The organism is Terrabacter sp. GCM10028922 (assembly GCF_042666095.1).
Lineage (GTDB): Bacteria > Actinomycetota > Actinomycetes > Actinomycetales > Dermatophilaceae > Terrabacter.
In genome coordinates, this window is the sequence record NZ_JBHTFG010000009.1 from 148765 (window position 1) to 204245 (window position 55481).

Annotated in this window: 56 protein-coding genes and 1 tRNA gene (1 of these 57 running past the window's edge); 43 read left to right on the forward strand and 14 right to left on the reverse strand. The window is 72.0% G+C overall.

Translation table 11 applies throughout. The annotated features are described in order from the left end of the window. Nucleotides 1-4: 4 nt before the first annotated feature. From tmk to ACFQU3_RS09530, 8 genes are all read left to right on the forward strand, one after another. The gene (gene tmk / locus ACFQU3_RS09495; protein WP_385909513.1) at nucleotides 5-664 is read left to right on the forward strand and encodes a dTMP kinase; all 660 of its coding nucleotides are present in this window, start codon (nucleotides 5-7) and stop codon (nucleotides 662-664) included. After that, nucleotides 661-1821 carry a DNA polymerase III subunit delta' gene (locus ACFQU3_RS09500; protein ID WP_385909033.1) on the forward strand — a complete coding sequence of 387 codons (1161 nt, stop codon included), beginning with the start codon at nucleotides 661-663 and terminating at the stop codon, nucleotides 1819-1821. Before tmk ends, ACFQU3_RS09500 begins: the two co-directional genes overlap by 4 nt. Nucleotides 1822-1951: 130 nt before the next feature. Continuing rightward, a complete protein-coding gene (locus ACFQU3_RS09505) occupies nucleotides 1952-3508 on the forward strand; it encodes an alpha/beta hydrolase (protein ID WP_385909035.1) in 1557 nt (518 codons plus the stop codon). Then, nucleotides 3502-5235 carry an alpha/beta hydrolase gene (locus ACFQU3_RS09510; RefSeq protein WP_385909037.1) on the forward strand — a complete coding sequence of 578 codons (1734 nt, stop codon included), beginning with the start codon at nucleotides 3502-3504 and terminating at the stop codon, nucleotides 5233-5235. Before ACFQU3_RS09505 ends, ACFQU3_RS09510 begins: the two co-directional genes overlap by 7 nt. After that, on the forward strand, nucleotides 5166-6899 hold the full coding sequence (locus ACFQU3_RS09515; RefSeq protein ID WP_385909039.1) for an alpha/beta hydrolase: 1734 nt from the start codon (nucleotides 5166-5168) through the stop codon (nucleotides 6897-6899). Before ACFQU3_RS09510 ends, ACFQU3_RS09515 begins: the two co-directional genes overlap by 70 nt. Nucleotides 6900-7025: 126 nt before the next feature. Beyond that, a tRNA-Thr gene (locus tag ACFQU3_RS09520) sits at nucleotides 7026-7099 on the forward strand. Between the two features lie 76 nt (nucleotides 7100-7175). Then, the gene (locus ACFQU3_RS09525) at nucleotides 7176-7559 is read left to right on the forward strand and encodes an ArsR/SmtB family transcription factor (RefSeq protein ID WP_385909041.1); all 384 of its coding nucleotides are present in this window, start codon (nucleotides 7176-7178) and stop codon (nucleotides 7557-7559) included. Next, nucleotides 7556-8629, forward strand: coding sequence for a cation diffusion facilitator family transporter (locus tag ACFQU3_RS09530; RefSeq protein ID WP_385909043.1), 1074 nt, complete (start codon nucleotides 7556-7558; stop codon nucleotides 8627-8629). Before ACFQU3_RS09525 ends, ACFQU3_RS09530 begins: the two co-directional genes overlap by 4 nt. Here ACFQU3_RS09530 and ACFQU3_RS09535 read toward each other — a convergent pair whose 3' ends face one another. Next, the gene (locus ACFQU3_RS09535; protein ID WP_385909045.1) at nucleotides 8630-9202 is read right to left on the reverse strand and encodes a class I SAM-dependent methyltransferase; all 573 of its coding nucleotides are present in this window, start codon (nucleotides 9200-9202) and stop codon (nucleotides 8630-8632) included. Between the two features lie 157 nt (nucleotides 9203-9359). Between ACFQU3_RS09535 and ACFQU3_RS09540 the strand changes: the two genes are divergently transcribed. From ACFQU3_RS09540 to ACFQU3_RS09565, 6 genes are all read left to right on the forward strand, one after another. Next, nucleotides 9360-9584: a hypothetical protein gene (locus ACFQU3_RS09540; RefSeq protein ID WP_385909047.1), complete on the forward strand. Its 225-nt coding sequence runs from the start codon at nucleotides 9360-9362 to the stop codon at nucleotides 9582-9584. Between the two features lie 15 nt (nucleotides 9585-9599). After that, nucleotides 9600-11339, forward strand: a complete 1740-nt coding sequence (gene frdA / locus ACFQU3_RS09545; RefSeq protein ID WP_385909049.1) for a fumarate reductase (quinol) flavoprotein subunit — start codon at nucleotides 9600-9602, stop codon at nucleotides 11337-11339. Between the two features lie 3 nt (nucleotides 11340-11342). After that, complete coding sequence (locus ACFQU3_RS09550) at nucleotides 11343-12086, forward strand: succinate dehydrogenase/fumarate reductase iron-sulfur subunit (protein WP_385909051.1); 744 nt, start codon at nucleotides 11343-11345, stop codon at nucleotides 12084-12086. Beyond that, entirely contained in the window at nucleotides 12083-12490 is a 408-nt protein-coding gene (locus ACFQU3_RS09555; protein WP_385909053.1) for a hypothetical protein, read from the forward strand. The genes ACFQU3_RS09550 and ACFQU3_RS09555 overlap by 4 nt, the downstream gene beginning before the upstream one ends. Nucleotides 12491-12505: 15 nt before the next feature. Continuing rightward, nucleotides 12506-12859: a fumarate reductase subunit D gene (locus ACFQU3_RS09560; RefSeq protein ID WP_385909055.1), complete on the forward strand. Its 354-nt coding sequence runs from the start codon at nucleotides 12506-12508 to the stop codon at nucleotides 12857-12859. 557 nt (nucleotides 12860-13416) lie between these two features. Beyond that, a complete protein-coding gene (locus ACFQU3_RS09565) occupies nucleotides 13417-13860 on the forward strand; it encodes a GNAT family N-acetyltransferase (RefSeq protein WP_385909057.1) in 444 nt (147 codons plus the stop codon). Nucleotides 13861-13928: 68 nt separating this feature from the next. Here the strand turns inward: ACFQU3_RS09565 and ACFQU3_RS09570 are convergent, their stop codons facing one another. Beyond that, a complete protein-coding gene (locus tag ACFQU3_RS09570) occupies nucleotides 13929-15167 on the reverse strand; it encodes an MFS transporter (RefSeq protein WP_385909059.1) in 1239 nt (412 codons plus the stop codon). Nucleotides 15168-15420: 253 nt separating this feature from the next. Here ACFQU3_RS09570 and ACFQU3_RS09575 point away from each other — a divergent pair, with 253 nt between their 5' ends. The 3 genes from ACFQU3_RS09575 to ACFQU3_RS09585 all read left to right on the forward strand — a co-directional run bounded on the left by ACFQU3_RS09575 (nucleotide 15421) and on the right by ACFQU3_RS09585 (nucleotide 18704). Beyond that, nucleotides 15421-16860, forward strand: a complete 1440-nt coding sequence (locus tag ACFQU3_RS09575; protein WP_385909061.1) for an NAD-dependent malic enzyme — start codon at nucleotides 15421-15423, stop codon at nucleotides 16858-16860. Between the two features lie 16 nt (nucleotides 16861-16876). Beyond that, nucleotides 16877-18208, forward strand: coding sequence for a nitrate/nitrite transporter (locus ACFQU3_RS09580; protein ID WP_385909063.1), 1332 nt, complete (start codon nucleotides 16877-16879; stop codon nucleotides 18206-18208). Nucleotides 18209-18341: 133 nt separating this feature from the next. Then, a complete protein-coding gene (locus ACFQU3_RS09585) occupies nucleotides 18342-18704 on the forward strand; it encodes a hypothetical protein (protein ID WP_385909065.1) in 363 nt (120 codons plus the stop codon). A gap of 141 nt (nucleotides 18705-18845) precedes the next feature. Here ACFQU3_RS09585 and ACFQU3_RS09590 read toward each other — a convergent pair whose 3' ends face one another. Continuing rightward, complete coding sequence (locus tag ACFQU3_RS09590) at nucleotides 18846-19511, reverse strand: TetR/AcrR family transcriptional regulator (protein WP_385909067.1); 666 nt, start codon at nucleotides 19509-19511, stop codon at nucleotides 18846-18848. 113 nt (nucleotides 19512-19624) lie between these two features. Here ACFQU3_RS09590 and ACFQU3_RS09595 point away from each other — a divergent pair, with 113 nt between their 5' ends. Then, complete coding sequence (locus tag ACFQU3_RS09595; RefSeq protein ID WP_385909069.1) at nucleotides 19625-19816, forward strand: hypothetical protein; 192 nt, start codon at nucleotides 19625-19627, stop codon at nucleotides 19814-19816. Between the two features lie 7 nt (nucleotides 19817-19823). Next, a complete protein-coding gene (locus tag ACFQU3_RS09600; protein WP_385909071.1) occupies nucleotides 19824-21347 on the forward strand; it encodes an MFS transporter in 1524 nt (507 codons plus the stop codon). 83 nt (nucleotides 21348-21430) lie between these two features. Here ACFQU3_RS09600 and ACFQU3_RS09605 read toward each other — a convergent pair whose 3' ends face one another. Further along, nucleotides 21431-22096, reverse strand: coding sequence for a LysE family translocator (locus tag ACFQU3_RS09605; RefSeq protein ID WP_385909073.1), 666 nt, complete (start codon nucleotides 22094-22096; stop codon nucleotides 21431-21433). Between the two features lie 71 nt (nucleotides 22097-22167). Between ACFQU3_RS09605 and ACFQU3_RS09610 the strand changes: the two genes are divergently transcribed. Continuing rightward, nucleotides 22168-23127, forward strand: a complete 960-nt coding sequence (locus ACFQU3_RS09610) for a LysR family transcriptional regulator (protein WP_385909075.1) — start codon at nucleotides 22168-22170, stop codon at nucleotides 23125-23127. A gap of 25 nt (nucleotides 23128-23152) precedes the next feature. Here the strand turns inward: ACFQU3_RS09610 and ACFQU3_RS09615 are convergent, their stop codons facing one another. Beyond that, nucleotides 23153-23671, reverse strand: coding sequence for an inorganic diphosphatase (locus ACFQU3_RS09615; RefSeq protein ID WP_385909077.1), 519 nt, complete (start codon nucleotides 23669-23671; stop codon nucleotides 23153-23155). Nucleotides 23672-23826: 155 nt separating this feature from the next. Here ACFQU3_RS09615 and ACFQU3_RS09620 point away from each other — a divergent pair, with 155 nt between their 5' ends. The 5 genes from ACFQU3_RS09620 to ACFQU3_RS09640 all read left to right on the forward strand — a co-directional run bounded on the left by ACFQU3_RS09620 (nucleotide 23827) and on the right by ACFQU3_RS09640 (nucleotide 29198). Beyond that, nucleotides 23827-25401, forward strand: a complete 1575-nt coding sequence (locus ACFQU3_RS09620; protein ID WP_385909079.1) for a D-alanyl-D-alanine carboxypeptidase/D-alanyl-D-alanine-endopeptidase — start codon at nucleotides 23827-23829, stop codon at nucleotides 25399-25401. A 116-nt stretch (nucleotides 25402-25517) separates the two neighbouring features. Next, a complete protein-coding gene (locus ACFQU3_RS09625) occupies nucleotides 25518-26621 on the forward strand; it encodes a zinc-dependent metalloprotease (RefSeq protein WP_385909081.1) in 1104 nt (367 codons plus the stop codon). Nucleotides 26622-26642: 21 nt separating this feature from the next. Continuing rightward, complete coding sequence (gene tilS, locus ACFQU3_RS09630; protein WP_385909083.1) at nucleotides 26643-27641, forward strand: tRNA lysidine(34) synthetase TilS; 999 nt, start codon at nucleotides 26643-26645, stop codon at nucleotides 27639-27641. Nucleotides 27642-27799: 158 nt separating this feature from the next. Continuing rightward, nucleotides 27800-28351: a hypoxanthine phosphoribosyltransferase gene (gene hpt, locus ACFQU3_RS09635; RefSeq protein ID WP_385909084.1), complete on the forward strand. Its 552-nt coding sequence runs from the start codon at nucleotides 27800-27802 to the stop codon at nucleotides 28349-28351. Nucleotides 28352-28367: 16 nt separating this feature from the next. Continuing rightward, a complete protein-coding gene (locus tag ACFQU3_RS09640) occupies nucleotides 28368-29198 on the forward strand; it encodes a DUF1028 domain-containing protein (protein WP_385909086.1) in 831 nt (276 codons plus the stop codon). Between the two features lie 49 nt (nucleotides 29199-29247). On the opposite strand, the gene ACFQU3_RS09645 is transcribed toward ACFQU3_RS09640, so the two are convergent. Next, nucleotides 29248-31392: a GTP-binding protein gene (locus tag ACFQU3_RS09645; RefSeq protein WP_385909088.1), complete on the reverse strand. Its 2145-nt coding sequence runs from the start codon at nucleotides 31390-31392 to the stop codon at nucleotides 29248-29250. A 347-nt stretch (nucleotides 31393-31739) separates the two neighbouring features. Between ACFQU3_RS09645 and ftsH the strand changes: the two genes are divergently transcribed. The 5 genes from ftsH to ACFQU3_RS09670 are packed head-to-tail and all read left to right on the forward strand — an operon-like array spanning nucleotide 31740 to nucleotide 36751. Beyond that, a complete protein-coding gene (gene ftsH, locus ACFQU3_RS09650; RefSeq protein ID WP_385909090.1) occupies nucleotides 31740-33848 on the forward strand; it encodes an ATP-dependent zinc metalloprotease FtsH in 2109 nt (702 codons plus the stop codon). A 3-nt stretch (nucleotides 33849-33851) separates the two neighbouring features. Beyond that, nucleotides 33852-34424 carry a GTP cyclohydrolase I FolE gene (gene folE, locus ACFQU3_RS09655; protein ID WP_385909092.1) on the forward strand — a complete coding sequence of 191 codons (573 nt, stop codon included), beginning with the start codon at nucleotides 33852-33854 and terminating at the stop codon, nucleotides 34422-34424. A gap of 49 nt (nucleotides 34425-34473) precedes the next feature. Next, entirely contained in the window at nucleotides 34474-35388 is a 915-nt protein-coding gene (gene folP, locus ACFQU3_RS09660; RefSeq protein ID WP_385909094.1) for a dihydropteroate synthase, read from the forward strand. Then, nucleotides 35385-36272, forward strand: coding sequence for a 2-amino-4-hydroxy-6-hydroxymethyldihydropteridine diphosphokinase (folK, locus tag ACFQU3_RS09665; protein ID WP_385909096.1), 888 nt, complete (start codon nucleotides 35385-35387; stop codon nucleotides 36270-36272). Before folP ends, folK begins: the two co-directional genes overlap by 4 nt. After that, complete coding sequence (locus ACFQU3_RS09670; protein WP_385909098.1) at nucleotides 36269-36751, forward strand: DUF3180 domain-containing protein; 483 nt, start codon at nucleotides 36269-36271, stop codon at nucleotides 36749-36751. Before folK ends, ACFQU3_RS09670 begins: the two co-directional genes overlap by 4 nt. Before the next feature lie 165 nt (nucleotides 36752-36916). Here ACFQU3_RS09670 and ACFQU3_RS09675 read toward each other — a convergent pair whose 3' ends face one another. After that, the gene (locus ACFQU3_RS09675; protein ID WP_385909100.1) at nucleotides 36917-37135 is read right to left on the reverse strand and encodes a hypothetical protein; all 219 of its coding nucleotides are present in this window, start codon (nucleotides 37133-37135) and stop codon (nucleotides 36917-36919) included. Between the two features lie 8 nt (nucleotides 37136-37143). Next, entirely contained in the window at nucleotides 37144-38346 is a 1203-nt protein-coding gene (locus ACFQU3_RS09680) for an NADH-quinone oxidoreductase subunit D (protein ID WP_385909102.1), read from the reverse strand. Nucleotides 38347-38427: 81 nt separating this feature from the next. Here ACFQU3_RS09680 and ACFQU3_RS09685 point away from each other — a divergent pair, with 81 nt between their 5' ends. After that, on the forward strand, nucleotides 38428-39648 hold the full coding sequence (locus ACFQU3_RS09685) for a cytochrome P450 (protein WP_385909104.1): 1221 nt from the start codon (nucleotides 38428-38430) through the stop codon (nucleotides 39646-39648). Nucleotides 39649-39707: 59 nt separating this feature from the next. Next, a complete protein-coding gene (locus tag ACFQU3_RS09690) occupies nucleotides 39708-40097 on the forward strand; it encodes a VOC family protein (RefSeq protein WP_385909106.1) in 390 nt (129 codons plus the stop codon). Nucleotides 40098-40099: 2 nt separating this feature from the next. Here the strand turns inward: ACFQU3_RS09690 and ACFQU3_RS09695 are convergent, their stop codons facing one another. After that, a complete protein-coding gene (locus tag ACFQU3_RS09695) occupies nucleotides 40100-40660 on the reverse strand; it encodes a copper resistance protein CopC (RefSeq protein WP_385909108.1) in 561 nt (186 codons plus the stop codon). 5 nt (nucleotides 40661-40665) lie between these two features. After that, nucleotides 40666-41748, reverse strand: a complete 1083-nt coding sequence (locus ACFQU3_RS09700; RefSeq protein WP_385909109.1) for an SAM-dependent methyltransferase — start codon at nucleotides 41746-41748, stop codon at nucleotides 40666-40668. Nucleotides 41749-41771: 23 nt separating this feature from the next. On the opposite strand from ACFQU3_RS09700, the gene ACFQU3_RS09705 reads away from it, so the two are divergent. From ACFQU3_RS09705 to ACFQU3_RS09730, 6 genes are all read left to right on the forward strand, one after another. Continuing rightward, a complete protein-coding gene (locus ACFQU3_RS09705) occupies nucleotides 41772-42680 on the forward strand; it encodes a Rossmann-like and DUF2520 domain-containing protein (RefSeq protein WP_385909111.1) in 909 nt (302 codons plus the stop codon). After that, complete coding sequence (panC, locus tag ACFQU3_RS09710) at nucleotides 42677-43588, forward strand: pantoate--beta-alanine ligase (RefSeq protein ID WP_385909113.1); 912 nt, start codon at nucleotides 42677-42679, stop codon at nucleotides 43586-43588. Before ACFQU3_RS09705 ends, panC begins: the two co-directional genes overlap by 4 nt. 71 nt (nucleotides 43589-43659) lie before the next feature. Further along, complete coding sequence (panD, locus tag ACFQU3_RS09715) at nucleotides 43660-44082, forward strand: aspartate 1-decarboxylase (protein WP_385909115.1); 423 nt, start codon at nucleotides 43660-43662, stop codon at nucleotides 44080-44082. A 12-nt stretch (nucleotides 44083-44094) separates the two neighbouring features. After that, entirely contained in the window at nucleotides 44095-45870 is a 1776-nt protein-coding gene (locus ACFQU3_RS09720; protein ID WP_385909117.1) for an L-aspartate oxidase, read from the forward strand. Continuing rightward, nucleotides 45867-46751, forward strand: a complete 885-nt coding sequence (gene nadC, locus ACFQU3_RS09725) for a carboxylating nicotinate-nucleotide diphosphorylase (RefSeq protein WP_385909119.1) — start codon at nucleotides 45867-45869, stop codon at nucleotides 46749-46751. Before ACFQU3_RS09720 ends, nadC begins: the two co-directional genes overlap by 4 nt. A 256-nt stretch (nucleotides 46752-47007) precedes the next feature. After that, nucleotides 47008-48636 carry a LuxR C-terminal-related transcriptional regulator gene (locus tag ACFQU3_RS09730; RefSeq protein WP_385909120.1) on the forward strand — a complete coding sequence of 543 codons (1629 nt, stop codon included), beginning with the start codon at nucleotides 47008-47010 and terminating at the stop codon, nucleotides 48634-48636. A 21-nt stretch (nucleotides 48637-48657) separates the two neighbouring features. Here the strand turns inward: ACFQU3_RS09730 and ACFQU3_RS09735 are convergent, their stop codons facing one another. The 4 genes from ACFQU3_RS09735 to ACFQU3_RS09750 form a co-directional block, all read right to left on the reverse strand. Beyond that, nucleotides 48658-49770, reverse strand: a complete 1113-nt coding sequence (locus ACFQU3_RS09735; protein WP_385909122.1) for a flavin-containing monooxygenase — start codon at nucleotides 49768-49770, stop codon at nucleotides 48658-48660. A 166-nt stretch (nucleotides 49771-49936) separates the two neighbouring features. After that, nucleotides 49937-50626 carry a class I SAM-dependent methyltransferase gene (locus ACFQU3_RS09740; RefSeq protein WP_385909124.1) on the reverse strand — a complete coding sequence of 230 codons (690 nt, stop codon included), beginning with the start codon at nucleotides 50624-50626 and terminating at the stop codon, nucleotides 49937-49939. Further along, entirely contained in the window at nucleotides 50626-51453 is an 828-nt protein-coding gene (locus ACFQU3_RS09745) for a hypothetical protein (protein ID WP_385909126.1), read from the reverse strand. The genes ACFQU3_RS09740 and ACFQU3_RS09745 overlap by 1 nt, the downstream gene beginning before the upstream one ends. Nucleotides 51454-51592: 139 nt before the next feature. Then, nucleotides 51593-51952: an SPW repeat protein gene (locus ACFQU3_RS09750; protein WP_385909128.1), complete on the reverse strand. Its 360-nt coding sequence runs from the start codon at nucleotides 51950-51952 to the stop codon at nucleotides 51593-51595. A gap of 139 nt (nucleotides 51953-52091) precedes the next feature. Here ACFQU3_RS09750 and ACFQU3_RS09755 point away from each other — a divergent pair, with 139 nt between their 5' ends. From ACFQU3_RS09755 to ACFQU3_RS09775, 5 genes are all read left to right on the forward strand, one after another. Continuing rightward, nucleotides 52092-52721 carry a TetR family transcriptional regulator gene (locus ACFQU3_RS09755; protein WP_385909130.1) on the forward strand — a complete coding sequence of 210 codons (630 nt, stop codon included), beginning with the start codon at nucleotides 52092-52094 and terminating at the stop codon, nucleotides 52719-52721. Beyond that, nucleotides 52721-53488 (forward strand): ABC transporter ATP-binding protein, encoded by a 768-nt coding sequence (locus ACFQU3_RS09760; RefSeq protein ID WP_385909515.1) that lies wholly within the window; start codon nucleotides 52721-52723, stop codon nucleotides 53486-53488. Before ACFQU3_RS09755 ends, ACFQU3_RS09760 begins: the two co-directional genes overlap by 1 nt. Continuing rightward, a complete protein-coding gene (locus ACFQU3_RS09765; RefSeq protein WP_385909132.1) occupies nucleotides 53485-54219 on the forward strand; it encodes an ABC transporter permease in 735 nt (244 codons plus the stop codon). Before ACFQU3_RS09760 ends, ACFQU3_RS09765 begins: the two co-directional genes overlap by 4 nt. A 33-nt stretch (nucleotides 54220-54252) precedes the next feature. After that, nucleotides 54253-55182: a Ppx/GppA phosphatase family protein gene (locus ACFQU3_RS09770; RefSeq protein WP_385909133.1), complete on the forward strand. Its 930-nt coding sequence runs from the start codon at nucleotides 54253-54255 to the stop codon at nucleotides 55180-55182. A gap of 73 nt (nucleotides 55183-55255) precedes the next feature. Continuing rightward, nucleotides 55256-55481, forward strand: partial view of a sugar phosphate isomerase/epimerase family protein gene (locus ACFQU3_RS09775; RefSeq protein WP_385909135.1) — the 5' portion only. Its footprint extends 572 nt past the window's final position; the window shows 226 of its 798 coding nt (coding positions 1-226); its start codon is at nucleotides 55256-55258; the stop codon falls past the right edge of the window.

The following is a 55481-nucleotide window of genomic DNA, read 5'->3' on the forward strand; positions in this document are numbered from 1 at the left end:
GGCCGTGACGGAGAACCTCGCGGCCGCGACCCCCCGAGTCGACACCGCCCCCGGGCTCTTCGTCTGTTTCGAGGGCGGTGACGGTGCGGGCAAGTCGACCCAGGTTCGCCTGCTCACCGACGCGCTCGAGCAGCGCGGGCGCGAGGTGCTCGTGACCCGCCAGCCCGGCGGCACCCCCCTCGGCGCACAGATCCGCGAGCTCGTGCTGCACGGTGACCACGTCTCGGCGCGGGCCGAGGCCCTGCTCTTCGCGGCCGACAAGGCCCACCACGTCGACCAGCTCATCCGTCCGGCCCTCGCCGAGGGCAAGGTGGTCATCACCGACCGCTACGTCGACAGCGCGATCACCTACCAGGGCGCCGGCCGGGAGCTCGGCCCGAGCGAGATCACGGACCTGCAGCACTGGGCCGTCGGGGGTCTGCTGCCCGACCTGACGATCCTTCTCGACGTCACGCCCGAGGTGGGTCGCCAGCGTCGCGGCGACGTCCACGACCGGCTCGAGTCCGAGGCCGACGCCTTCCACGCTGCCGTGCGACGCGGCTACCTCGAGCTCGCCGCGCAGGACCCCGAGCGTTACCTCGTGCTCGACGCGAGCAGGTCCGTCGAGCACCTCCATGCCGCCGTCGTCGACGGCGTCGACCGCGTGACGGCGGCTCGGGCATGACCGTCTGGGACGACCTCGTCGGTCAGGAGCCCACCATCGAGACGCTGTCGCGCGCGGTGCGTGACGAGTCCGCCATGACCCACGCCTGGCTCTTCACCGGACCGCCCGGCTCCGGCCGGTCGACAGCGGCCCGCGCGTTCGCCGCCGCCCTGCAGTGCCCCGACGGCGGGTGCGGCGAGTGCCGCGAGTGCCGCACGGCCCTCGACGGCAGCCACGCCGACGTCAAGGTCGTGGCCACGGAGGGGCTGTCGATCAAGGTCGCCGAGGCCCGGGCTCTGGTGCAGGAGGCGGCGCTGCGCCCGTCGGTGGGCCGCTGGCGCATCATCATCATCGAGGACGCCGACCGCCTCACCGCCTACACCGACGCCCCGGCCGACGCCCTGCTCAAGGCGCTCGAGGAGCCGACGCCGCGCACCGTCTGGATGCTGTGTGCGCCCAGCCTCGAGGACGTCATCGTCACCATCCGCTCGCGCTCGCGGCACGTGCGTCTGCGCACGCCGCCGGTCGAGGCCGTCGCCGAGCTGCTCCAGCGCCGCGACGGGGTCGACCCCGCCATGGCCTTGTATGCCGCCCGCGCCGCGCAGTCCCACGTCGGTCTGGCCCGCCGCCTGGCTCGCGACGAGCAGGCCCGGATCCGCCGCCGCGACGTCATCGCCATGGCGACGAAGATCCTCGGCGTCGGTGACGCGATCGGCGCGGCCGCCGACCTGGCCCAGATCGCCGACGAGGAGTCGAGCGCGTCCGGTGCCGAGCGCGACGCCGCCGAGCGCGGCCGGCTGATGGAGACGCTCGGTGCCGACCCCGCGGCCCGCACCCAGCCGCCTCACATCCGCTCGCAGCTGGCGGCGCTCGAGCGCGAGCAGAAGACGCGGGCCACCCGCTACGCCCGCGACGTCGTCGACCGGGCACTCGTGGACCTCACGTCGGTCTACCGCGACGCCCTCGTCCTGCGGTTGCGCTCCGACGTCGACCTCGTCAACCCCGACGCCGTCGACAAGGTGCGCGCTCTCGCCGGCGTCTTCGGTCCCGAGCAGCTGCTGGCCGCCATGGACGCCATCAACGAGGCGCGTGAGCGCATCAACGCCAACGTGCCACCGCTGCTGGCCCTCGAGGCGATGGCGCTGCAGCTGCGGGTGCCGCGCGACCTCGGCATCTGAGGCCTCGCGCCTCCGCCGGCTCCGGACGTCGACGCACGAGTCCGGATCAGCATCCGGGTCCGGCCTCGATGCGGTCACGACCCGGACTCGGGCGCGGTCCCATACAGGTCGACCAGTTACGGTTTCGGGCATGACGACACGCCCTGCCGCCATCGCCCGTGCCCTCACCGCCACCGTGGCGACGACGGCTCTGGTGCTGGCCACGGCGGCGTGCACGACGTCCGAGCCACCGGTCGCGCCGGCCACGAAGACGGGGCTTCCGGCCGTGACGGCTGCTCCGACCCAGGCTCTCACGCCCTACTACACGCAGAAGCTCGAGTGGAAGAAGTGCGGCAGCCTCGAGTGTGCCGGCCTGCGCGTCCCTCTCGACCACGCCGCTCCCGATCCGTCCAAAGACCTCACGATCAAGGTCGCGCGGGTCAAGGCGCGCGACCAGTCCAAGCGTCTCGGCTCGCTCCTCGTCAACCCCGGCGGGCCCGGTGCGTCCGGCATCGACTACGTCCGCGGAGGTGCCCAGACCATCGGCGGCCCCGAGGTGCGCCGCTACTACGACCTCGTCGGCTTCGACCCCCGCGGTGTCGCGAGCTCCGACCCGATCGACTGCCTCGACGACCGGGCTCTCGACCGGTTCCTGTCGACCGACCCGACACCTGACGACGCGACCGAGGAGCAGGCCCTGCTGACCCAGGCGAAGGCGATGGCCGCCGGTTGCCAGGCCGACGCGCCGGACCTCGTCAAGCACGTCTCGACCGCCGACGCCGCCCGCGACATGGACATCCTTCGGGCCGCGCTCGGCGACTCCCAGCTCAACTACCTCGGCAAGTCCTACGGCACGTTCCTCGGGTCCACCTACGCCGACCTGTTCCCGCAGCGCGTCGGGCGGGTCGTCCTTGACGGGGTCGTGCCGCCCGACCTCACGAGCGCCGAGCTCGGAGCAGGTCAGGCCCGCGGCTTCCAGATCGCGACGCAGGCCTACCTCGAGGACTGCGTCACCGAGTCGACGTGTCCGCTCGGCAGCACGCCGGAGGAGGCGCGCAAGGGGCTCGAGGAGTTCTTCGCGCAGGTCGACCGCAACCCCCTCCCAACGGGCGACCCGAGCGCGCCGCGGCTGACCGAGGGCTGGGCCCGCCTCGGCGTCGCCGTCGCACTCTACGACCAGGGGGCCTGGGGGTTCCTCACCGACGCCCTCAAGGAGGCGCAGTCGGGCAGCGGTCAGACGCTCATGGCCCTCGCCGACTCCTACGCCAACCGTCGTCCGGGAGGCGGCTACGACGGCAACCTCATGGAGTCGATCTTCGCCGTCAACTGCCTCGACCGACCCGACAGCCCCGACCTGCCGGCATACGAGACGTACGCCAAGGACTTCGCGGCCAAGGCGCCGACGTGGGGAGCCACCCTCGCGTGGGGCGCCCTGCCGTGCGGCGTGTGGCCGGTGAAGTCGGCGGTCGGCCCGCACACCGTCAAGGCGGCCGGCAGCGACCCCATCGTCGTCGTCGGCACGACCCGCGACCCCGCGACGATCTACGAGTGGTCGGTGCGCCTGCGCGACCAGCTCGACAACGCGGTCCTCGTGTCCTTCGACGGCGACGGTCACACGGCGTACGGTCGGAGCAACACGTGCGTCGACAGCGCCATCGACGCGTACTACGTGCAGGGCCGGGTGCCCAAGGACGGCCTCAAGTGCTGAACGACCCCCCACGACCCGAGGACCTGCCGGACGCCCCGACAGGGTATGCCGCCCTGCCGGCGGACTACCCCCGGCCGACCGTGGGCGCGCAGCCGCCCCAACCGGGCGCGTACGCCACCCCGCCACGCTCGCCGCTGCGCACGGTGCTCGCCTCGGTCGCCGTCGCCGCGGTCGTGTTCGCGGTCGTCCTCGCGGCGTGGCGCATCGGCAGCCCGCCCCCGGTCGCCCAGCCCCAGGTGCCCCTGACGGCACCGGGCGCGAGCGGGTCGCAGTCGCCGGGGTCGACGCCGAGCCGCACCGTGACGAAGGACTACCCGGCCGAGCTGGCCACCTTCTACACGCAGACGATCGACTGGTCACCGTGCCCCGACAACGCCAGGCACCAGTGCGGGGAGATGGAGGTGCCGGTCGACTACGCGAAGCCCTCAGGTGACCGTTTCACCCTGGCGCTGCGCAAGGCCCCGGCCACCAACCCCTCGAAGCGCCTCGGCTCCCTCGTCATCAACCCGGGCGGTCCCGGCGGCTCCGGGGTGCAGTACGCGCAGTACGCGTCGTTCGCCTTCTCGCCGGCCGTGCGGGCCTCCTACGACATCGTCGGCTTCGACCCTCGGGGCATCGGCGGGTCCAGCCCGGTCGCGTGTCTCACCAACTCGGACATGGACCTGCTCTTCAGCGCCGACCCGACGCCGGACTCCGCGGCCGAGCGCTCGAAGCTGCTCGCTGACGTCGACGGCGTGACGAAGCGCTGCGCCGAGCGCGGCGGAGACCGGGCCCGGCACATGGGCACGAGCGAGGTGGCCCGCGACATGGATGTCCTGCGCGTGCTCGTCGGCGACGAGAAGCTCAACTATTTCGGCGGCTCCTACGGCACGTTCCTCGGCGCGGTCTACGCCGACCTGTTCCCGGCGAAGGCCGGCCGGATGGTCCTGGACTCGGCCATGTCGCCGAACCAGACCGAGGGACAGGAGATGGCCTACGACATCCAGGGCTTCGAGTCCTCGATCGACGCCTTCATCGACTGGTGCGTCGCGCGCCGCGACTGCGCACTCGGCAGGGACAAGGCCGGAGCCCGGCAGAAGATCGTCGACCTGCTCGACGACGTCGAGCGCCACGGCCTCACGACGAACAAGCCCGGTCTGACCCGCATCGGGGAGGGCTGGGTCGGCTTCTCGATCTTCATGTGCCTCTACTCCGACAGGTCGTGGCCCACGCTCAACAAGGGACTGGCCCAGGCGCTCACGGGCAGGGGCGACATCCTGCTCGCCAAGGGCATGTCGGTGGTCGAGCGCAGCATCAGCGGCGCCTACTCGCCCGGCACCTACCTGCAGGCGATGATCCCGGTGCGGTGCGCCGACTGGCCGCGCGCGTCCTCGGACCCGTCGCTCGGCGCCGCCCAGGCGAAGGCCAGACGCGACCACCCCCTGTGGGCGCGGATGACGGGCGAGCTCTACGACAACTGCCGCACCTGGCCCACGGGCGGGCGCACCCCGAAGGGCACGACGCTCGGCGTCGGCGCCGACCCCATCCTCGTCATCGGCAACGAACGCGACCCCGCGACACCCATCGGTGGCACGAAGCAGCTCGCGAAGGACCTCGCATCGGGCGTTCTTCTCACTTCCGACCACGACGGACACGGCACCTACTACGCTGGCAACTCGTGCGTGGACTCCGCCGTGGACGGGTACCTGCTCAGGGGGACGGCGCCGGCCGACGGCACGACCTGCTGAGCCGACTGCTCGCGCCCTTCCTCTCCGCCGCGGTCCTCGCGGCCCTCTTCGTGCTCGCGGTCGCGCCGTCCCACCGACCCGCCGAGCCGCCGCCGACCGCGTCCGGTGGCACCGCCACACCGGGTGCCGGGTCCTCGGGGCCCGCGAACGCCGACGGCGAGGACGCGGAGCGCGACCGGCCGGCGACGACGAAGATCTCCTTCACCGGACAGGTCGCCGAAGAGCCGGCCGAGCTCGCGGCGTTCTACGGCAGGGCCGTCTCGTGGCACTCGTGCGACGACGACGACCTCTTCGACTGTGGCGCCGTCACCGTGCCGGTGGACTACGCCGACCCGGCCGGTGGCACGACGTCGATCGCGCTGCGCCGGCTCGAGGCCTCAGTGCCGGCCGAGCGGATCGGCTCGCTCTTCATCAACCCCGGCGGTCCCGGCGGGTCCGGCGTGGACTTCGCCGACGAGGCCCCGTACTTCTTCGGGGATGCTGTCCGCGAGCGCTACGACGTCATCGGCTTCGACCCGCGGGGGATGGGGGAGTCCGACCCGGTCGAGTGCCTCAGCGACGCCGACCTCGATGCCGCGTATGCGGCGGACCCGACCCCCGACACGGCCGCAGAACGCGCCGCTCTCCGCCGCGCTCCCGCCGAGCGCAACCGCCGCTGCCTCGCCCGCGGCGGGCCGCTCGCGGCCCACATGGGGTCCGAGTCGGTCGCCCGCGACCTCGACATCCTGCGTTCGGCGGTCGGAGACGAGCGGCTCAACTACTACGGCGTCAGCTACGGCACGATGATCGGCGCCATCTACGCCGACTTCTTTACCTCGCGCGTCGGCCTCGTGGTCCTCGACTCCGCCGTCCTGCCCGATGCCCTCGACCAGGAGCAGCCCACGCAGCAGGCGGTCGACGCGGCGGCGCGCGGCTGGGCGTACGACTTCGACGACGTCGTCGACGACTTCGCCACCGACTGCGGGTCGAGCATCGCGTGCCCACTCGGCAAGGACGCCGAAGCTGTCGCGCGAACCCTCGTCGACTTCCTCGACCGGCTGGACCACAAGCCGCTCGAGACCGGCTACAACAGCCTGCCGCTGCTCACCGAGGGCTGGGTGAGCACGGCGATCCGTCTGGGCCTGGGCGAGCCGGACTCGTGGCCCGATCTCGTCGACGCGCTGGACCTCGCGATCAACGAGGACGATGCCGAGGACCTCGCGTGGTTCGCCATGGTGGTCACCGACCGCGACGAGGACGGGACCTATCCCGCCACGACGTTCGGGCGCTCGCACCTGCTCGTGGCCTGTGCTGACTGGCCGCCGAGCCCGTGGGACACCGTCGTACCGAGCCGCGACGTGCTCGACAACCACCCGCTCTGGGCGCGCGTCGAGCCACCTCTGCCCGCCGCCTGCGACGGGTGGACGGGCTCCCTGCGCCAGACCGTGCTCGTCGGTGCGGATGTCCCGACACCCGTGCTCGTCATCGGCAACGAGGACGACCTGACCACCCCGATCGAGGACACCGCGGCGCTCTCCGCCGAGATCGTGCGCTCTCGGCTCGTCACCGTCTCGACCGACGGCCATGGGGCCTACGGCACCGGCAACGATTGCGCCGACGAGGTCGTCGAGGACTACCTTGCCCGGTTCCTCGCACCTGAGGACGAGTACACGTGCGGCTCCTGACCGACTGCCGACGCCAGCGCCGATGGCTCTTCTGACGCCACTCCAGCGGGCGATTTTCCTCCGGCAAGGGTCCTGCGTATACTCAACCTCCGTGCTCGGTCGCGCTCGTCGCGCCGGTCACGACCAGCCGCTTTAGCTCAGTCGGCCAGAGCGATTCACTCGTAATGAATAGGTCATCGGTTCGATTCCGATAAGCGGCTCCGCGCAACACGGTCAGGCCCCCTTCTCACCAGAGGCGGGGGCCTTTCTGTTGCCCGCCAGGGCTACTATCTGCGTATGAACGCAGGTGCGCAGGATCGCCAGGTGCCCGATGAGCAGGTCGAGCTCGCCGTGGAGATCTTCCGGATGCTCGCCGACGGGACGCGCATCCGACTGCTCTGGGCCCTGCGCGAGTCCGAGCTGTCGGTGAACGAGCTCGCCGAGGCAGTCGGCAAGCCGCCCCCCGCGGTCTCCCAGCACCTTGCCAAGCTGCGGATGGCCCGCATGGTGCGCACCCGCCGTGACCGCAACCAGGTGTTCTACCGGGTCGAGAACGACCACATCGCCAGCTTGGTGCGCGATGCCATCGAGAACGCAGAACACGCCTCCGACGGCATCCCCCCACACCACCGCTCGACAGTCTCGGCCGTCACCGCGATCAGCAAGGACCGGACCCGATGAGCACCCGCGACGACCACCAGCACGGCCACGGCAACCACGACCACGGGCACCGCGCACCCCACGGCCACGAGCACAGGGTGGGGCTGTGGGCGAGCCTGACCCACGCGTTCACGCCGCACTCGCACGACTCGGCCGACTCCATCGACGCCGCCCTGGAGTCCAGCACCCGCGGCATCCGAGCAGTGAAGATCAGCCTCGTACTGCTGGGCGTCACGGCGGTCGCCCAGCTGGTCATCGTGTACTTCTCAGGCTCCGTCGCTCTCTTGGCCGACACCATCCACAACTTCTCGGACGCCCTGACGGCCATACCGCTGTGGATCGCGTTCGTGCTGGGTCGCCGCGCCGCCACCAAGCGCTACACCTACGGGTACGGGCGGGCCGAAGACCTCGCCGGGCTGTTCGTCATCGCGATGATCGCGCTGTCGGCGCTGCTGGCCGGATGGCAAGCCGTCGACCGTCTGCTCAACCCGGCCCCCGTCGAGAACGTCGGCTGGGTCGCACTGGCCGGCCTTCTGGGCTTCCTGGGCAACGAGGCCGTCGCGGTGTTCCGCATCCGCGAGGGCCGCGCGATCGGATCGGCCGCCCTGGTCGCCGACGGGCACCACGCGCGCACCGACGGCTTCACCTCCCTGGCGGTGCTCGTCGGCGCCGCCGGCGTCGCAGTCGGCTGGGCGTGGGCTGATGCGGTCATCGGCCTGGTCATCACGGTGGCCATCGTCATGGTGCTGCGCACCGCGGCCCGTGACGTGTTCCGCCGTCTCATGGACGGCATCGACCCTGAGCTCGTCCGAGCCGGCGAGATGACCCTGGCCAGCGTCCCTGGTGTCACTGCCGTCCGCGGGCTGCGGATGCGCTGGATCGGTCACGAGATCCACGCCGAGGCCGAGCTCGACATCGACGCCGCCACCACACTGCGCGACGCGCACGCACTCGCGCACCTGGCCGAGACGGAGCTCGTCCGCACGACGGCGAAGCTCGCAGCCGCGGTGGTGCATGCCTACCCCGCCCACCCGCACGAAGCCCGGAGGAGCCTCACCGCACATCACGTCCACGGTCATGCACCTCACTGACTAGCAGCGGCCGACGACCAGGTACCGCTCGTCCGCAATCTGCCTGCCCCAGTACATCGAGTCGGAAAGGTGCACCACGTCGACCTCGGTGCAGGCCGTTCGGACGATCGACTCGGTGGCCTCGGCGGAAAGCCCCGCTCCGGTGGCCCACCGCCCTTCGACCAGAACCGCGATCCCACCGGGTCTGAGCAGCTCCGCCCACCGAGCGAAGGCCTCCGCCGGTTCCGGCATCGCCCACAGCACATGCCTGCTCAGCACCACGTCGTAGGACTGCGGCTCGATTGCGGGACGGGCCGCGTCGCCGACGACGAAGCGTGCCTCGGGCACCTTTGCCCGCGCGCGGGAGATCATCTCCGGCGAGATGTCCATGCCGTCGACCGCGTGACCCTCGTCGACAAGTAGGCGCGTGAGCGTGCCTGTGCCGCAACCAAGGTCGACGATCCGAGCCGGTGGATGCGGGAGCACGCCGACGAGCAGCTCGCGCCACGCCGCTCGAACCAGTGGGTCGGCCAGACCATGGTCCGGGTCGTGGTCGAACGTGGCTGCCTCGCGGTCCCAGTCTTCTCGACGCATGCCCTCAACGTATCCGGCGAGCGCGAGGCTCCCTTCGCTGCGCGGCCGGCCGAGGACGCCGCCAGGGCGTTCACCGAGGCCAGGGGAGCGTACGAGCCCTTCCCATCCTGCGATGTCGGGAGCATTCTGGAGACAGGTGCGCGAAGGGCGGTGCGCGGTGGCGGCGAGAACGAGCTTCTCCGGTGAGACGGCCCCGTGCGGCTCCGTCGTCGACGGCACGCGTTTCCACGACGACGACGACGAAGGGATGCGTGTCGAGCACATCCACTACGGGTGCGGCTGCCTCGACTACCGCGACGATTTCCACGACGGCAGCACCCGTCACCGAGTGACCCACCACAGCGGCAAGGTCCTGCTCGACGAAGAGCTTCGCGGCGAGTGAGGCGGCGGACCCGACATGCGCGCCGACCACGACATCCTCGTCATCGGAGGCGGTGCCGCGGGCCTGCGGGCCGCCATCGCCATCGCCGAGATCAATCCTGAGCTTCGGGTCGCCGTCGTCTCGAAGGTCTACCCGATGCGCAGCCACACGGTCTCCGCCGAAGGTGGCGCCGCGGGGGCGGTCGCGAGCGATGACAGCCTCGACGAGCACGCCTACGACACGGTCTCGGGCAGCGACTGGCTGTGCGACCAGGACGCGGTGGAGGCCTTCGTGCAGGAGGCGCCCCGTGAGCTGCTGCAGCTCGAGCACTGGGGCTGCCCGTGGAGCCGGCAGCCGGACGGCCACATCGCGGTGCGCGCGTTCGGCGGCATGAAGAAGAAGCGGACATGGTTCGCCGCCGACAAGACCGGCTTCCACATGCTGCACACGCTGTTCCAGACGTCGCTGAAGTACTCCGAGGTGGACCGGTACGACGAGTGGTTCGTCACGCAGCTGCTCGTCGACGACCACCGGGTGCAGGGTGTCGTCGCCCTCGAGCTGGCCACGGGCCGGATCGCCGCGATCACGGCCAAGGCGGTCATCCTCGCGGGCGGTGGCTGCGGGCGCGTCTTCCCGTTCACCACGAACGCGAACATCAACACGGGGGACGGCATGGCCCTCGCGTGGCGTGCCGGGGTGCCGCTCAAGGACATGGAGTTCGTGCAGTACCACCCGACGGGTCTGCCGTTCACCGGCATCCTCATCACCGAGGCCGCCCGCGCGGAGGGCGGCTGGCTGCTCAACAAGGACGGCTACCGCTACCTGCAGGACTACGACCTCGGCACGCCCACCGCCGAGCCGGTGCTGCGCAGCATGGAGCTCGGCCCACGCGACCGCCTCTCGCAGGCGTTCGTGCACGAGGAGGAGAAGGGCCGGACCCTCGACTCGCCCTACGGTCCGGTCGTGCACCTCGACCTGCGGCACCTGGGCGAGAAGCTGATCGACACGAAGCTGCCCTTCGTGCGCGAGCTCTGCCTCAAGTACGAGAACATCGACCCCGTCCGCGAGCTCGTGCCGGTGCGCCCTGTGGTGCATTACATGATGGGCGGGGTCCACACGGACATCGACGGTGCGACGCCGTTGGCCGGCCTGTACGCCGCGGGCGAGGTGGCCTGTGTGAGCATCAACGGGGCCAACCGCCTGGGCTCCAACTCCCTCCCCGAGTGCCTGGTCTTCGGGGCGCGCGCGGGCCGCGCAGCCGCCCTGTACGCCGCGGGAGCACCCGACCCCGGAGCGTCCGTGGCGGCTCAGGCCCGCGACGAGGAGCGTCGCCTCACGAGTGGGCTCAGGGACCGCGCGGACGGCCGCGAGTCGATCGCCGGTCTCCGGACGGCGATGCAGCAGGCGATGGAGGACAGCGCCGGGATCTTCCGCACCGAGGACTCGCTCATCGAGGGTGTGACCACGTTGCGCGAGCTGCAGGAGCGTTCCGAGTCGATGGCCGTCGACGACCACAGCCGCGCGTTCAACACCCAGGTCGTCGCGGCCCTGGAGCTGTCGAACATGCTCGACGTGGCCGAGGCGATCATCGCCGCCGCCCTGAGGCGCGAGGAGTCCCGGGGTGCGCACCAGCGCCTGGACTTCCCGGCCCGCGACGACGAGAGCTACCTCGCCCACTCACTGGTCCACCGTGGCGAGGCGGGCGCGCACAAGGTCGAGTACCTGCCGGTGACCCTCACCCGATGGCCACCCGGAGAACGGGTCTATGGGAGGTGAGCGATGGCTGACACGATCACGCTCGAGGTGGCGCGGTACCGGCCGGACCGCGAGAGCGAGCCGACCGTCGAGGAGTTCGAGGTCCCGTTGCGGCGGGACTGGGCGGTGCTCGACGGGCTGAACCACGTGAAGGACTACCTCGACGGGAGCCTGTCCTACCGTTGGTCGTGCCGGATGGGCATCTGCGGCAGCTGCGGCATGACCGTCAACGGCGAGCCTCGGCTCACGTGCGCGACGTTCCTCGTGGACTACGCCCCCGGACCGGTCCGCGTCGAGCCGCTCGCCAACTTCCCGGTCATCCGCGACCTCGTCGTCGACATCGGCGACTTCATGCGCAAGCTCCCGCAGGTCAGCCCGTGGATCGTGCGTGGGCAGGAGAAGCCGGTCGAGGAGGGCGAGTACCTGCAGACGCCCGAGCAGCTCGCGGACTACTCGCAGTTCAGCATGTGCATCAACTGCATGCTGTGCTACTCCGCCTGCCCCGTCTACGGGCTGGACCCGGAGTTCGTGGGTCCGGCCGCCATCGCCCTCGCGCAGCGCTACAACCTCGACTCGCGCGACGAGGGCGCCGACGTCCGGATGGACCTGCTCATCCACCCCGAGGGCATCTGGGGGTGCACGTTCGTCGGTGAGTGCACCCGCGCCTGCCCGAAGGGTGTCGACCCGGCGGGAGCCATCCAGCGGTACAAGCTCACCGCCGCCCTGCAGTCCCTGAGGTCGTTCGTCCTCCCGCGGGGGCCGCGATGAGCGAACCGACCCAGCAGACCCGGCCGGCCTACCGCCCCGAGATCAGCCGGCTGTGGTGGCTGCGCCGTCGCAGCTATGTGTTCTTCGTGCTGCGCGAGCTCAGCAGCATCTTCGTGGCGTGGTCGGTGGCCTTCCTGCTCCTGCTGGTCCGCGCGCTCGCGCAGGGAGGCGCCGAGTATGCAGCCTTCCTCGACTGGGCGGCGATCCCCTGGGTCGTGGTCATCAACGTCGTCACGCTGGCCTTCCTCCTGCTCCACTCCGTCACGTGGTTCAACCTCACCCCCGCCGCAACCGTCGTGAAGCTGCGTGGGCAGCGGGTGCCTCCGGTGGCGATCGCCGGAGGCGCCTATGCCGCGTGGGTCGTGGTCACCGCGCTGGTCGTCGTCCTGGTGGTGACCCGCTAGGTGGCCAGGCGGACGATGGAGCCGGTCCTGTGGCTGCTGTTCAGCGCGGGCGGCGTGATGTCGGCCCTGTTCCTCCCGGCGCTGGTCTTCCTCTTCGCCTTGGCGGTGCCGCTGGGCTGGATCGAGGAGCCCGGGCGTGACCGCCTGCTCGGCCTCCTCGGGCACCCGCTGACCGCCCTCGTCCTGCTCGGCGTCTGCGTGCTCTCGCTCCTGCACTGGGCGCAACGCTTCCGCTACACGCTCTTCGACGGGCTCAGGCTCAAGGCGCACGATCGTCTCATCAACGCGAGCGTGTACGCGCTGGCCCTTCTCGGGTCAGCGGCGGCGGCCGTGGTGCTGTGGCAGGCGGTCGCGGCCCGTAGCGGCTGACGACGGGCTGTCCGGGAATGACGAAGGAGCCCGCCTGCGCGCGCAGGCCGGGCTCCTTCGAGGCTGGTGCGGATGGGGGGGGTGCGTGCCAGCCGTGGGGGTGTTACAGATGTGACGTTAGTCAAGCTGTGCCCCGCTGTATGCGGTTTCGCGAAATTTGTGGCAATTGTTTTTCGGAGGCTCTGCGTGGCGCCCCCGAACGGCTCGCGCTCGCGCGGGTGAAGCCCTAGCCTCGGGAGATCAAACCGTCTCGCGCGACGGATGGCAAGCACCGACTCGAACCATCCCGCGCAGGCGCCGGTATGCAGGGCCCGAAGGGGACGCCAGCTGACCGATCGCGCGGTCGGTCCTCCTGCTGCCGCCGGACCCGTCACCGTCGCCGGGCCCGGCGGTCACGGCCCGTCCAGACGGCTCTGGCACAGTGTCCGCGTGACCTGTGCCGAGCAGCTCCTCGCGTATGCCGTCGCCGACCACCCGTATGTCATCGCGTCCTCGGACGGTGGGTCGCATTGAGCGAGTGGACAGTTCGTCGCGCGACCGCTGCCGACAGCCGGGCCGTGGTGGAACTGCGTGCCCTGATGTTCTCGGCGATGGGTGTGGCCGGCGTCGACGCCACCGATTGGCGCCGGGCGGCCGTCGAGTGGTTCGAGCGCGAGCTGGGCAGTCCGCGGGCGTGCGCCGTCGTCGCCGTGGACCCGGGCGGGCGGGTCGTCGCAGGCGCGATGGGTGGTCTGCGGTTCGAGACGCCGTCGCCCGTCAACCCGAACGGCGTCTGGGGAGTGCTCAACAACGTCGCCACGCAGCCGGAGGCTCGGCGCCGCGGCCTAGCCCGGGCGTGCGTCCTCGGGGTGCTCGACTGGTTCCGCGACGAGACGGACGCGAGCGTCGTCGAGCTCTTCGCGACGGGCGAGGGAGCCGGGCTCTACGAGGAGCTCGGTTTCAGGCCGACCGCCTGGCCCGCGATGCGCCTCCGCCTAGTCCCGTCGTCAGCCACCGACTGACCCCGCCCTTCGCCGACCACCCGACCGGCCTCGGCTCCGGTCGCGGGCCCTGACGCGGGTGGATGGTGTCACGGTGTCGGGACCTGCTCGGCCAACGGCTCGGTGCCGGCCCGGGTGAGGACGCGGCCGCACGCCCACGACATGAGCACCGCGGCGACGCCGGCGCCGACTGTGACGGCATACGCCGGGGTGTGGCCTCCCCAGTCGGCCAGCCGGCCGGCGAGGGCTGCGCCGACGGCGTAGCCGAGGCCTGTCGCGGCGGCGAGGACCGTCATGGCGGCGCCCGTGCGCGACGCCGGTGTGACCCGCTCCGCGAGCGTGAAGGTCGTGATCATGTAGGGCGCGATGGTGCAGCCGAGGACGAGCAGCACCGGCACGAGCGCGGCCAGCGACCCGACGAGCAGCAGGGGCGCCGACAGAGCGAGCAGGCCGGCGGCGAACCAGCGCAGCCGGGCCGGAAGCCGGAAGGACGCAGGCAGCGCAGCGACCGCGAGCCCGGCGATGACGCTGCCGACCCCCAGCAGCGCATGGAAGTAGCCGGTGAGGCCGGGGGAGCCGGCCGTGGTGGCGAGCACCGACGTGCCGGTCTGCACGGAGCCGAAGACGGTGCCGACCAGCAGCTGCGCGCCGCAGAGCACGACGAGCGCCGGCGTGAGCAGAGGGCCGACGGCGCCATGGGAACGGGCGGTGACCGCGTGCGTGACGGTGGCCGTCTCGTGGAGCGCGAACCACGTGCCGAAGACGCAGAGCGCGGTCGCGGCCAGGGCCAGGGCGACGGTGGGGCTCGCGACCGAGACCCCGAGTCCGACGAGCGCCGGACCGAGCACGAAGGAGGCCTCGTCGGCCGCCCCCTCGTAGGAGAAGGCGGCGTCGACGAGCCGGTGCTGACGCGAGCCCGAGCCGGCCGTGATCGGCCGCCAGCGCACCCGGGCGAGCGGACCGATCTGCGGCAGCAGCAGACCGGCGACCCCGCTCGCGACCGCGGCCACACCCCACGGGAGGTCGGCGCCGACGACCACGAGGATGCCGAGCAGGCCGGCCGCGCCAGCGAGGGACTGGAAGGCCACGACGCGTCGCTGCCCGAGGCGGTCCGCCCGCGCACCCCAGAAGGGTGCGCCGACGGCGTTCGCGACCGCTAGTGCGCCGGCGCAGAAGCCGCCGGCACCGTAGCTGCCGGTCGCGTCCGACACGAGCAGGAGGGCGCCGAGCTGGCTCATCGCGAGCGGCAGCCGGGCGAGGAAGGCGACCACGATGTAGGTGCGGCCGGTGAGGCCGAGGAGATGGCGGTACGAGTCGATCGGTGACACAGGGCGGCTCCGGTCCTGGTCGCGGGGTGCGCGACAGCGGGTGCGTGCCTACCCGCCCATCAGGTCACGCCGGATCCCTGTGCAGGTCCGAGTGTAGGGCGACCCCGGCTCGTCGAGCCGGTTGACCGCCCCGCGCGAGACGCGTTCTGTCAGGCGGGTTGCCGGGATGGCGGTCGGGTGGCTGTGCTGCTTGTTACTGATCGGTCCTCGGACCATGGCGGGGGTGCTTCTCGGATCGTGGGACGATGGCCCGGTGACTGAGTCGATCCAACGTGCCCGCGCAACCACAGCCTCCTACTCGATCACGGTGCGAATCCACGCCGGCACCGACCCAGCGGTCATCGGCGCGCTCGCGATGAAGGTGGCCGATGGTGGCGGCATCACCACGGCCCTCGACATCGTCGACTCGCACCCCGACCGCCTCGTCATCGACCTCACCTGCTCGGCCTCTGACGCCGACCACGCCGGCGAGATCGTCGACGCCATCGAGACGCTCGAGGGCGTGCGCGTGCACAAGGTCTCCGACCGAGTCTTCCTGCTCCACCTCGGCGGCAAGATCTCCGTCGAGAGCAAGGTCAACCTCCGCAACCGCCAGGACCTCGCGATGGCCTACACGCCGGGTGTCGGCCGCGTGAGCCAGGCGCTCTTCGAGCACCCTGAGGACGTGCCCCGGCTGACCATCAAGGGCAACTCGGTGGCCGTCGTCACCGACGGGTCCGCCGTTCTCGGCCTCGGCAACATCGGCCCGCAGGCGGCGCTGCCTGTCATGGAGGGCAAGGCCGCACTCTTCAAGCGGTTCGCCGACATCGACGCGTGGCCCATCTGCATCGACACGACCGACGTCGACGAGATCGTGCGCACCGTCGAGCTCATCGCCCCCGGCTTCGGCGGCATCAACCTCGAGGACATCGCGGCGCCGCGATGCTTCGAGATCGAGGCCAAGCTGCGCGAGCGCCTGTCGATCCCCGTCTTCCACGACGACCAGCACGGCACAGCCATCGTCGTGCTGGCGGCCCTCAAGAACGCGTTGCGGATCACCGACAAGAAGCTGCCCGACGCCAAGATCGTCGTCTCCGGCGGTGGTGCGGCCGGCTCGGCCATCGTCCAGCTGCTCATCGCGGCCGGCGCCACCGACGTCACCGTCTCCGACCGCATCGGCCTGCTCAACAAGGCCGACGACACCCTGACGCCCGCCTGGCGCTCGCTCGCCGAGAAGACCAACCCGCGCGGCCTCACCGGCACCCTGCGCGACGGCCTCCAGGGCGCCGACGTCTTCATCGGAGTCAGCGCACCGAACATCCTGCGCCCTGAGTGGATCGAGGAGATGGCCGACAAGCGCATCGTCTTCGCGCTCGCCAACCCCGACCCCGAGGTCGACATCTACGAGGCGACGCAGCGCGCCACGGTCGTCGCCTCCGGCCGCAGCGACTACCCGAACCAGATCAACAACGTCCTGGCGTTCCCCGGCGTCTTCCGTGGCCTGCTCGATGCGCGCGCGACCGACGTGACGACCGAGATGCTCATCAAGGCGGCCGACGCCATCGCGTCCGTCGTCACCGACGAGCAGCTCAACCCGAACTACATCATCCCGAGCGTCTTCCAGCCGGACATGAGCAAGACCGTCGCCAAGGCGATCGTGGACTGCGTGCCCAAGGCACCGGCGGCGAAGAACGTCGCGACCGGGGCGAGCTGAGGAGCCCGCTGACCGTATGACGAGCACGACCCCGCCCGGCCAACGCTTCGCCCTCGACGGACGTCGAGCCCGGGCGGTCTGGGTGGCGGCGATCGGCGTCTACGTCCTCGCCGTCTTCCACCGCACGTCGCTCGGCGTCGCCGGTCTGGAGGCGGCCGATCGGTTCGGCATCAGCAGCGCGCAGCTGTCGACCTTCACGATCGTCCAGCTCTTCGTCTACGCCGGCATGCAGCTGCCCGTCGGCGCGCTGCTCGACCGCTACGGCAGCAAGCGGCTGCTCGGCGTCGGCCTGACCCTCGTCACCGCGGCACAGTTCGGCTTCGCCTTCGTCGAGTCGTTCCCCGCCGCGCTCGTCTGCCGAGTGCTGCTCGGCATGGGCGACGCGATGGTGTTCATCTCGGTGCTGCGCCTCGTTGCCCTGTGGTTCTCGCCGCGGCGCACGCCGATGGTGACGCAGCTGACCGGGGTGGTCGGGCAGGTCGGCGCGCTGGCCGCCGCGGGCCCCCTCGCGGCCGCGCTCGACCGCTTCGGATGGACGCCGTCGTATGCCGTCGCCGCGTCCTTCGGCGTCGTCACCGGCGTCGCGCTCGTGCTCGTCGTGAGAGACAGCCCCTACGCCGACCACCACCGCGACGAGCTGCGGCTGCGAGCCATCGCCCGCACCCTGCGTGCCGCGTGGCTCGTGCCCGGCACGCGGCTCGGCCTGTGGACCCACTTCACGTCCCAGTTCGCGGCGAACATGTTCACGATGCTGTGGGGCTTCCCGTTCCTCGTCGCGGGGCAGGGGCTCTCGCCGGCCACGGCCAGCGTCATGCTCATGGTCATGGTCGTCACGACGGTCATCTCGAGCCCGGTCATCGGCACGCTGACGATGCGCTACCCGTTCTCGCGCAGCACGCTCGTGCTGTGGATCGTCGCCGCGGCCATCGTGGCCTGGACCGTCGTGCTGCTGTGGCCAGGTCGGGCGCCGTTGTGGCTGCTCGTCGCCCTCGTCGTGCTCATCGCGATCGGCGGTCCCGGCTCGATGATCGGCTTCGACCTCGCGCGCACCTTCAACCCGCCGACCCGCATCGGCAGCGCCTCGGGCATCGTCAACACCGGTGGCTTCATCGCGACGCTCACCGCGGTCGCGCTCGTCGGTGTCGTGCTCGACCGGGTCGCACCGGCCGGCCCGTCGACGTGGGACGTCGACGCCTTCCGGGCGGCGATGGCCGTGCAGTACCCGGTCTGGGCGCTCGGCCTCGTGCAGATGCTGCGCTACCGGCGCCGGGCACGCCGCGCGATGCTGGAGGCCGACCCAGAGGCGTATGCCGCGATGCAGGCCGGCAGGCCCGTCACCTTCCACTGACCGGCCCTCCCCGTCGAGAGGCCACCTTCCGCGGGGTGCCACCCGTCGAAAGGCCACCTTCCGCGGGGTCGTGACGGTCGAGAGGCCAGTGTCTGCTCCGGTTCCGGGTCTAGCCTTCTCCGGAGGAGGCGCTATGGCGACGTGGGCCGATGTGGACGAGCTGGCCGGACGGCTACCGGGCGCGGAGGCCGGGATCGCTCACGAGGGGTCGGCCGCCTGGTACGCCGGACGGCATACGTTCGCGCGGTTGAGGTTCGATGACGACGGTCGCGAGCTCGTGCAGGTGTGGACCGGCGAGATGGACACCGGTCAGGCGCTCGCCGACCGCAGCGAGACGTTCGTGCGGATCGACACCTTCCGCCACCGCGTCACGATGTGGGCACGCCTCGACCGTCTCGACCGGCGCGAGCTCGCGGAGCTGGTCCTCGACTCGTACGACATCCGCGGTGGCCGGCGACGTCGCGGCGACACCGGTCTCGCCGCACTGCTGAGCTGACCTGCCGAGCCCGGGGACCGTCGAGGGGCCAACGACTGTGCAGTCCCGGCGAGGCGTCGGCCCGGTGCAAAGTGCCCACTCGACCATCTGGGGGGTCGAGTGGGCACTTTGCACCCGTGGAGTCGCTGCGACGGCTTCGCGTCAGGCGCGGACGATCCCGTCGACGACGACCTCGAGCATCGGGCGCACGTCGAGGTCCGCGTGGCTCGTGTCGGCGACGCTCGCCACGCCGCTCACCAGGCGCATCACGTTGGCGGGGTCGACGCCGGGGCGCAGCTCGCCGCGGGCGTCGAGGTGCTCGATGACGCGCCGGTTGGCCTCGCCCATGACGCGGCACTTGCGGTACATCGGGGACGCGGGGTCGTCCATGGCGGCGCAGATCTTGCTCGCAGCGCCGCGGTGCAGGGTGATGTGGTCGATGAAGTGCTCGAACCAGCCGAGCAGCATCTCACGCGCAGGCTGCCCCGTCGCGATCGCGGCGTCGGCGTCGGCGGCCACCCGGTCGGTCCAGTCCTGCATGAGGGCGTCGACGAGCGCGGCGCGGGTGGGGAAGTGGCGGTAGAGCGTGCCCGGGCCGACGCCCGCGCGCTTGGCGATCTCGTCGAGGGAGCTGTCGGTGCCGCGCTCGGTGAAGACGATGCGGGCCGTCGCGAGGATCTTGTCGTAGTTGCGGCGGGCGTCGGCGCGCATCGGCCGCACCGGTTTCTCGCGAGTTTCCGACGGGTCTGCGGCTGCCGGATCCCCTTGGGCAGCAATGGATCCCGGCGACGGATCGAGCGTCACCTTGCCGATGTCGGCAGGCGTCACGAGAAACTCCCTTGCGAAAACGGAGGCTGTCTCCGTATTGTAGGTCAGGCAGAACCGGAGTGGTTCTCCGCTAATCCTAGCGCCGACCGTCGCCACAGAGGAGTCAGGCAGCCATGAACACCACGATCCAGCCCACGCGACAGGCCCTGCGCCTGCACCGTTCGCACCTCGCGACGACCCACCGCGCACCGCTCGTCAACCGCGCCTCGAGCGCCGGTCGCGGCCGCGCCACGGCCTTCACGCCGATGGCACGCGACCCGTTCACCCGCGAGACGTCCCACCCGTCCCAGACCTACGAATCCTGAGGCCCAGATGTCGACCAGCACCACCACGCCCACACCACCAGCCACCGCACCACCAGCCACCGCATCAGCCACCGGGCCCACCGCCGGGTCACCCGGCGCACCCACGCAGGACCGCGCTGCCCGACGCGCAGGCATCGGTGTCGGCATCGTCCTCGTGGCCCAGCTCATGCTCGTGCTGGACGCGACCGTCGTGAACGTCGCGCTCCCACACATCCAGACCGACCTCGGGTTCTCGCCCGCCGGGCTGTCGTGGGTCCTCAACGCATACACCCTCGCCTTCGGCGGCCTGCTGCTCCTCGGCGGCCGCCTCGGTGACGTCCTCGGACGGCTCCGGAGCTTCGAGATCGGTCTCGGCGTCTTCACCGTTGCGAGCCTGCTCGGTGGCCTCGCGACGTCACCGGGCTGGCTCGTCGCCGCCCGTACGCTCCAGGGCGTCGGCGCCGCGCTCGCCGCCCCCGGCGTGCTCGCCCTCGTCACGACCAGCGCACCCAACGAGGCAGCCCGCAACCGCGGTCTGGCTCTCTTCACCGCCGTGTCCTCGGCCGGCGCGTCCATCGGGCTGCTTCTCGGCGGCGTCCTCACCGACTTCGTCAGCTGGCACTGGACACTCTTCGTCAACGTGCCGATCGGTGCGGTCGTGCTCGTTCTGGCCCGCCGCTTCGTCGCCGAGACGCCCCGGGTGCGCGGTGGCTTCGACGTCGTCGGCGCCGTCACCGCGACGCTCGGGTCGGTCGCGATCGTCCACGGCTTCATCAGCGCCGCGGAGCGCGGCTGGTCCGCGCCCCTGACGCTCGCCTCGTTCGCGGCCGGGGCCCTGCTCCTCGCGGCGTTCGTACGCACCGAGAGCCGGGTCGCGTCGCCGCTCCTGCCGCTGGGTCTGGTCCGGGACCGGTCACGTGCCGGAGCGCTCGTCCTCATGGCGCTCGTCGTCGGCGCCCAGTTCTCGACGTTCTTCCTCGTCACGCAGTACCTGCAGCTCGTCCTCGGCTTCAGCCCCGTCGCAACGGGTGCCGCGTTCCTCCCGCTGAGCCTCGCGATCTTCGCGACCTCGCGGGTCAGCGCGCGCCTCGTCGCCAAGGTGGGCCCGCGGCCCCTCATGCTCGTCGGCACGCTCGGGCTCACTGCGAGCTTCGTGTGGCTGAGCGGCATCTCGACGACGAGCACGTATGCCGCGCATCTCCTCGGCGCGCTGGTGCTGAACGGCGTCTCGGCGGCGCTCGTCTTCATGCCGGTCACCGTCGTCGTGCTCGGCGGTGTCGAGCGGGCCCAGGCGGGCACGGTCTCGGGGCTGCTGCAGACAGCGCAGCAGCTCGGGGGCGCCGTTGGCCTCGCCGCCATCGTCAGCGTCTACGCCTCGCAGGCCGTGCCGGGCCAGTTCGTGCCGGGGGTCGAGCCGGCCTTCTTCACGTCGGCGACCTTCACGCTCGTCGCGCTCGGAGTGGCGGCGCTCGTGCTGCGACCGCGTCGCCGGCCCCGGCCTGAGGCCGAGGCGGTCGCCGTGGCCTCCGCAGACACGGCCGAGGTCGGCTGAGCCCGGGAGTCTTCTCCGTTCGATGTGTCAGCGCGGCCCAGAGCGCGCGCTGATACATCGAACCAGGGGTGGTGGGAGTGGGGTCAGGCCGCGGTCGCGACCGACACGCCCACCGCGACGAGGGCAACCGCGCTGACGCCCTCGGCGACCCGGCGGGCCCGCGGCCGCGTCAGCACACCACGTCCCCGATGTGCGAGCAGCACCCCGACGACGTTCCAGGCGCCGGCGACGAGGGTCCACAGGGTGCCCAGCGCGATGGTGGTCATCGCCGCGGCCGAGCCGGGTGCGACGAACTGTGGCAGCACGGACACGGCAGTCACGGGGCAGCGAGGGTTGGCCAGCGAGGTGACCGCCGCCGAGCGAAAGCTCGTGCGGCGCACGTCGGCCTCGTCCGGGCCAGCGGCTCCCCCGACCGTCGTGGCCACCGGGCATGCCTGTCGCGCAAGGGTTCTCGGCTGGCGAACGACGAGCAAGCCGGTCCGGAGCCCGCTCGCGACGAGGAGTCCCGCTCCCGCGACCTGGAGCCAGGCGAAGGCCTGAGGATGGTCCACCGCCACCGCGCCGAGGCCCAGCGCGACGGCGGCGGACCACGCGAGGATCCCGATGCTCGTGCCGCCGATGGCCGCGAACCCGCCCACGCGCCCATGGGCCACGGTCTCCCGGAGCACGACGAGGTTGTTGACGCCCGGCACGAGGACGAGGGTGACGGCGACGGGGAGGAAGGCGAGGAGGGCGGCTGCTGTGGTCACGCCGTCAAGTCTTCGCCTCCGGGGGACATCAGTGAAGTCACATCGGAATGCACCGGCATTAAGATCAGTGAATGCGGATCGAGCCCGAGCAGCTGCGCATGTTGGCCCTCGTCGCGGCCCATGGGTCGCTAGCCGGAGCCGCCGCAGAGCTGGGCCTGACGCCGGCGGCCGTGACGGGCCAGGTCGCCCGAGCCGAACGCCAGTGGGGCGTGCCGCTCGTCGTCCGCAGCTCCCGCGGCGCCCGGCTGACCGACGCGGGGGAGTCGCTCGCCGCCCACGGTCGCGAGATCGACGCGGTGTGCGAGCTGGCGGAGTCCGCGATGTCGGGCACGCTCACGCGCACGTCCCGCCGCCTGCGCATCGGCACGTTCATGTCAGCGGCGCTGCGTGTGCTCCCCGAGGCGGTCACCGCCCTGCGCCACCGCCACCCGGACAGCGACCTGTCGATCGTCGAGGGGACGAGCCCGGGTCTGCGCGAGCGGGTCGCCGCCGGTGAGGTCGACGTCGCGGTCGTCGGCACCTACGGCGAGGACCCGCCGCTGCCCTCCTGGCTCATCGCGACCCGCCTGTTCCGCGACCCGCTCGTGCTGTGCCTCCCGAGCGACCACCGGCTCGCCGCCACACCCCCGACCCGACGCATCCGGATGAGCCAGCTGCGCACCGACCGGTGGATCGCGATCCTCGCCGGCGAGGCCGCGAGGGCCCAGTTCGACGCAGCCGCGGCCTCGGCCGGCATCGAGCCGACGATCCAGTTCGAGACCCAGTCCTACGACGTCGCGCAGGCCCTCGTCGCGACGGGTCTCGGCGTCGCCGTCATCTCGCAGATGGCCGCGCGCGCCATGCCCGGCACGACCCACCGTGAGCTCGAGCGTCCGCGCCTGCACCGCCAGCTGTGGGCGGTGCATGCGCGCGACACCCGTCTGACGCCGCTCGTCGACGAGTTCGTCGAGCTCGTCGGGCAGGTCTGCGCCGAGCTCACCGACCGCTGGACCGAGGCCCCGCTGGGCGCTGTCATCGCCGCGCAGTCGTGACGGCGGGACAGCCCTTGCTCAGCCCTCAGTGACCCTGGGGCATCGCCCAACGAGCGGTCGAGACGCCCTGCTCCTTGGCACGCTCGAGGGCCTCGCCGATTATCTTCTCGGCGGCCTCGCGGTTGCCCCAGTCGGACGCCTCGACGAACTTGCCGGGCTCGAGGTCCTTGTAGCGCTCGAAGAAGTGCTGGATCTCCTTGAGCGTGAACTCGCTGACGTCGCCGATGTCATGGATGTGTGCCGTGCGCGGGTCGACCGGGACGCAGAGCACCTTGTCGTCACCGCCCGCGTCGTCGACCATGTGGAAGATGCCGATCGGACGGGCCTCGACGACGACACCGGGGAACAGCGGCTCGGGAAGCAGCACGAGCGCGTCCAGCGGGTCGCCGTCCTCGCCGAGGGAGTCCTCGATGTAGCCGTAGTCGGCCGGGTAGGCCATCGGCGTGAAGAGGTAGCGGTCGAGCCGGATGCGACCGGTCTCGTGGTCGATCTCGTACTTGTTGCGCTGTCCGCGCGGGATCTCGATGGTGACGTCGAACTCCACGTCTTTCCCTTCGCAAGGTCTTCGGGCGCCCACCGAGGTGGACCCTGGGGTGCGGCCGCGCCGGTCGGCGGCTGACAGAATCGTCCGCGACAGTGTGGCAGCAAGGGTGGTCCTTGCGCGAAACAGTGACTGGTGACGGACGGGGGTGACGCACGATGGTGCGTTCGGCGTGGAGGCCCCGGCCCCGGTTCACCTACGGCATGGCGGTCCTGTGGTCGGTCGTCGCGGTGCTGCTCGGGTATGCCGTCCTCGACGTCGCCGACGCCGCTCCCGGTGCGCTGACGGTGCGTCCGCTCCCGCCGCCCCCGCCGACGGAGACGGTGGCGACGCGGACCTTGCCCGAGGTGCCGCAGCCCAGTCGGTCGACCTCCGTCGGTATGCCGTTGCCCACCCTGGCCGGTGAGACCGCCGCTCCGTCGACTGCCGGTGTCGAGGAGGCTCTCGCCGGGGTCCGGGCGGCCGGGGCACTGAGCGACTCGGCGCTCGTCGTGCGTGACGGCCAGACCGGGCAGGTCCTCCTCGACCAGCGCGGCGACGAGCTGCGCGTCCCGGCCTCGACGACCAAGCTGCTCTCCGCCGCCGCCATCGGCCAGGTCTTCGCGCCGGACGAGACCTTGCACACCGTCGTGCGCCAGGGTGACCGGCCCGACGAGATCGTCCTCGTCGCGGGTGGCGACTCGCTGATCAACCCCGGCAAGGGCGACCCCGAGGCCGTCGCCGGCCGAGCCGGGCTGCGCGACCTGGCCGACCAGGTCGAGGCGGCCCTCGAGGACCAGGGTGTCGACTCCGTCCGTCTCTACGTCGACGAGACGTACGCCGACGGCCCGACGACGGCGCCCACCTGGAGCCCGACGTTCCGCAGCTCCGGAATCACCGGCGCGGTCGCCATGCTCGGACTCTCGAGCCAGCGGGCGAAGGGCGGCTCGCCCGGACCCGCCGACCCCGTGGCCGCGGTGCGCAGCCTCTTCGCGCGCCAGCTCGAGGCCCGCGGCATCGACGTGCGCGTGGCTCCTCGGGGCGACGCGCCGGGCGTCCCGGGCTCACCCCTCCCGGGACCCTCGACATCGGGGACACCGTCGACGACGGCGCAGAGCTCCGCGACTCCCTCGACCTCCACGTCGCCCGGCACGACGTCGCCGGCGTCGTCAGTCCCCGCGAGCGGACCGGGCTCGGTCCTCGGCAGCATCGAGTCCGCGCCCGTCCGCGAGCAGCTCGCCCTCGCGCTCACCGACAGCGACAACGCGCTGACCGAGATCCTCGCCCGCCAGGCGGCCTACCGCTCGGGAGCCGGCACGGAGTTCGCCCAGGTCGGCGCGTGGGTCGTCGACAGCGTCGGCACGCTGGGCCTCGACGTCGCCGGCGTCCGGCTCTCCGATGCCAGCGGCCTCTCCCGGCAGAACCGCGTGCGGGCCTCGCTGCTCGCCGACGTGCTCGTGCTCGGCTACGACGGCACGCACCCGGTGCTGAGGCGCGCCCTCGACGGGCTGCCGATCGGCGGACTCACGGGCACCCTGGAGAACCGGTTCACGGGCGAGGACCACGACGCCGCAGGCCGGGCCCGCGCCAAGACGGGGACCCTAACCGGCGCCAACGCCCTCGCGGGAAGCGTGGTCGACGACGACGGCCGGCTCCTCGTCTTCGCGGGTATGGTCGCCGGTGTGGGAACCAACGACGCTCGTGCGGCGTTGGACCGTTTCGTAGCGACGCTCGCCTCGTGCGGGTGCCGCTGACGGGCCGGTGGGCCGTTCGGGGCGTGGGTCGCGACCGTGGTCGTGGCTCCTCCGCGTGGCCGGCTGGTCCTCCCAGACACCTCGAGCGACGCCGACACGGCACCGAAAGGGCTGGCATGACCGACACCACCCTCCCGCCCCCTGTGGACGCAGGTCGTCCCGACCGTGAGGGAGGTGCGCCGGCAGCCCAGGTCGACTACGAGTTCGCGAAGCGGACGGGCCGCGCGATCGTCAACCCCGGCCCGCAGGTCTCGAGTGAGGAGGCGGCGGCCATCGTCGCCGACCTGCGCGAGGCCGCGGCCTCCGCCGTCGCGCCCGTCGCGGAGACGAGCGAGCTGTCCGCGCCCGACGACGCCCCCGCGCCGCTCGTCGTCGACCGCGGGGGCTGGATCGACGCCAACGTCGACTCGTTCCGGGCGCTGCTCGACCCCGTCGTCGACAAGCTGAACTCGACGAAGAAGTCGCCGCCCAACCCCACGGCCGCGGCGATCGGCGGCAAGGTCACCGGCGCCGAGATGGGCGGCCTGCTGGCGTTCCTGTCGAGCAAGGTCCTCGGCCAGTACGACCTGGCTCCCGGAGGCACGCCCCGGCTGCTGCTCGTCGCGCCCAACATCGTCGCCACGGAGCGTCGCCTCGAGGTCGACCCGACCGACTTCCGTCGCTGGGTCGCGATGCACGAGGAGACCCACCGCGTGCAGTTCACGGCGGTGCCGTGGCTGCGCGACCACATGGTCACGCGCACGCAGGCGCTGGCCGTCGACCTCGCACCGACGCCAGAGGACCTCGGGCGGCGCTTCGAGCAGCTGGCCCGCAACCTGCCCGATGTGCTCGGTTCCGGCGAGGGCCTCGGGCAGCTCTTCGCGACACCCGAGCAGCGGGCCCGCATCGCCGAGCTGACCGCGGTCATGTCGCTCCTCGAGGGCCACGCCGACGTCGTCATGGACGCGGTCGGTCCCCGGGTGATCCCGAGCGTCGACGAGATCCGCCGCAAGTTCGACGAGCGCCGCAACAGCGCCGTCGGCATCGACCGGCTGCTGCGCAAGCTGCTCGGCCTCGAGGCCAAGCTGCGCCAGTACCGCGACGGTGCCGTGTTCGTCCGGGCCGTGCAGGACCAGGTGGGCCGCGACGGCTTCAACGCCGTGTGGACCTCGCCCGACACGCTCCCTCGGGCCAACGAGATCCTCGAACCGGACGCCTGGGTGCGTCGGGTCCACGGCTGAGCCATGCGAGGTCCCTCAGAGATGCCAGGTCCCGATCCGGCCGTCGCGGCCACGCGCCTCGCCGTGCGCGAGCACCTGTCCGACGTGCCTGAGGGTGGCGTCGTGCTCGTCGCCTGCTCGGGCGGTCCAGACTCCGTCGCCCTCGCTGCTGCGCTGGCCTTCGAGGCCCCTCGTGCGGGCATCCGGGCCGGGGCGGTCGTCGTCGACCACGGCCTGCAGGAGCGGTCGGCGCAGGTCGCCGAGCAGGCCGCCGACCTGTGCCGCGACATGGGGCTGGTGCCCGTCGAGGTCGTCCGGGCCGACGTGCGCACGACGGGGGCAGGTCTCGAGGCGGACGCCCGCTCGGCCCGTTACGCGGCCATCGAGGGAGTGGCCGACCGTCTGGGGGCGACCATGGTGTTCATCGGCCACACTCGCGACGACCAGGCCGAGCAGGTGCTGCTCGGCCTCGCCCGCGGCTCGGGCGCCCGGTCCCTCAGCGGTATGCCGGTGCGCCGCGACCGCTTCGTGCGTCCCCTCCTCGCCCTGCCGCGCGCCACGACTCTCGCGGCCTGTGCGGCATACGGCATCGACCCGTGGGACGACCCCCACAACAGCGACGAGTCCTTCCGCAGGGTGCGGGCGCGCCGCCTGCTCGCGACGCTCGAGGCCGACCTCGGACCCGGCTTCGGGGCCGCGCTCGCGCGCAGCGCCGACCTGCTGCGTGAGGACGCCGACTACCTCGAGAGCCTCGCCATCAAGGCCCGGGCCGAGCTGCCGGCCGGCCCCGACGGCGACGGCGTCGACCTCGAGGCGCTCGGCGCGCTGCCCCGCGCGATCCGCACCCGCGTCTGGCGGCTGCTCGCGGCCGAGGCCGGGGCGCCGCTCGCCGACGTGAGCGCGGCGCACGTCGAGTCGCTCGACGCGCTGCTCACGTCGTGGCACGGGCAGGGACCGCTCCACGTACCGGGCGGCATCGCCGTCGCCCGGGTCGGCGGGGTGATCCGTTTCAGCCCGCTGCGCGAGGACGCCATCGCCTGACCCGGGACCAGACGTCCCGAGGGGTCGCGCTGCCGGGCAGCGACAGCCCTCCACGGTCCGCCACCCGGACGGGTGCGGTTGAATGGACCCCGCCTGCACGACCCCGCACGCACGACCCCGCCCGCACCACCCCGCACGCACCACATCGAGGAGCCTTCGTGGACCACGAGGACATGGGAGACGACCTGGCGCAGGTCCTGCTCACCGAGGACCAGATCCAGACGCGGCTCTCCGAGCTCGCGGCCGACATCTGGAAGGACTACGCGGACAAGGACTTCCTGCTCGTCGGGGTCCTCAAGGGAGCCGTCGTCGTCATGGCCGACCTGATGCGCGCCCTGCCCGGCACCGCGCCGATGGACTGGATGGCGGTCTCGTCCTACGGCTCGGGCACGAAGTCGTCGGGAGTCGTTCGCATCCTCAAGGACCTCGACACCGACATCAGCGGCCGCCACGTCCTGATCATCGAGGACATCATCGACTCGGGCCTGACGCTGTCGTGGATCAAGTCGAACCTCGAGTCGCGCAGGCCGGCCTCGGTCGAGATCTGCACGCTGCTCCGCAAGCCCGAGGTCGTCAAGGTCGACATCCCCGTCAAGTACGTCGGCTTCGACATCCCCAACGAGTTCGTCGTCGGCTACGGCCTCGACTACGCCGAGAAGTACCGCAACCTGCGCTGCGTCGGCACCCTCGCGCCGCACGTCTACGCGTGAGCCGTCGGCGCGCCCCATGACCTTCTCGATCGTCGCGCGCCAGGGCGAGGCGTACGGCGTCGCCGTGGCCAGCAAGTTCCTCGCCGTCGGCGCGGTCGTGCCGGCCGCGCGAACGGGTGTGGGCGCGGTCGCGACCCAGTCCTACGCCCGCGTGGCCTACCTCGAGGAGCTCCTCGGCCGGCTCGGGACGGGGGAGGCGGCAGGGGAGGCCCTGGCCGCGGCCATGGCGCTCGACGGGGGTCGCGAGACCCGGCAGGTCGGGGTCGTCGGTGTCGGCAGCGCTGCGACCTTCACCGGCTCGGAGTGCAACGGCTGGGCGGGTGGCGTCGCGCGCGACGACGGCGACACGGCATACGCGATCCAGGGCAACATCCTCATCGGGCCCGAGGTGGTCGAGGCCATGGAGCGCGCCTGGCACGACGCGTCCGGTGAGCCCCTGGCCCGGCGCCTGCTGGCGGCCCTCGTGGCCGGCGATGCCGCGGGCGGTGACTCGCGTGGGCGCCAGAGCGCCGCGGTGTATGCCGTCGAGCCGGGTTCCGGGTACGACGCGTGCGGCGTGCTCGCCGACCTGCGCGTCGACGACCATCCCGACCCGGTCTCCGAGCTCACGCGCCTGCTCGCGGAGTGGGAGATGTACTTCGGCAGGCCCGAGGACGTCCAGCCGCTGGTGGGCGCGCTGGCCGACGAGGTGCGCCGGCGCCTGGCCGCCGCCGGCTACGCGGACGACGACGTGGCCAAGGCCCTCGCCGACTGGGCCGGCAACGCCAACTACGAGGCCCGGCTCAGCCCCGACGGCATCGACCGGCGCGTCCTCGAGGTCCTGCGCGCAGCCACGACCACCACCTGAACGACGCCTCCAACCGGGCGCCCCCGCGGCAGCCAGGGCCGGGCAGCGGTCACAGCTTGCCCGCGAGGCGGAGGAGGTACTCGCGACGGTGGAGGGGGTCGAGGTCGGTGCGTGGACGCGCCGGGCGCGGGCCGGACACCGGCCGGTAGCCGTCGAACGTGCACACGAGGTCGCCGAGTCCGCTCGTCAGGCCCGGCACCCGCTGCTGGAGCTCGTGCAGGCTCTCGGCGGGCACCTCGCCCCGCACCCGGGTCACCGGCCCGAGCACCTCCGTCTCGCGGGGCGTCGCCCGGACGTGACCGAGCATCGCGAGCGCGGCGCCGAGCACGTCACTGGGCACCTCGAGGTCGAACCGGTGCACCGGCTCCTCGACCACCGTGCCCGCGAGGCGAAGCGCCTCCATGAGCACGAGCCGCGTGAGGTTGCGGAAGTCGCCCGCCGTGCTCGACATCGACTTGTCGAACTTCTGGTGCATGTGGCTCTGCCGCGGCCAGTAGCCCGAGTGCGTCATCGTCACGACGCAGTCCGTGACCGGCCACCCGTCCAGTCCCTGGCCGAGCGTTGCCCGGACGGTGTCCTCCACCGCCGTGAAGAAGGCCGGCGGCATCGAGCCAAGCTCCACCTCGAGCGCGAAGCGGACCCCGGTGCCCGCCGGCGCTGCGTCCACGCGCAGGCCCACGGTGGCGTTGAACGGGTTCGGGGCGACGCCGATGAGCTCGAACGCCACACCCGAGCCGGTGACGCGTTCGCGGCAGATGACCGTCGTCGTGCTGAACGTGGCCGCGACGCCGTGCTCCGCCTCGAGCGTCGCGCCGACGACCTCCTTCTGCACCTCTCCGTAGAGCGAGACGTGCGTCTCGCCGCGGACCTCGTCGTGGCGCAGGTCGATGAGCGGGTCCTGCTCGGCGAGCCGGGTGAGGGCTGCCTGCAACCGCACCCGGTCGGCGGGGTCGCGCGGCTCGACGACCGTCTCGAGCGTCGGCGGCGAGAACTCGTGCACGAGCGGTCGCGCGAGCCGCACGTCGCCGATCATGTCGCCGATGCGGGCCCGCTCGAGCCCGACCACGCGGGCGATGCGGCCGGCCGGGACGCAGGAGACTCGGCTGACCTCGCCGTACGCGTGCACGGCCAGGGCAGTGACCCGCTCCTCGCGGCTCACGGTGTCCTCGAATGCCGTCTCCGCACCTTCCGCTGGTGCCGTGGCCTCGAGGGCACGGCCGTCGTGGACGACCACCCGGTCCCGCACCGAGAGGGCCCCGGACGTGACGTTGACGAGGGAGACCTTCTCTCCGGCCGGGCCACGCTGCACGGCGAAGACGGTGCCGGCCAAGGGCGCGTCCTGGTCGGGCCGGATGCTCGGAAGCAACGTGGGCAGGGCATGCGCGAGGTCCGCGACACCGGCGCCGGTCATCGCAGAGCCGAGCAGGACGGGGCACGCGAGACCTCGTCGCGTCTGGGCGGCGAGGACCCGGCGCAGTCGGTGCCCGTCGACTCGCCCCGGCCGGTCGAGCCAGTCCTCGAGCAGCCGGTCGTCGGACCGGCTCAGGGCCTCGACGACGCGCTCCCGGGCGGCCGCACGTGCATCGGCGTCCGCCTCGACGACACCCCGGCCGAGACCGAGGGCCTCGAGCCCGTCGGGCACGACCGTGACCGGGCGTGATCCCTCGTCGATGCCGCGCGCGAGGGGAACGGGCACCACGCCGAGACGCTCGACGACCTGGCGCAGCACCCGCTCGGTGCACGCGCCCGCGCGATCCAGCTTGTTGACGAACAGCAGGGTCGGGATGCGCAGGCCTCGCAGCGCCCGGAAGAGGACACGGGTCTGCGCCTGCACGCCCTCGACGGCCGAGACGACGAGCACGGCGCCGTCGAGGACGGCGAGCGTGCGCTCCACCTCCGCGATGAAGTCCGAGTGGCCGGGGGTGTCCACGAGGTTGACGGTGAGCGGCCTGCCGGGGTCGACCGTCGCGAGCTCGAACGACACGACGGCCGCCTTGATCGTGATGCCGCGGGCGCGCTCGAGCGCGAGGGTGTCGGTCTGCGTGCTGCCGTCGTCGACGCTGCCGAGCTCGGTGATGACGCCGGCGTGCAGCAGCAGGCGCTCGGTCAGGCTCGTCTTGCCGGCGTCAACGTGGGCGAGGATCCCGAGGTTGGTGGTGCGCGGGCGCACCGGTGAGGTGGGTGGGGTGTGCAACGTGCTCCATGTCCTGTGCGTAGGTGTGGGTGACCTGCTCGGGTGACATGAAGCTGCGGCGCATCCCGCTCTCCTCTCTCGTCTGGGCATCTGCCTGGGCGGCGGTGTCGACCTGGTGGCCGTCGGCTCCAGTGCAGCAAGGCACGGGGCAGCCCGGCAACCGGTTATCGGGCGCGCGGGCTCGCCGGACGGCATGCGCACGGTGTGCCCGGTGCGTGGAACGGGCCGCAGGCTGGTTGGTCACGAGCGCCGGGCATGCGGAACACTGGTAGTTCGCCGGACGTTGTGCCGGTGGACAAACTCACCGGACGAGCAGGAGGACCGGGGCCGTTCAGCCCCGCACGTACATGGACGCTAAGCGGATTCTGCGCACACCACTGCTGTGGATCTTGGTCCTCATCAGCGCGCTCGTGTTCGGCATGATGTTCTCCGAGTCCGGCCCGCCGCGGATCGACACCTCGGCCGCGATGAAGCAGATCGCCGACGGCAACGTCGAGTCGGCCAAGCTGCTCAACAACGAGCGCATGGAGCTGACCCTCAAGACGCCCTACACCTCGCCCGACGGCACGGTGAAGGACGCCAAGTCGGTCTACGCCTTCTACGTCGAGGCGCGTGGCGACCAGGTCGTCAAGGCCCTCAACGACAAGCCCCCGGCCAAGGGCGTCAACGACCAGATCGACGAGCCCAGCTGGTTCGGCTCGCTCCTGTTCTCGATCCTGCCGATCATCATCATCCTCGCGCTCTTCTGGTTCCTCATGGGCCAGATGCAGGGCGGCGGCAACCGCGTCATGCAGTTCGGCAAGTCGCGGGCCAAGCTCGCCACGAAGGACACCCCCAAGGTCACCTTCTCCGACGTCGCGGGCTGCGACGAGGCCATCGAGGAGCTCCAGGAGATCAAGGAGTTCCTCCAGGAGCCGGCCAAGTTCCTCGCCGTCGGCGCCAAGATCCCCAAGGGCGTCCTGCTCTACGGCCAGCCCGGCACCGGCAAGACGCTCCTGGCCCGCGCCGTCGCGGGCGAGGCCGGCGTGCCGTTCTACTCGATCTCCGGCTCCGACTTCGTCGAGATGTTCGTCGGTGTCGGCGCGAGCCGCGTCCGTGACCTCTTCGAGCAGGCCAAGGCCAACGCGCCGGCCATCGTCTTCGTCGACGAGATCGATGCCGTCGGCCGCCACCGTGGCGCCGGCCTCGGCGGCGGTCACGACGAGCGCGAGCAGACCCTCAACCAGCTGCTCGTCGAGATGGACGGCTTCGACGTCAAGACCAACGTCATCCTCATCGCGGCCACCAACCGGCCCGACATCCTCGACCCGGCCCTGCTGCGTCCCGGCCGTTTCGACCGCCAGATCGCGGTCGATGCCCCCGACATGATCGGCCGCCACCGCATCCTCGAGGTGCACGGCCAGGGCAAGCCGATGGCAACCGACGTCGACCTGCTCGCCGTCGCCCGCCGCACACCCGGTTTCACCGGCGCCGACCTCGCCAACGTCCTCAACGAGGCGGCCCTGCTGACCGCCCGCACGGACAAGAAGATCATCGACAACAAGGCGCTCGACGAGGCCATCGACCGCGTCGTCGCCGGCCCCCAGAAGCGCTCGCGCATCATGTCGGCCAAGGAGCGCAAGATCACCGCGTACCACGAGGGTGGCCACGCCCTCGTCGCCGCGTCGCTCAACCACACCGACCCGGTGACGAAGGTGACGATCCTGCCGCGCGGTCGGGCCCTTGGCTACACGATGGTGATGCCGGTCGACGACAAGTACTCCACGACCCGCAACGAGATCCTCGACCAGCTGTCGTACGCGCTCGGCGGGCGCGTCGCCGAGGAGATCGTCTTCCACGAGCCGACGACGGGCGCGAGCAACGACATCGAGAAGGCCACCGGCATGGCCCGCAAGATGGTGACCGAGTTCGGCATGTCCGAGCGCATCGGCGCCATCAAGCTCGGCCAGTCCAACGGCGAGGTCTTCCTGGGCCGCGACATGGGTCACCAGCGCGACTACTCCGAGGAGGTCGCGAGCATCGTCGACGAGGAGGTGCGCAACCTCATCGAGGCCGCTCACGACGAGGCCTATGCCGCGATCAACCAGAACCGCGACATCCTCGACCACCTCGTTCTCGAGCTGCTCGAGAAGGAGACGCTCAACCAGCACGAGCTCGCCGAGATCTTCCAGCACGTCGCCAAGACGCCGGTGCGTCCGACGTGGCTCTCGTCGCAGGCGCGCGTGCCGGGCGACCGCCCGCCCGTCCTGACGCCCGCCGAGATCGCGGCCGGCCAGAACGGCGCGAGCGGCCAGCACGGTCACCTGCCGCCGCCGGCCCCGGCCGACAAGGAGATCGAGGAGAAGATCGACGAGGCCGCGTCGGTCGGCGCCCACCCGCTCGCCGAGGAGCACCCGCCGGAGGAGATCATCGAGGTGCCCGACGACCGCCCGGTCACGCCCGGCGAGAAGAGCTGACCTGTGGCGATCGACCAGCCGCGCGCGGAGGCGGCCGTTCGTGAGCTGCTGCTCGCGATCGGCGAGGACCCCGACCGGGAGGGGCTCAAGGACACTCCAGCCCGGGTTGCGCGCTCCTACACCGAGATCTTCGCCGGCCTCGAGATGACCGCCCAGGATGTGCTGCGCACGACCTTCTCGATCGACCACGAGGAGCTCGTCATCGTCCGCGACATCGAGCTCTACAGCACGTGCGAGCACCACCTGGTGCCGTTCCACGGGGTGGCGCACGTCGGCTACATCCCCGACAAGCACGGCCGGGTGACCGGGCTGTCCAAGCTGGCTCGGCTCGTCGAGGTGTACGCGCGGCGCCCGCAGGTGCAGGAGCGCCTCACGTCCCAGATCGCCGACGCGCTCGTCGAGCACCTCTCGGTGCGCGGCGTCATCGTCGTCGTCCAGGCCGAGCACCTGTGCATGTCGATGCGCGGCATCCGCAAGCCGGGCGCCTCGACGATCACGTCGGCCGTGCGCGGCCAGCTGCGCGACCCGGCCACTCGAGCAGAGGCCATGGCGCTCATGCTCGAGGGCAACAAGTGACCCCGGACGAGCCGACCGCGACGCGACCCGCGACACGACCCGCGACAGAATGGCGCCCATGACCGCGCCCGCCCCGCGAGACCGCACCGCACTCGACGCGCCGACCCTCCTGGGAGTGCGCGAACGCACGCTCGTCATGGGCGTCGTCAACGTCACGCCCGACTCGTTCTCCGACGGCGGCGAGTGGTTCGAGCAGGACGCCGCGATCGCCCACGGTCGTGAGGTGCTCGCGGCCGGCGCCGACATCGTCGACGTCGGTGGCGAGTCGACCCGACCGGGCGCCGCACGGCCCTCGGTCGAGGAGGAGCTGCGCCGGGTCGTCCCCGTCGTCTCGGCGCTCGTGGGTGACGGGGCCGTCGTGTCCATCGACACGATGCGGGTCGAGGTCGCACGCGCGGCCGTCGACGCCGGAGCCGCCATGGTCAACGACGTCTCCGGGGGCCAGGCCGACCCGGACATGGTGCCGTGGGTGGCCGCCAACCGCCTGCCCTACATCGCCATGCACTGGCGCGGGCACAGCACCGACATGCAGTCGCGCGCCGTCTATGACGACGTCGTCGAGGACGTGTGCCGTGAGCTCGCGTCGCGTCGTGACGATCTCGTGCGTGCCGGCATCGACGAGGACCTCCTCGTGCTCGACCCGGGTCTCGGGTTCGCGAAGAACGCCGACCACAACTGGGCGCTCATGGCTGCGCTCCCCGTCCTGCACGACCTCGGCCACCCGATCCTGCTGGGTGCCTCGCGCAAGACCTTCCTCGGGCGGCTGGGCCGTGACGAGGGTGCCGCGCCGCGCCCGGCGTCAGAGCGTGACGTCGAGACGGCCGCCACGTCCGTCATGGCGGCGATGGCGGGCCTGTGGTGCGTGCGCGTGCACGACGTCGCCTCGACGGTGCGGGTCCTCTCGGTCGTGCAGGCCGCCCTCGACCACGCCCCCGCCGACGAGCCGGAGGGCCTCGACCGATGACCGACCGCATCGTGCTGCAGGGCGTCTCGGCCCGTGGCACCCATGGCGTGCTGGACTTCGAGAAGCGTGACGGGCAGACCTTCGTCGTCGACGTGACGATGGTGTGCGACCTCCAGCGCGCCGGACGCACCGACGACCTCGCCGCGACCGTCAACTACGCCGAGGTCGCCGACGACGTCGTCGCCCGCATCGCCGGCCCGTCGTTCGACCTCATCGAACGGCTCGCCGAGGTCATCGCCGACGACGTCCTGCGCCACGACCTCGTCGAGTCGGTCGAGGTCGTCGTACACAAGCCCGAGGCGCCCGTCGGACACCCGTTCACCGACGTGCAGGTTCGCGTCGAGCGCACCAACGCGGCCCACGTCGTCGTCGCACTCGGCTCCAACCTCGGCGACCGCGGGCAGACTCTCGCCGCTGCAGTCCAGGCCCTGCGCGACCTGCCGGGTCTCACCGTTGCGTCGGTCTCGTCGATCGTCGAGACCGACCCGGTCGGCGGGCCCGAGCAGCCGCCCTACCTCAACGCCGTCGCCGTGGGACGAGCGACGACCGAGCCGGAGGCGCTCCTCGCCGCCCTGCACCGCATCGAGGCCCAGCATGGCCGCACACGCGAAGTGCATTGGGGCGCAAGGACGCTCGATCTCGACCTCATCCAGTACGGTACGCCCGGGAGTCCCCGCGAGGTCGTCAGCGACGACCCAGAGCTGACGCTCCCGCACCCGCGCGCCCACGAGCGGGCCTTCGTCCTCGTGCCGTGGGCCGACGCCGACCCGAAGGCCACGCTGCGCGTGGGAGCCGGGGGCGGCGGCATACGACCGGTGGCAGACCTTGTGGCCGAACTCGACCGATCGGGCGTGCGCCCCGGTCCCCGATGGGAGCACCCGTGAGACCACACACCGGCATCCGCGTCACGACCCTCGTGCTCGCGGGAGTGACGATGACCGTGCTCGCGTGGCTCGGGCTGCGCTGGCTGGCATCCGGGGGCAACGGCGTGCCCGAGCCCGGCTGGGTCGGCGCGGCGGCGATGCTCTTCCTCGGCGGTGGCCTGCTCGTCGCCGGTTGGCAGGTGCGCAAGCTGCGCGACGGCACACCGAACCCGGCGATCACGCCCCTGCGGGCCGCGCGCACGCTCGTGCTCGGGCAGGCCGGCGCGCTGACGGGCGCCGTGCTCGTCGGGTGGTACCTCGCCAACGTGCTCGTCCTGCTCCCCGACGCCGACGTCGACTCGCAGCGCGCACGCATCTGGCCGTTCGTGCTGCACGCCGTCGTGGCCCTGCTGCTGTCGGTCGCGGGCATGGCCGTGCAGACCTGGTGCCGTCTGCGCCCCCGTGACGACGAGGACGAGAAGGACGCCGACCTGGCCTGACCGGGCGGTCGACCATCGCCGACGTGGTCTTCGGCCAGTTCCTCGCGCAAGGAAGATGAGTCGGCCACCGGGGTGGTCATCGACGTCGTGACGGGGCGGCGGCGGCTCCCTGGGGTGCAGTCCTACTAGCGGGCGCGGACGTCGGCGGGCGCGGCGGCGACCGGCTCAGGTCGTTCCGGCGACGGAGAACGTGGGCGTCGTCGTCTCGACCGACGGGGGTTGCGGCGGGCCGTCGGGCGTCGTCGTGCGCGTCGGCCACGGCGGCGGGATCGTGTCGACGGTGTCCTCGTCGGAGCACGCCGCGGCAAGCGTGATCGTCGCCGTGATGACGGTGACCGCGACGCCGCGAAGGAGCCCCGCGCGCGACGGCCGGGCGAACGGCATACGTGGGCTCACTTGTCGACGTCTCCGACGACGAAGAACATCGAGCCGAGGATCGCGACCATGTCGGCGATCAGCTGGCCGGGGAGCATCTCGCTGAGCACCGAGATGTTGTTGAACGACGCCGAGCGCAGCTTGAGCCGCCACGGGGTCTTCTCGCCGCGGGAGACGAGGTAGTAGCCGTTGAACCCGAGAGGATTCTCGGTGGCGCTGTAGATCTCGCCCTCCGGCACCTTGAGCACCTTGGGGAGCCTGACGTTGATCGGGCCCTGCGGCAGCTGCACGAGCCGGTCGAGGCACGCCTCCGCGAGGTCGAGCGAGACGTGCACCTGCTCGAGCAGCACCTCGAGGCGCGACAGGCAGTCGCCGGCGGTGCGGGTCACGACGCGTCCGGGACCCTTGTCGCCGAAGAGCTCGCCGTAGGCGAGGTAGGGCGCGTCACGGCGCAGGTCGACGTCGAGGCCGCTCGCGCGGGCGATGGGGCCGGAGACGCCGTACGCCTCGACGGTGGCGCGCGACAGCACGCCCACCCCACGCGTCCGGGCCTCGAGGATCTCGTTGCCGACGATGAGGCGCTCGAGGTCGGGAAGCCGCTTGCGGACGTTGGCGACGGCCTTGTCGACGCGGCCCATCCAGCCGGCCGGGAGGTCGTCCTTGAGACCGCCGACGCGGTTGAACATGTAGTGCATGCGCCCGCCCGACACCTCCTCCATGACCGCCTGGAGCTCCTCGCGCTCGCGGAACGCGTGGAAGACGGGCGTGATGGCGCCGAGCTCGAGCGGGTAGGACCCGAGGAACATCAGGTGGTTGAGCACCCGGTTCAGCTCGGCGAGCGCCGTGCGCGCCCAGACTGCACGTTCGGGCACCTCCATGCCGAGCATGTGCTCGACCCCGAGCACGACTCCGAGCTCGTTGGAGAAGGCGCTGAGCCAGTCGTGCCGGTTGGCGAGCACGAGGATCTGCCGGTAGTCGCGCACCTCGAAGAGCTTCTCCGCGCCGCGGTGCATGTAGCCGACGATCGGCTCGGCGCTGATGATCCGCTCGCCGTCGACGACGATGCGCAGGCGCAGCACGCCGTGCGTGGCGGGGTGCTGCGGACCGATGTTGAGCACCATGTCGGCCGTTGCGAGCCCACCGGCACCGACGCCGACGGTCAGGGCACGCTGGCGCTCGGGACGTGCTGCCGCGGGAGGCTCGGTCAGCTGGTCGGGCATGTGCCGAGTATGCCGTGTCGGTGGCCGGCCGTCCGATCCGGGCACCGGGCAGCCGGGGCAGCCATGCGGCAGAGTGGGTGGGTGAGCACCCGGCCCGACCTGCGCGCGACCTTCGACCTGGGCGACCGCTCGTTCGTCGACGACCCGTACCCGGCCCTCGCCCAGGCCCGGCACGTGGCGCCGATCCTCTGGCACGACGGGCTCGGGACGTGGGTGACGACGACCCACGCCGCCGCCAACGACGTGCTGCGCGACCGGCGGCTGGGACGCATCCTGCGCCCGCGCTCGCAGGGTCACGACGCGTGGACGACGTTCGACTGGCTTCACGCCGACTCGATCCTCGACTCGGAGCCGCCCAAGCACACACGGCTGCGCCGTCTCGTGGCCGGGGCCTTCGGGCGCGGACACGTCGCGCGGCTTCGCCCTAGCATCGAGCAGGTGGCGGCGGACCTGCTCGACGAGGCGGAGCGCGTCCTCGACCGCGACGGCCGCGTCGACGCCATCGAGACGTACGCCGAGCCGCTGCCGGTCCTCGTGATCTGCGAGCTGCTCGGCGCCCCGACAGAGGACTGGAAACGGCTGCGCGACTGGTCGCAGGCCATCGTCAAGATGTACGAGGTCGCCCCGAGCCAGCACGCGCAGGAGGACGCGCAACGCGCCTGCGCCGACTTCGCGGCATACGTCGAGGACCTCGCGGCGGCCCGCGCCCGGCAGCCCGGCGACGACCTGCTCACCTCGCTGGTTCAGGAGCGCGACGGCGGCGACCGCCTGACGCCGCGCGAGCTCGTCGCGACGGTCGTGCTGCTGCTGAACGCCGGGCACGAGGCGAGCGTCAACGGCTTCGGCAACGGGCTGGCGTCGCTCCTTGCCGACGCGGGAGCGCTCGATGGTGTGCTCGGTCGCCTCGACGACCCCGTCGCCGTCGAGCGGCTCGTGGAGGAGATGCTGCGTCACGACTCCCCGCTGCACCTCTTCGAGCGCACGGCCACGACCGACGTGGAGCTGCACGGCGTGACGATCCGCCGTGGCGAGAAGGTCGCGGCGCTCCTCGGTGCGGCCAACCGCGACCCCGGCGTCTTCGACGCCCCCGACCGCTTCGACGCCGGCCGCGAGCCCAACCCCCACCTCGCGTTCGGTGCCGGCATCCACTTCTGCCTCGGAGCCCCGCTCGCCCGGATGGAGCTGCAGATCTCGACGCGCGCCCTGCTCGAGCGGCTCGGGCCGCTCGAGGTCGTCGAGGCCGTGCGACGACCCACCTTCGTGCTGCGCGGCTACGAGGCCTTGGTCGTCGCGCGGCGCTGAGGCACGGCCCCGGGAGAGCTTCCACCTGTCCGGACCACCTGTGGTGAAAGGAGATCGACATGAGCGAGCTGACGCCCTACATCTGCGTGGCCGACTCCAGGGCCGCGATCGACTGGTATCGCGAGGCCCTCGGCGCCGAGGTCACCTATGAGCCGATCGTCATGCCCGACGGCCGGATCGGTCACTGCGAGCTCGCCGTCGACGGCGCCGGCTGGATGATGTCCGACGAGTTCGAGGAGGCCGGTGTCGCGCCGCCGGACCCCGACCGTGGCAACGCCGTGACACTGCACCTGACGGTGACCGATGTCGACGAGTCCTGCCGCAGGGTGGAGGCCGCGGGCGTGACCCTCGATCGAGGGCCGGAGGACAGCCCCCCGGCCGGGCGGGTCGCCGTCTTCCGTGACCCCTTCGGCCATCGGTGGTTCCTGAACCAGTCGAACCGGGGGTGAGGTCAGGAGCGGTCGGCCTCGCGCGCTCGGAGCACGAGGTAGCCGCCGATCGCGAGCAGCACGACGGTGCCGATGATCGTGAGCAGGACCGGCACGAACGGCGATCCCTTCGCCTCGTCCGCGGCGGCGGAGTCGGGGCTGACGTGCACGCTCGGGCCGGCGGTCGCTGTCGAGCCGTCGAGGCCGACGGTGGCGTGGAAGCCGAACGTCCCGGTCACCGGGTGGCCGTCGTCGGACGTGACGCGGTACGACACCGTGTAGTCGCCGGCGGGCGCGCTCGGTGACACGGCCTGCGTCACTTCCCGACCCTTGACCGCCGGGACGCCCGACGACACCGGCCCCGCCGGGCCGCTGACGACGACCTGCGTCCCGATGTCGAGCGGCTCCTCGGAGAACGTGAGCGTCACCGTCTGCGGCATACGGTCGACGGTCGTGCCGGCGGCAGGGCTGGTCCGCTCGAGGACGTCGTGGGCGAGCGCTGCGCCCCCACCGACGATGACGAGTCCGGCGGCCACTCCGACGGCGAGTCCGAGGGCGAGCAGCGAGGAGGCGAGACGACGCATGACGGTCAGGGTACGTCCGCTCGCTGAACGCTCTTCACAGCCCACCAGAAGCCCCCGAAACCAGCCGGGTCGAGCAGCCGCGCCTCGGCGCTCGCGCGCTCCAGCCCAGCGACGTAGGCGAGCGGCTGGGCCACCGCGAGCTCGTGCGGCGGCGTGGCGCCCCTGAGGCCGAGCGCCCTGAGGGCCTCGCGCTGGGTCTGCACGACATCCGCGTCGAGCGTGTCCATCGCGACGTGTGCGGTGACGTCACACGACCCGTCGGGGACCGGCACCGTGAGGCGTCCGCCGGCGTATGCCGTGAGCGTCCCGGCGCTCGGCCGCGACGAGGCCGTGTGGCCGTAGTCCACCGCGACGAGCGTGCCCGACCCCACACGGGCGACGAGGTCGGCCCAGGCGAGGTCGCGGGAGAGCCCGACCTCGACGCGGTCGCCCGGCTCGCTCGTCGGCCAGTTCTGCTCCGCCCAGCGCAGGTCGGCGCCGGAGAGCGGGTTCCCGAGCGACTCCTCGCCCGTCGCGGCGTCGACGAGGACCTCGCGCAGGACTCCGTCGGGGTCGACCTCCGCGACGGTGCACGGCACGACGTCGAGCCACTCGTGGGCGATGACTAGCGCGTCCTGCAGGTCGTGCAAGGGGTCCGGAAGGGCAGGGCCGCCGGGGGAGCGGAGCCACTCGACACGGTGGTCGAGCCCCTCGGGCCGGTCCACGACGTCGACGGCAACGACCCGAGGACGCCCGTCCCCCCGTCCACTCGTTCCACGGGGTCGAGTGGGCAGTTCCACCCGCTCGTCGGCGGTGGAAAGTGCCCACTCGACGTCGTCGCCGGTGGAAAGTGCCCACTCGATGGCGTCTGGGGAGTCGAGGGCGTCGACGAGGTGCGTGGCGAGCTCACCGCGACCGGCGCCGAGGTCGACGACGACCCGGACGGGATGGTCGGGCAGGGCGAGCAGCGCGCGGGCGAGCACCGCGCCGGTGGGGCCGTGGGCGGCCGTCGTGAAGTGCGCCGCCGGGCCACCGCGCGTCACGTAGAAGCCGCGGTCGACGGCATACAGCGCCTCGTGCCACGCGTCACGCCAGGGAACGGGATCCACGCCCACGGACTGTAGGCGATAGCGTGCCGTGGGTGAGCACCCCGCACGAGCGTCCTGCGCGCTTCGACGTCGGCGTCGTGGGCGCCGGACGCGTCGGAGCCGTCCTCGGGGCCGCCCTCATCCGCGCCGGACATGTCGTCAGTGGCGTCTCCGCCGTCAGCGAGGCGAGCCTCGAGCGCGCCGCGACCCTGCTGCCCGGAGTGCCCGTCAAGCCGGTGCCCGAGGTCGTCGCGGGAGCCCACCTCGTCGTGCTCGCGGTGCCCGACGACTCCCTCCAGGACCTCGTCGCGGGCCTCAGCGCCACGCGCACCTTCACGCCCGGGCAGCTCGTCATGCACACGTCGGGGGCCCACGGCATCTCGGTCTTCGAGGCGGCCGCCGACAGCGACATCGTGCCGCTCGCCGTGCACCCGGCGATGACCTTCACGGGCACCGCGCTCGACCTCGAGCGGCTCGCCGACTGCTGCTTCGGCGTCACCACCGTCGACCTCGCCCGCCCGGTCGGGGAGGCGCTCGTCATCGAGATGGGCGGCGACCCTGTGTGGATCGCCGAGGAGGACCGCGTGACCTACCACGCGGCCCTCGCGCACGGCTCGAACCACCTCGTCACGCTCGTCGCCCAGTCGATGCAGCTGCTCGGCGAGGCCGGCGTCGAGGACCCGGCCCGTGTCCTCGAGCCCCTCCTCTCCGCGGCGCTCGCGAACACCCTGCAGCGGGGTGACGCTGCCCTCACGGGGCCGGTGGCGCGTGGCGATGCCGGTACCGTGGCCGGGCACGTCGCGATGCTGCGCACGGTCGCCCCGGACATCCGGCCGACCTACCTCGCGCTGGCCCGCGCGACGGCACAGCGGGCCCTGCTGAGCGGTCGCCTCCGCGCCTCGGCCGCAGACCCGCTGCTCGAGCTGCTCGCGCACGAGGAGGACCAGACGTGACCGACTTTCCCAGCGCCACCACGACCGCCACACCTGTCGTGGCCCGCACGCGCGAGGAGCTGCGCGAAGCCCGGGCGGCGCTGGACGACGGCGACGTCGCGGTCGTCATGACGATGGGTGCCCTCCACGAGGGGCACGCGACGCTCATCCACCAGGCCCGCAAGACCCACCAGCACGTCGTCGTCACGATCTTCCTCAACCCGCTCCAGTTCGGGCCCAAGGAGGATCTATCGCGCTACCCGCGGACGTTCGACGCCGACCTCGAGATCTGCACGGCCGCGGGCGTCGACCTCGTCTTCGCGCCGACGCCCGACGTCGTCTACCCCGAAGGCGACCCAGGCGTGCGGGTCTCCGCCGGCCCGCTCGGCGACGTCCTCGAGGGTCAGGCCCGCCCCGGACACTTCGACGGCATGCTCACCGTCGTCGCCAAGCTCATGCACCTGTCACGGTGCAGCGCCGCGTACTTCGGACAGAAGGACGCCCAGCAGCTGCTCCTCATCCGCCGGATGTGCCGCGACCTCGACTTCCCGGTGCAGGTCGTGTCCGTGCCCACGGTGCGCGAGCCTGACGGTCTCGCGATGTCGAGCCGCAACACGTACCTGACTCCGTCCGACCGCGAGACCGCCCTCTGCCTGTCGGCCGCCCTGCGTGCCGGCGCGGCGGCCGCGACCGAGGGGCCCTCGGTGGTGCGCCGCGCGGCCCGGGCCGTCCTCGTGCGCGAACCACTCGCCCTCATCGACTACCTCGTCCTCGTCCACCCGGACACGCTCGAGGACGTGCCCGAGTGGTATCGCGGCGAGGCGCTGCTCGCTGTCGCCGGACGCGTCGGCACCACCCGCCTCATCGACAACCTGCCGGTGCTCGTCGGGCCCGGCGGAGGTGCCCTCGAGATCTTCTCCCACCCCTGAGGCCCCTTCTCGCACAACGCCCTCCACCACCGCCCCGCCCTCCCGAGGAAGTCCTGACCGTGCAGCGTTTCATGCTCCACTCCAAGATCCACCGCGCCACCGTGACGCAGGCCGACCTGCACTACGTCGGCTCGCTGACGATCGACCGCGACCTGCTCGATGCCGCGGACCTGTGGCCCGGACAGCAGGTCGACGTGGTCGACGTCGACAACGGCAACCGGCTGACGACCTATGCCATCGAGGGGGAGCGCGGCACGGGCATCGTCTGCATCAACGGCGCGGCCGCCCGCCTCATCTCGCCCGGTGACACGGTCATCATCATCGCGTACGCCGCGATGGACGATGCTGAGGCACGCACCTTCGAGCCGCAGGTCGTCTTCGTCGACGACGACAACCGGGTGGTGGAGGTGGGGCACGATGCAGGGGACGTGCCGGACGGTTTCGGTCTGCTGACCTCCGCCGTCACGGAGCGTCACCACGAGTACCAGGACTGAGAGGCCAGCCGTATGCCGCCACGTGGGCTCCCGGACGTGACCGTCCCGCGGCGGCTGCGCGCCCTCGCGCCGGGCTGGACCACGACGGCCGACGTCATCGTCGTCGGGTCGGGCATCGCCGGCCTCACGACGGCCCTGCGGCTGCGGCGACGCGTGGCGCGCGTCCTGCTCGTCACGAAGACGGTGCTCGACGAGGGGTCGACGGCATGGGCCCAGGGCGGGATCGCCGCCGTCATGTCCCCCGAGGACAGCCCCGCCGAGCACATCCACGACACGCTCGTCGCAGGCGTCGGTCTCTGCGACGTCGAGGCTGTCGAGACCCTCGTGCGCGAGGGCACCGATGCCGTGTGGGACCTCATCGCCCTGGGAGCGGAGTTCGACCGCGGCGACACCGGTGGTCTGTCGCTGACCCGTGAGGGGGGCCACCACCGCGACCGCATCCTCCACGCCGGCGGCGACGCGACCGGCCGCGAGATCAGCCGGGCCCTCATCGCCGCGCTCAACCGCGTGCGGGACGACCCGGGCATCGAGGTCATCGAGCACGCCCTCGTCGTCGACCTGCTCACCGACGCGACCCAACGCGTCTGCGGCGTGACGCTCCACGTCATCGGGGAGGGCCAGGTCGACGGCGTCGGTGCCGCGCAGGCCCGTGCCGTCGTGCTCGCGACCGGGGGCCTCGGCCAGATCTACGCGTCGACGACGAACCCGTCCGTCGCGACCGGCGACGGCATGGCGGCCGCCCTCCGTGCCGGGGCGGTGCTCGCAGACCTCGAGTTCGTCCAGTTCCACCCCACGGTGCTGTGGCTCGGCGAGGGGTCGCGCGGGCAGCAGCCACTCATCTCCGAGGCCGTACGCGGCGAGGGCGCGTTCCTCGTCGACGAGGCCGGCGAGCGTTTCATGCAGGGCCAGCACCCGCTCGCCGACCTCGCTCCCCGCGACGTCGTGTCCCGCGCGATCATCCGCCGCATGCGCGACACCGGCGCCGACCACGTCTACCTCGACTGCCGCCACCTCGGCGCGGAGTTCCTCGAGCAGCGGTTCCCCTCCATCGTCCAGCGCTGCCGCGAGCTCGGCTTCGACCCCGCGAAGCAGCTGCTCCCCGTCGCCCCCGCGCAGCACTACGCGAGCGGCGGCATCCGTACGGACCTCGAGGGACGCTCGTCGCTCGAGGGCCTGTACGCCTGCGGCGAGACGTCGTGCACCGGGGTACACGGCGCCAACCGCCTCGCGAGCAACTCCCTCCTCGAGGGGCTCGTGTTCGCCCGCCGGATCGCCGACGACCTCACCGCGCGGCTCGGTGCCGGCGAGCTCCCGGAGACCACCCCGGTGCAGACGGGCGGCGGGCCCGAGCTCGTTCGCGGCAAGCGCCGGCTCGACGTCCAGCGGGCCATGACGGCCGGAGCCGGCACCGTGCGGTCGGCGGACTCGCTCGCCGCCACGCAGGCGACGCTCGCTGCCGTCGCGGAGCGCGCATCCACGGCCGACCCCGACCGCATGGGCGGTCCCAAGAGCTGGGAGACGACCAACCTGCTCCACCTCGGGCAGGCGCTGACGTATGCCGCGACGTTGCGTGAGGAGACCCGCGGCGGTCACGTGCGCGAGGACTTCCCCGACCGCGACGACGAGCGGTTCCTGCACCACATCCACCTGCGTCGCTCGGCCGACGGCGCACTGGCGGCCGAGCTCGTGCCCGTGCCGAGGTCCAACCTCGACGGTCTCGATCTCGACCACACCGCCGCCGAGAAGGCTGTGACACAGGACGACTCACGGATGGAAGGACGCCGGTGACGACGGAAGGGCTGAGCGGCTTCCCGCTCGAGTGGGCGCGTGACCTCGTCGACGTGGCGCTGCGCGAGGACCTCGGTCCCGAGGGCGTCGACGTGACGACGCTGGCGACCATCCCCGCCGACCAGACGCGTACGGCGGAGATCGTCGCGCGGGGTCCCGGCGTCGTCGCGGGCGTACCCGTCATCGGGCTCGTGCTCGACGCGGTGGCCGAGCGGATCGGGGGCCAGGCGCCCTCGGTCGAGGTCGTCAGCGACGACGGCGCCCGGCTGGTACGCGGCGACGTCATCGCTCGGCTGCAGGGACCGACCCAGGTGATCCTCGTCGCGGAGCGCACGATCCTCAACGTCATGAGCCGCCTGTCCGGCGTCGCGACGCACACGAGGTGCTGGGCCGACGCGCTCGAGGGCACCTCGACGATGGTCCTCGACACGCGCAAGACCACGCCCGGCCTGCGGTGGCTCGAGAAGTACGCCGTGCGCTGCGGCGGCGGCACGAACAAGCGCATGGGCCTCTACGACGTGGCCATGATCAAGGACAACCACAAGCTCGCCGCCGGGTCGGTCGCCGCGGCGTACGCCCTGGTGCGCGAGCGCTTTCCCGACGTCGACGTCCAGGTCGAGGTGACGACACCGGCCGAGGCTCGGGAGGCGTACGAGGCGGGTGCCCGCTTCATCATGTGCGACAACATGTCGGTCGACGTGCTGCGCGAGACGGTCGAGCTGCTCCGCGCGGCCGGCGAACCCGTCGAGATCGAGGCGACCGGAGGGCTGACGCTCGAGGTCGTCGCCGAGTACGCGAGAACCGGGGTCGACTTCGTGTCGGTCGGTGGCCTGACCCACAGCTCGCCCATCGTCGACATCGCCCTCGACCTCGTCGACTGACGCACCCCCACGTCGAGAGGCCACCATCCGCGGCTCGACCCACGTCGAGAGGCCACCATCGGCTGCTCCGTCCCCGTCGAGAGGCCACCATCCGCTGCTCGATCCCCGTTGAAAGGCCAAAGCCCGTGGTTCCTGCTGACCGCGGGCGGCGAAGGTGGCCCCTCGACTGCTGGGTGGACGCGAGAGCTGGTCTCTCGACGATGTCGGCTCGCGCGTGCGCCTGCGCGCGTACCCTTCGACTCGAGGAGGGTGAGCCATGGGCGTCGTCGACGAGCTGCTTCGCGCCAGGGCCGAGTTCGAGCGCGGCGACTGGGCGTCCGCCTTCGCCCACTGGTCCGCCGTCGACCCCGATGGGCTGACGCCCGAAGACCTCGAGTCAGCCGGCTCGGCCGCGCAGCTGCTCGGGCGCCGGGACGACGCGGTCGACCGCTTCCGCCGGGCGTTCGACGCGTGGACCGCTGCGGGTGAGGTGGCAGCAGCCGCGCGTGTCGCCTTCCGGCTGTCCATGGTCCTGCGTGTCACGAGCGACCACTCCGCGGCGTCGGCGTGGCTGGCCCGCGGCGAACGCCTCGTCGCCGACCTCCCGGACGGGAGCCTGGAGGCGGGCTACCTCACCTTCTCGCGGATGTTCACCCACCTCGGGCAGGGCCGATACGTCGAGGCCCTCGCCTGCGCCGAGGCCGCCACCGAGGCCGGCCGACGCCACGGCGACGCCGGCCTCGTGGCCGTCGGGCTGTGCGCTCAGGGGCGGATCGCCATCTACGGCGGGCGCATCCCCGACGGCATCTCCTTTCTCGACGAGTCGATGCTCGAGGCGACCAGCCACGCACTCGAGCCCATCCTCCTCGGCAACGTCTACTGCACCGCGATCGAGGGCTGCCAGGAGGTGTCGGACTTCCGGCGGGTCGCGGAGTGGACCCACCAGCTGCACCGCTGGTGCGTCGACCAGTCCGGCCTCGTCGCCTTCACAGGGCAGTGCGCCCTGCACCGCGGCCAGCTCATGCGGGCCCGGGGCGCGTGGGGGGAGGCGTTGGAGGAGCTGTCGGCCGCGATCGAGCGCTACCGGCTGGGGGGCTCGACCGCTGCGATCGGCCAGGCCTCGTGCGAGCGGGGCGACCTGCTCCGGCTGCGCGGCGACCTCGCCGGCGCCGACGCCGCCTATCAGCTGAGCGCCGAGCACGGTTACGACCCGCAGCCCGGCGCCGCCCTGCTGTGGCTGGCCCGTGGTGCCGACGGTGCGGCCGTGGCCGCCGTGCGCAGGCTCCTCGCCGAGCCGGGCCCGTCGGTGGCGCGCAGCCGCGTGCTCCCGGCCGCCGTCGACGTGCTCGTCGCCGTCCACGACACCGATGCGGCCCGGGAGTGCGCGGCCGAGCTCGAGGGCCTGGCGGCGTCCTTCGGCTCCGAGGTGCTCGCTGCGTCCGCCGCTGCTGCGTGGGGACGTGTCGAGCTGGCCTCGAACGACCCGGCGGGCGCCCTGCCGTACCTCCGCCGAGCCCACCAGGCATGGGTCGCGCTCGAGATGCCCTACGAGGCGGCGTTGGCCCTGACGGCGACGGGCCGGGCCCTGATCGCCCTCGGCGACGCCGAGTCGGCCCGAACGCCGCTCGCTTCTGCACGCCAGGCGTTCGCCGCCCTCGGGGCCCGCCCGGACGTCGAGGCGATCGACCGGCTCACCGCGCCCGGGTCTCGCCCGGCGGGCCTCAGCGAGCGCGAGATCGAGGTGCTCCGGCTCGTCGCGGCGGGCCGGAGCAATGCCGAGATCGCCGCGGAGCTCGTCCTCAGCGACCGCACCGTCGCCCGCCACCTCAGCAACATCTTCACCAAGATCGGCGTCGGAAGCCGCACTGGCGCAGCGGCTTTCGCATTCGAGCACGACCTCGTCTGAGTCGCTGCAGCCGTTGACGGTTCAGGCTCGCGCCCGCGCTACCGAGCGACCAGTCCGCTCCGAAGAGCGACTCGCAATGCGCTCGGCGAGGTAGGCGGCGTCGCGACCGACGCCTGGCAGCACCATCGAGGCGAACGCGTACTGGAAGGCCAGGCCGCAGAAGAACAGACCGGGCACGTCCTGCGAGACGCCGCGGTACTCCCGCGGCCACCCGTCGTCACCGATGACCGGCAGGTCGATCCAGTCGAAGCGTTGCGTGAAGCCGGTGGCCCAGATGACGTTGGCCGCGTCGACGACGGTGCCGTCGTCGAGGGTGGGCAGACCGTCGGTCACGCCGACGACGCGCTGCGTGTGCCGCTCGACCCCGCGGGCCGCCAGGTCCTCGCGCTTGACCCGCAGCATGGGCCCACCGTGGTTTCGGATCTCGCCCATCATCCGGCGGCCGACGGGCGTGCGTCGGGTCATGACGTGTCGCCAGGCGAACAGCAGGAACGGGAAGACGAGGTGGATCGCGCCGGTGTCCCAGCGCACCGGGATCTGCCCGCAGTCACGACCGGCGAGCACGGTCGGCCGGGTCTCGGCGAGCTCGTACGCGATGTCGCACCCCGAGTGCGACGCGCCGACGACGAGCACCGACCCGTCCCGGAGCTGGCTCGGGCGGCGGTACTCGCTCGAGTGCAGCTGGAGGATGGACGGGTCGAGGTCCTTCGCGATCTCGGGCACGCGGGGCGCACGCCCGAAGGTGCCGGTGGCGACGACGACGGAGCGGCAGGTAATCGAGCCACTGTCCGTCGTCACCACGAATCCGTCGCCGCCGTCCGCCGCCGCGAGCCGCTGGACGCGCACGCCGAGCCGGACCGGCAGCCGGAAGTGGGCGGCATACGACTGGAGGTATGCCGCGACGTCGTCCTTGCCGGGGAACGCCTTGGGGTCCCCGGGGAACGACAGGCCGGGCAGGCTGTCGTGCCGCGCCGGGGAGTAGAGGCGAAGTGAGTCGTACTGCTGGCGCCAGCCGTCACCGACGGTGCTGTTGCGCTCCAGCACGACGCACTCGTGTCCGCGGCTGACGAGCTCGCGGGCTGTGGCCAGTCCTGCCTGGCCGCCGCCGATGATGACGGTCTCGATGTGTTCCATGGTGTCCCTCCTCGTGGGTTGTGCAGCCACGGTAGGAAGGCACGAGGGAGCGCCGCGTCGGTCACGATGACCATTCGCGGGGCCGCGCCGATGGGTCGAAATGACCACGAGCGCGAGAACTGGCCCCTCGACGGCGGGGAGGCCGCGACTTCTGGCCTCTCGACGGTCAGTAGCGGCGATACCAGAGGTTGACGGCGTAGTCGACGCCCGTGGCGTCGGGGTGCTCGGCGAGGATGAGGTCGGCGTGGTCGGGTGCGAACTCGATGCCGACGACCGCCTCGAAGTCCTCGCGCGAGTCGAAGTCCCAGCGGATGTCGAGCCGCTCGCGCTGCCAGCCCTGCCGCTCCCAGAACCGCTCCACGGCCCGTGGGTCGTAGCTCGGCAGGGCCCGCCGGAACCACGTCCCGAACGTCGAGCGCGTGGCGTCGTTGTCGATGACGAACGCCGCCCCACCCGGGCGCATGACCCGGTCGAGCTCGGCGAGACCCGGCTCGCTGCCCGGCCCGAAGAAGTACGCCCAGCGAGCGTGCGCCATGTCGAACGACGAGTCCGGCACCCCGATCGCCGCTGCGCCCTCCTCACGGACGGAGGCGGACGGCATACCCGAGACGCGTTCCGCCGCAAGGGAAGCCAGCGGCGGGTGCGGCTCGACGCCGAGGACCGTCCGGGCGTCCCGCGCGAAGTACGGCAGGTGGTAGCCCGTGCCGCAGCCGATGTCGACGACGTCGAGCCCGGACCAGTCGAGCACCGAGCGGATCGCGTCCTCGATGACGTGCGCGCGGTCGACACCGCGGTTCTCGACCTCGTAGACGTCGGGCGTCTCCCAGATGTTCGGCGACGGGATGACCTCGCTCATCAGGCCCGCTTCCGGGTGGCCGGGGGCGCGGCCGCGGCCTGCGCCTCGAGGGTGGCGGGGTGGACGAGCAGGGGGAGCAGCTTGCGCACGCCCCTGGCGCGGACGGCCTTGACCTGCGCCAGGTGCGCCTCGGCACGGATCGCCAGCTCGGCGTACGCCAGGGGCCCCATCAGCTCGGTGAGCTCGGGCGCGTTGGAGCGGTAGACGGGCTCACGGCCCACGTGCGCCTCGGAGTTGCCCGAGCAGTACCAGTCGAGGTCGTGGCCGCCGGGGCCCCAGCCGCGGCGGTCGTACTCGGTGATCGTCACCTCGAGGTAGCTCGTGTCGTCGGGCAGCTCGACGGTGCGGAAGGTGCGTCGGATCGGCAGCTGCCAGCACACGTCGGGCTTGAGCGTGTGGGGTTCGACGCCGGTGAGGACGGCGTGCTGGTGCAGCGCGCAGCCGGCGCCCGCCGGGAAGCCCGGCCGGTTGAGGAAGATGCAGGCGCCGTCGACGACCTTCGTCTTGCGGGCGCCGTCCTCCTTCTCGGTCCAGTCGTCCTTCGAGCCGGTGGCGGTGCCGACGGAGTGGTACTGCCACTCGTCCTCGCCGAGCTCCGTGACGGCTTTCGAGACGCGCTTCCAGTCCTCCTTCTCGGTGAAGTGCGCACCGAGCGTGCAGCAGCCGTCGTCGGGCCTGCCCTCGTAGATGCCCTGGCAGCCGCTGCCGAAGATGCACGTCCAGCTGCTCGTCAACCAGGTCAGGTCGCAGCGGTAGCGCTGGTTCGTGTCCGCGGGGTCGGTGAACTCGACCCAGACGCGAGGAAGGTCCAGAGGTGCTTCAGCCACCGGTTCACCCTATGCCGCCGACGTTTCCATGGCGTCAACGCCGCCCACCTCTTGGATGGCGCGCCACCTCGCCCGGGTGCGCCGGTGGCCCGGGCCGCTGGCGCGGTCGGCCCGGGCTCCCGCACGCCCCTGTACCGGATCAGTGCGACGTAGCCGTGGTGTCGCGGTGATGCATGCGGGTGACCTGGAGGTCGGCGGCGCCGACGATGAGGGTGACGGCGCCGATGATCCAGGCCGTCCACGCCATCGGGCGGGTGTCGCTGAACCCCATGACCCACGGCGCGACGATGAACGCCACACCGATCAGGGCGGTGAGGCCCTCGAGCGGGATCATGTCGGGCCGCACGAGCTCGGCGATCGCCACGAGCGCCGTGATGACGCCGAGGACGACCATCGTCGTGGTGGCCCGGTTCGTGGTTGTCGTCCACATGGGCGACAACGCTGCGTAGATGCCGGCGATGAGAGGCACGGCGTCCTGGGGATGCGTCCAACGCTTCATGGTCGGATCGACCCTCTTTCACTTACGGGTCCGTCGATCCTCAGGCGGACCGGACACCTTGATTGTCGGTCGGGACGCACGGCCGGTCAACGTTCTGTGAGTGCGACCGAGGAGGAGCCCGGCGGCATACGGTGTCCCCATGGCTTCGCGCGACGCGACGAGGGCACGGGGGAGACGGCCCGGCGGGGAGGACACCCGGGCCGCGATCGTCCACGCGGCGCGAAAGTCCTTTGCCGCCAAGGGTTATGACAAGACGAGCCTTCGTGGGATCGCCCGCGAGGCCGGCGTCGACCCCGCTCTCGTGCACCACTACTTCGAGGGCAAGGCCGCGCTCTTCGCCGAGACGCTCGATGTGCCGGTGAACCCCGCAGAGCTCATCGAGCGCATCACCGCGGGCGACGTCGACCGGCTGGGCTGGCGGATCGTCGAGACGTTCCTCGGCCTCTGGGAGCCTCCCGAGCGCCGAGACGCGCTCGTGGCCCTCGTGCGGTCGAGCATGACGAGCGAGGAGGCAGCGCGGATGCTGCGCGAGTTCCTCGGGCGCGAGGTCTTCGGTCGCATCGCGGCGAGCACCGGGGCGTCCGACCCGCAGCTGCGCGGGGCGCTCGCCGCCTCGCAGATGATCGGCCTGGTCGTCGCGCGATACGTGATCCGGGTGCCGGCGCTGGTCGAGGCGACGCGCGAGCAGCTCGTCGAGAGCATCGGCCCGGTGCTCCAGCACCATCTCGTGGACACGGAGCCCCGCACCGGAGTAGATTTCATCACATGATGAATACCAATGGACCGGCGGTCGCCATCAGCGGTCTGAGGGTCGTGCGCGGGAGGCGCCGCGTCATCCCCGGTCTCGATCTCGAGGTTCCGGCCGGCCAGGTCGTCGGGCTGCTCGGGCCGTCGGGATCGGGCAAGTCGACCCTGATCCGGTGCGTCGTCGGGGTGCAGATCATCGAGTCGGGCACCGTCACGGTGCTGGGACACCCGGCCGGCTCGCCCGTCCTGCGCGACGAGGTCGGCTACGTCACCCAGAGCCCGAGCGTCTACGCCGACCTCAGCGTCCGCGACAACGTCGGCTACTTCGGTCGCGCGGTCGGGCTGCGGGGCACCGAGCTGCGCGAGGCCGTCGACCGCACCCTCGCCGAGGTCGACCTCACCTCGCACGCGGACCAGCTCGTCCAGGACCTCTCCGGCGGGCAGGAGTCGCGTGTCTCGCTCGCAGCCGCCCTCGTCGGCCGGCCCACGCTCCTCGTCCTCGACGAGCCGACCGTCGGCCTCGACCCCGTCCTGCGCCGCGACCTGTGGAACCTCTTCCGCCACCTGGCCGAGCGCGGACACTCGCTCCTCGTGTCGAGCCACGTCATGGACGAGGCGACCCGGTGCGATCGCCTCGTACTGCTCCGCGAGGGTGAGGTGCTGGCCGACGTCACGCCCGACGAGCTGCTCACCCGTACCGGCGCGCCCGACGCCGATGCCGCCTTCCTCGCCCTCATCGACGCCGAGACCGCCCGGTCCGCCGGCACCAGGGAGAGGAGTGCCTCGTGAACGCCGGACTCACCGCCGCCACGTCGGGCCGCGTCCTGCGCCAGGTACGCACCGACCACCGCACCATCGGGCTCATCATCGTCGTGCCCTGCGTGCTGCTCGGCCTGCTCGCCTGGATCTACGACGGCACGCCCGTCTTCGATGCCATCGGCCCCGCCCTGCTCGGGGTCTTCCCGATGATCGTCATGTTCATCGTCACCTCCGTCGCGACCCTCCGCGAGCGCCAGTCCGGCACCCTCGAGCGGCTCCTGACGACGCCCATGGGCAAGGGCGACTTCATGCTCGGGTATGCCGTCGCCTTCGGAGCGCTCGCCGTCGTGCAGGCCCTCGTGGCAACGGCATTCGCGGTCTGGGTCTGCGACCTCGACGTCGCCGGACCGCTCTGGCTCCTCATCGTCGTCGCCGTCTTCGACGCCGTCCTCGGCACCGCGCTCGGCCTGCTCGCGAGCGGCTTCGCGCGGACCGAGTTCCAGGCGGTGCAGTTCATGCCGGCGTTCGTGCTTCCGCAGTTCCTGCTCTGCGGGCTGCTGACGCCCCGCGACCAGCTGCCGACCGTCCTCGAGTGGCTCTCCGACGTGCTGCCCCTGTCCTACGCCGTCGATGCCATGAAGGAGATCGCCCGCAACGCCGACCCCGTCACCGCCGTGCTCACCGACCTCGGCATCGTCGCCGGCTTCATCGCCGTCGCCCTCGCCCTCGCCTCGCTGACGCTGAGCCGCCGCTCCGCCTGACGGCATACGGCGGCCCGTCACTAGGGTTGGGGCATGCGTCTGGGCGTCATCGACATCGGGTCGAACACGGTCCACCTGCTCGTCGTCGACGCCCACCCCGGCGCGCAGCCGCTGCCCGCCTTCTCGCACAAGACCGAGCTGCGTCTCTCCGAGAGCCTCGGCACCGACGGCCGGGTGGGCGACGAGACGGCCGACCGGCTCGTCGCGTTCCTCGGTGAGTGCCTCGTCGTCGCCGACGACCAGGGCGTCAGCGACCTCTTCGCCTTCGCGACCTCCGCCCTGCGCGAGTCGCCGAACGGTGACGAGGTCATCGCGCGGGTCCGCGACGAGACCGGCATCGAGCTCGAGGCGCTGAGCGGCCCCGACGAGGCCCGCATGACCTTCCTCGCGGTGCGTCGCTGGTTCGGCTGGTCGAGCGGCCGGCTGCTCGTCGTCGACATCGGGGGCGGGTCTCTCGAGCTCGCGGCAGGGCTCGACGAGGAGCCGGACGTCGCGCTCAGCCTGCCGCTGGGTGCCGGCCGCCTGACCCGCGAGCGCCTGCCCCAGGACCCGCCCACCCCGGCCGCCGCACGTGAGCTGCGCTCGTACGTGCGCGCAACCCTCGCAGAGCAGGTGCGCCCGCTGCTTCGGTCAGGCGTGCCCGACCGTGCGGTCGGGACCTCGAAGACGATGCGCTCGCTCGCACGCATCGCCGGCGCAGCACCGCGCGACGACGGGCCCTTCGTGCGTCGTTCGCTCACGCGAGACGACCTCCGCGGCATCGTGGGCCGACTCGCCGACCTCGACTCCGCCGCGCGAGCGGGGCTCCCCGGGGTGTCCGTGGGCCGGGCCCACCAGCTGTATGCCGGCGCGCTCGTCGCGGAGGCCGCTCTCGACCTGCTTCAGGTCGAGCAGGTCGACATCTGCCCCTGGGCGTTGCGCGAGGGCCTCATCCTCCGGCGTCTCGACCACCTGACGACCTGACCGGTGCCCGGGGTCACAACCACTCCACGGGCGGCCCCGAGCCAGCCCCGCGGTCGTGGCGCAGAATGGCCGCATGACGATCCGGGTCGGCCTCTCGACCTCCTCGCTCTACCCGGGCAACGCGGCGACCGCCTTCGCGACAGCCGCGCGGCTCGGCTACGACGCGATCGAGGTCATGGTGTGGACCGACCCGGTGACGCAGGAGCCCGGTGCGTTGCGGGCCCTGTCCGAGCTGCACGGGCTGCCGATCGCCTCGGTGCACGCGCCGACGCTGCTGCTCACCCAGCGAGTCCTCGGCA

Excerpts from the sequence above, each read along its gene's own strand:
- ACFQU3_RS09500 (WP_385909033.1), top strand. The coding sequence starts at position 661 with ATGACCGTCTGGGACGACCTCGTCGGTCAGGAGCCCACCATCGAGACG.
- ACFQU3_RS09505 (WP_385909035.1), top strand. The coding sequence starts at position 1,952 with ATGACGACACGCCCTGCCGCCATCGCCCGTGCCCTCACCGCCACCGTG.
- ACFQU3_RS09525 (WP_385909041.1), top strand. The coding sequence starts at position 7,176 with ATGAACGCAGGTGCGCAGGATCGCCAGGTGCCCGATGAGCAGGTCGAG.
- ACFQU3_RS09530 (WP_385909043.1), top strand. The coding sequence starts at position 7,556 with ATGAGCACCCGCGACGACCACCAGCACGGCCACGGCAACCACGACCAC.
- ACFQU3_RS09535 (WP_385909045.1), bottom strand. The coding sequence starts at position 9,202 with ATGCGTCGAGAAGACTGGGACCGCGAGGCAGCCACGTTCGACCACGAC.
- frdA (WP_385909049.1), top strand. The coding sequence starts at position 9,600 with ATGCGCGCCGACCACGACATCCTCGTCATCGGAGGCGGTGCCGCGGGC.
- ACFQU3_RS09550 (WP_385909051.1), top strand. The coding sequence starts at position 11,343 with ATGGCTGACACGATCACGCTCGAGGTGGCGCGGTACCGGCCGGACCGC.
- ACFQU3_RS09555 (WP_385909053.1), top strand. The coding sequence starts at position 12,083 with ATGAGCGAACCGACCCAGCAGACCCGGCCGGCCTACCGCCCCGAGATC.
- ACFQU3_RS09560 (WP_385909055.1), top strand. The coding sequence starts at position 12,506 with ATGGAGCCGGTCCTGTGGCTGCTGTTCAGCGCGGGCGGCGTGATGTCG.
- ACFQU3_RS09580 (WP_385909063.1), top strand. The coding sequence starts at position 16,877 with ATGACGAGCACGACCCCGCCCGGCCAACGCTTCGCCCTCGACGGACGT.
- ACFQU3_RS09585 (WP_385909065.1), top strand. The coding sequence starts at position 18,342 with ATGGCGACGTGGGCCGATGTGGACGAGCTGGCCGGACGGCTACCGGGC.
- ACFQU3_RS09595 (WP_385909069.1), top strand. The coding sequence starts at position 19,625 with ATGAACACCACGATCCAGCCCACGCGACAGGCCCTGCGCCTGCACCGT.
- ACFQU3_RS09600 (WP_385909071.1), top strand. The coding sequence starts at position 19,824 with ATGTCGACCAGCACCACCACGCCCACACCACCAGCCACCGCACCACCA.
- ACFQU3_RS09610 (WP_385909075.1), top strand. The coding sequence starts at position 22,168 with ATGCGGATCGAGCCCGAGCAGCTGCGCATGTTGGCCCTCGTCGCGGCC.
- ACFQU3_RS09620 (WP_385909079.1), top strand. The coding sequence starts at position 23,827 with ATGGTGCGTTCGGCGTGGAGGCCCCGGCCCCGGTTCACCTACGGCATG.
- ACFQU3_RS09625 (WP_385909081.1), top strand. The coding sequence starts at position 25,518 with ATGACCGACACCACCCTCCCGCCCCCTGTGGACGCAGGTCGTCCCGAC.
- tilS (WP_385909083.1), top strand. The coding sequence starts at position 26,643 with ATGCCAGGTCCCGATCCGGCCGTCGCGGCCACGCGCCTCGCCGTGCGC.
- ACFQU3_RS09640 (WP_385909086.1), top strand. The coding sequence starts at position 28,368 with ATGACCTTCTCGATCGTCGCGCGCCAGGGCGAGGCGTACGGCGTCGCC.
- ftsH (WP_385909090.1), top strand. The coding sequence starts at position 31,740 with ATGGACGCTAAGCGGATTCTGCGCACACCACTGCTGTGGATCTTGGTC.
- folP (WP_385909094.1), top strand. The coding sequence starts at position 34,474 with ATGGCGCCCATGACCGCGCCCGCCCCGCGAGACCGCACCGCACTCGAC.
- folK (WP_385909096.1), top strand. The coding sequence starts at position 35,385 with ATGACCGACCGCATCGTGCTGCAGGGCGTCTCGGCCCGTGGCACCCAT.
- ACFQU3_RS09675 (WP_385909100.1), bottom strand. The coding sequence starts at position 37,135 with ATGCCGTTCGCCCGGCCGTCGCGCGCGGGGCTCCTTCGCGGCGTCGCG.
- ACFQU3_RS09680 (WP_385909102.1), bottom strand. The coding sequence starts at position 38,346 with ATGCCCGACCAGCTGACCGAGCCTCCCGCGGCAGCACGTCCCGAGCGC.
- ACFQU3_RS09690 (WP_385909106.1), top strand. The coding sequence starts at position 39,708 with ATGAGCGAGCTGACGCCCTACATCTGCGTGGCCGACTCCAGGGCCGCG.
- ACFQU3_RS09695 (WP_385909108.1), bottom strand. The coding sequence starts at position 40,660 with ATGCGTCGTCTCGCCTCCTCGCTGCTCGCCCTCGGACTCGCCGTCGGA.
- panD (WP_385909115.1), top strand. The coding sequence starts at position 43,660 with ATGCTCCACTCCAAGATCCACCGCGCCACCGTGACGCAGGCCGACCTG.
- ACFQU3_RS09720 (WP_385909117.1), top strand. The coding sequence starts at position 44,095 with ATGCCGCCACGTGGGCTCCCGGACGTGACCGTCCCGCGGCGGCTGCGC.
- ACFQU3_RS09730 (WP_385909120.1), top strand. The coding sequence starts at position 47,008 with ATGGGCGTCGTCGACGAGCTGCTTCGCGCCAGGGCCGAGTTCGAGCGC.
- ACFQU3_RS09735 (WP_385909122.1), bottom strand. The coding sequence starts at position 49,770 with ATGGAACACATCGAGACCGTCATCATCGGCGGCGGCCAGGCAGGACTG.
- ACFQU3_RS09740 (WP_385909124.1), bottom strand. The coding sequence starts at position 50,626 with ATGAGCGAGGTCATCCCGTCGCCGAACATCTGGGAGACGCCCGACGTC.
- ACFQU3_RS09750 (WP_385909128.1), bottom strand. The coding sequence starts at position 51,952 with ATGAAGCGTTGGACGCATCCCCAGGACGCCGTGCCTCTCATCGCCGGC.
- ACFQU3_RS09755 (WP_385909130.1), top strand. The coding sequence starts at position 52,092 with ATGGCTTCGCGCGACGCGACGAGGGCACGGGGGAGACGGCCCGGCGGG.
- ACFQU3_RS09760 (WP_385909515.1), top strand. The coding sequence starts at position 52,721 with ATGAATACCAATGGACCGGCGGTCGCCATCAGCGGTCTGAGGGTCGTG.
- ACFQU3_RS09770 (WP_385909133.1), top strand. The coding sequence starts at position 54,253 with ATGCGTCTGGGCGTCATCGACATCGGGTCGAACACGGTCCACCTGCTC.